The sequence below is a fragment of the Blastococcus deserti genome (genome assembly GCF_042682525.1).
Taxonomy (GTDB): domain Bacteria; phylum Actinomycetota; class Actinomycetes; order Mycobacteriales; family Geodermatophilaceae; genus Blastococcus_B; species Blastococcus_B deserti.
Genome location: NZ_JBHUHP010000014.1, coordinates 138,261 through 195,931, shown reverse-complemented (window position 1 = coordinate 195,931; position 57,671 = coordinate 138,261). Strand labels below are relative to the sequence as shown.

Here is a 57,671-nt window from a genome sequence, read left to right as displayed (position 1 = left end):
GACCCACGGGGACGCGGTGCCGCGCGCGGTACCAGGGGTACTGCCGGCTGAACTCGTCGACGAAGTAGGGGCGCTCGGGCCGCGGACCGACCAGGCTCATGTCGCCGCGCAGCACGTTCCACAACTGCGGAAGCTCGTCGAATGACGTTCGCCGGAGGAAGCGGCCGACCGGGCCCATCCGATTGTCGTCGCCGATGTTCCAGAGCGTGTTGCCCTCCGCGTCCGCGGCCGGCCGGAGGCTGCAGAACTTGAGAAGCGTGAACGACAAGCCGTCGAGCCCCACGCGGGTCTGCCGGAACAGGACGCATCCAGTCTCCCAGCGGGTGAGCACCGCGCACACGAGGAGGAGCGGCGCCAGCAGCAGCAGGGCGACTCCCGAGATGAGGACGTCGCTGAGACGTTTGCCCATCCATGCGCCGGTCCGGAAGGGCGCACGCCGGAGCCGGACCAGGGGCATGCCCCACAGAACCTCGGTGTCCCTGGTGACGGCATGCACCTCGAAGAGCCGGGGAACGAAGAAGATCTCGCATGTCAGACGGTCGCAGGTCCGCAGGAGCGGCACCATCTCCGGCTCCCGGAGCGACCCGAACGTGACGATGACGACGTCCACCGACCGCGCGAGGATGACCTCGCAGAGATCCTGGTAGCCGCCCAGGAGGGGAACCGGACGTTCCTCGTCGTCGAGCAGCGGGTCGTCGTCCAGCATGCCCTCGGGCCGCAGCCCGTACTCCGGATGGTCGCGCAGGCTCGCCGCCAGCGAACCTGCGACCGTGCCGGCCCCCAGGAAGAGCGCGCGCTGCTGCAGGTAGTGGTGCCGCCGGGCGATCCGGATGCCGGTGTACGCCACGGTCCGGGTGACCAGACAGAACCCTCCGAAGGCCGCGCACGTGATCAGGCGAGCGGTTCCAGCGACCCCGTCCTCCAGCCCGCCGAGGACCATGGCGCCGGCTCCCGCGGCGAGGGCCCGCCCCATGATCGCGGGTCCGTCGTCGAGGATCGAGAGCGACAGCCGGGGCCGGTAGAGGCCGCCCACCTGGAACAGGGTCAAGATGATGAGCAGGAGGGCGACCGTCTTGATGTTGGGCCCGGACGTCAGCACGAGCGCCGCGGCGAAGGCGACGAGGTCGGCGGCGAGCACGATGGCGGAGATCCACCAGGCCCGGGCCCCTGTCCGCTTCGCTCGGCCGACGGGCGTCGAAGGGATCTCGGTCAGCAGCCCGCTCGGATGAGCCCCGGACGCATCGGGTGCCCGGGGGGCCGGCACCACTCTCGTCGTCGGGTACCGCAGCAGGTACAGGCCGGGACGCCGGGCCGGCGACACCTCGGGCGCCGCGGCGACCACGGTCGGCTGCACGCCAGGTCCCGGGCAACTGATCGATTCCTGCACGTCGTCCCCCGATGCGCTGCCTTGGCTCAGGTCGGGAACGCTAGGACCGGGGCCAGGACGCGGGATCCATCACCGAGACGAGGCGGACTACGTAGGACGGAGGAGAGTTGCGCGCAGCCGCGGCTGTCGCTGCCAGTGAGTGATCCGACGACTGCCCGACGTGCCGATGCGTTAGTCGAATCCCGCTTTGCGGGCGAGCGTGACGGCCGCGAGGGAGCTGTGCAGACCCAGCTTCCCGAGGATCTTCTGCAGGTGGGTCCGGACGGTGTTGTGCGAGACCTCCAGCTCCTCGGCGATCTCCTGCCGGGTCGCGCCCCGGCACATCGCCCGCAGGACCTCCCTCTCCCGCGGGGTGAGGGTCGCGAAGGGCCGCTCCGCCGCGCGCCGCTCCTCCTGCTCGCGCAGCAGGTGGGGAAGGAGCCGGGTGAGCAGCGCCGGCGGGATGTGGGTCTCGCCGCGACGGATGCCCTCCAGGACGACGACGAGTGCGGCGACATCCAGGTCCTTGGGGACCCATCCCCGGAAACCCATCCGCACCACCCGCGCGACCGTGCCGACGTCGTCGGCCTCGGCCAGCGCCGCCAGCGCGAGCTCCGGCCGTTCGTCGGCGAGTGCACCGGCCGCGTCGACGAACTGGCTCCCGGTGCCGTCCACGGCCAGCAGGGCGACGTCGACCGGCCGGGTGCGGACGACGCGCAGCGCGTCCTCGGGGCGGGTCACCGTGCCGACGACCCGGAGGCCGGGCTCGGCCGACAGCCGGGGGGCCAGCGCCTCGACGAAGGCGAGATGGGGATCGGCCAGCAGCAGCCGCAGCGGCTGCGGGCCGGCGTCCTCGACGCGGCGGCTCGGCCGTCGCTGCGCCCGCGCGCTCACGCCGGCCGGCCTTGGAACTTGCTGCTCATCGCTCGACGTCCAGGCCTGCGTTCGCCACGAGTGCGACCGCCTGCAGCCGGTTGTTCACGCCCAGCTTCTGCAGCACCCTCTGCAGGTGCGTCCGGACCGTGCTCGGCGCCACGCCGAGGGAGCGGGCGATCCCGACCGTGTCCTCCGCATGGACGAGGCAGCGGAGCACCTGACGCTCCCGCTGGGTGAGCGCATCCAGGAGCTGACGCGTGGGGCCGCGCCGCTGCCCGTCCACGTCGGCCGGCGGTGGCGGAGGTGCTGGTGGCCGCCCGGCCGCGATGCGGTCCAGAGCGGCGAACACCGCGCTGAGCGGCTGGTCCTTGCGCACGAACCCCGCCGCGCCCGCCGCACGAGCCTCGTCCACGGCACCGGGGTCGGCCGTACCGGAGAGCACCACGACAGCGCAGAGCGGATGTCCGCGGGTCAGCTCGGCAATGGCGTCGATCCCGTCCCCGTCCGGGAAACGCAGATCCATGAGGCACATGTCGGGCTCCTCCTCGGCGACCGCCCGGAAGGCCTCGGCGGGCGACGTGGCGACCACGACCTGGTGCCCGCGTCCCTCGAGCGCGACCGCGACCGGCTCCGCGAACAGACGATGGTCATCACAGAGGACGAGTCGCACCGCGTTCCCTCATCGTCGGGAGCTCACACGGCCCGTACGGGCTCGACCAGCTGGCTCGGACCGGCCATTCGCGCCGACAGGAAGAGCGTGACGACCGCGCCCCGGGCGTTGGAGGGCAGGCTGGTCACCAGCTGCCCACCCATCTCGTCCAGCAGCCGCCGGGTGACGAGCAGGCCCAGTCCGTTGGCGGTGGGACCCCGACCGAAGCCCGGCCCGTCGTCCTCGACCGAGATGCGGACCACGTCGCTGCCGCGGTGGACGGCGACGGTGACCGTGCCCTTCGGCCCGGCCGCGCGGACCGCGTTGTCGACCACATTGACCAGGCAGCGACGCAGCGGTGTGCGCCCGCCGGCGATCTCGAGCGATCCTGCGCTGTTCCCCCGCGAACGGAGGGTCCCGCGCCAGGTCCGGCGGTAACTGTCGAAGACGGACCGGACGACCTCGTCCACGTCGACGGTGGCGGTCGGCGCGAGGCCCCGCCTGCTGCGCATCTCCACGACACTCCCGGCGGCCGCCGAGACGTCCTCGGCCTCCCGTATCAGCTCGTCGACCGTCCTCCGCACATCGGCCGGAAGATCCGGTCGGCCCCGGACAGCCTCGGCGAGCGCGAACACGGCCGCCAACGGTTGCCGGATCTCGTGCAGCACGGCGTCGAGGGCCTCCTCGATGCCGTGTTCGACGTCCACCGCCTCGTCGGCACGCTCCTGCCGCCAGCGCCCCCCATACGGCCCCCCTCCGTCACGGGTGTTGCACAGCCTGGTCTCGACCCCCGGCTCGGCGGCGACCGTAGAACAGTGACATCCCGCTTAACAGGCAGTTGTGCGCCAACAACGCGGATCCGACGAAATCGTGGCGACGTTCCCGCTGCTGCGCGACGACGGCGCGCCCTATGGTCGGCGCTTCGCGGACAGCACGACGACCGACGGAGACCTGCGGGCGGGCGTCCGCCACGCGAGTGGACGTCGGAGTAGGCGGAGGAGGACGGATGGACCTGTGGGACCCGGCGATCGCCGCGGCCGGTCTGGCGGTGGGGATCGTCGTCGGGCTGACGGGTATGGGCGGCGGGGCACTCATGACCCCGATCCTCGTGTTCTTCTTCGGGGTGTCCCCGTTGGCCGCGGTCTCCAGCGACGTCGTCGCGAGCTTCTTCATGAAGCCGATCGGCGGGCTGGTCCACCTCCGTCGCGGAACCGTCCACCTGGGGCTGGTGAAGTGGCTGTGTGTCGGCTCGATCCCCGGTGCCTTCGCCGGCGTGCTGCTCCTCCGGCTGATGGGATCCGACGGCGACGTCCAGGAACTCCTGCTCGTGCTGCTCGGCGGCGTCCTCGTGTTGGTCTCGCTGGCCATGGCCGTGAGGTCTTATCTGAACCTGCTGGCACGCGAGCGACGCCGCAGCAGCGGTGAGCAGGTCGTCGAGCAGGCCTTGTCCACGGTGACCGTGCACCGTTGGCGCACCGTTCTCGTCGGCTGCGTGGGCGGAGGCGTGGTCGGGATGACGTCGGTCGGCGCCGGGTCGCTCATGATCGTGGCCTTGCTGCTGATGTACCCGGCGATCAGGGCCGGGCAGCTGGTGGGTACCGATCTGGTCCAGGCCGTTCCGCTGGTCGCCGCGGCATCACTGGGACACATCTTCTTCGGCGATTTCACCCTCGGCCTCACCGGCAGCGTGCTGATCGGCGCCATACCGGGGGTCTGGCTGGGCGCCCGGGTCTCCTCCCGGGCACCCGGTGGGCTGGTCCGGCGGGCCCTGGCCGTCGTGCTCCTGGCGTCGGGAGCCAAACTGCTCGGCGCCTCCACGGCCGTGGTCCTCGTCGTCACGGCCGCCGCGCTGATCGGTGGAGGGGCCGCGTGGGCGTGGGTGCGCGTCCGCCATGGTGAAGCCCCGCTGGCGTCGCAGCAGCGCCGGCGCCGGCGGGCGCGGCTGGCCTCGTCACCGGCCTCCACCAGCTGAGCCTTTGACTCTGCTGCGTGCCGAACCGGGCGCGGTGCGTACCGACAGGTCGCCGGCTGCGGCTGTCAGCCCCTTCGATGGCGAAAGCGGCGCGGCAGCGGACGCAACAAGGTGTTGGCGACAGGAGCGAACCTGCAAGATGGCGCGCCTGTGACGATCGGCCGGAGCGCCGGCCGTCGGAACGGATTCGCCGGATCAGGCCTCAGCAGCGGGGAGATGTCGATGCTCGACGAGTCAGCCGGCCGGAGGACGCCGACGTCGTCGCTGAGCGCCCTGTCCGATGCCGCACTGGCGCGCGAGCTCGCCCGGCTGGCCGGCGCACGGTTGCTGGAGCTGCGCCGGGCGCTGGCCCACCTGCCGCCGCGGGAGCTGAAGGACCGGGGGGACGCCGACGCGCAGAGCCTGCTCGCCTCCGGGCTGACCGCCGCGCGTCCGGATGACGCGGTGCTGTCGGAGGAGGCGGCGGACGACCGCCTCCGGCTGGACGCGGACCGGGTGTGGATCGTCGATCCCCTCGACGGCACGCGGGAGTACTCGGAGAACCGCTCCGACTGGGCCGTGCACGTCGCGCTCTGGCAGCGCGGCGACCTGGTCACCGGCGCCGTGGCGCTCCCCGGGCTGGACACGGTGCTCACGTCCGATCCCGCGCCGGCGGTGCCACCGCGGAGCGCGAGCGCACCGCTGCGCATGGCGGTGAGCCGCAGCCGCCCGCCCGCCATCGCGACGGGCGTGGCCGAGGCACTCGGCGCCGAGCTCGTCGAGATGGGCTCGGCCGGGTTCAAGGTGGCCGCCGTCGTGCGGGGTGAGGCCGATCTCTACGTCCACGGCGGCGGCCAGTACGAGTGGGACTCGGCGGCACCCGTCGCCGTTGCGCGGGCGGCCGGCCTGCACGCGTCCCGCCTCGACGGATCGCCGCTGCGCTACAACCAGCCCGACCCGTTCCTGCCCGACCTCGTCGTCTGCCGGCCCGGGGTGGCCGACGAGGTCCTGGGCGTCATCAGCGACCTGCAGTGATCTTGTCCACCGACCACGGGGAGCCGACCATGACCGGCACGCTCACGCACCTGCAGCGGCTCGAGGCCGAGAGCATCCACATCCTGCGGGAGGCGGTCGCCGAGAGCGAGCGCCCGGTGATGCTCTACTCGATCGGCAAGGACAGCTCGGTGATGCTGCACCTGGCCAGGAAGGCGTTCTACCCCTCGCTGCCGCCGTTCCCGCTGCTCCACGTGGACACGACGTGGAAGTTCAAGCAGATGTACGAGTTCCGCGACAAGACGGCCGCCGAGCTCGGCATCGAGCTCCTCGTGCACCAGAACCCGGAATGCCTGGAGCTCGGCATCAACCCGTTCACCCACGGGTCGGCGGTGCACACCGACATGTGGAAGACCCAGGGGCTCAAGCAGGCGCTGGACAAGTGGAAGTTCGACCTCGCCTTCGGCGGCGCGCGCCGGGACGAGGAGAAGTCCCGGGCCAAGGAGCGGGTGTTCTCGCTCCGGTCGGCGCAGCACCGCTGGGACCCCAAGCAGCAGCGTCCGGAGTTGTGGCGGACGTACAACGTCCGCCACAACCCTGGCGAGACCCTGCGCGTCTTCCCGCTGTCGAACTGGACCGAGCTCGACGTGTGGCAGTACATCTACCTCGAGGACATCCCCATCGTGCCGCTGTACTTCGGTATGCCCCGGCCGGTGGTCGAGCGCGACGGCGCACTGATCATGGTGGACGACGAGCGCTTCCCGCTCCGCGACGGCGAGGAGCCGCAACTGCGCAGCGTGCGGTTCCGGACGCTGGGGTGCTACCCGCTCAGCGGCGCGGTGGAGAGCACCGCCGACACCCTGCCCGCGGTGATCCAGGAGATGCTGCTGACCACGACGTCGGAGCGGCAGGGCCGGGTCATCGACCACGACTCCGCCGGCTCGATGGAGAAGAAGAAGCAGGAGGGCTACTTCTGATGACCGCGCCCTCCGGCCTCATCGCCGATGACATCGAGTCCTACCTGGACCTGCACCAGCGCAAGACGATGCTGCGGTTCATCACCTGCGGCAGCGTGGACGACGGCAAGTCCACCCTCATCGGACGGCTGCTGTACGAGTCGCACCTGGTTTTCGAGGACCACCTGGCGGCCCTGGAGGCCGACTCGAAGAAGGGCACGCAGGGCGGCGAGCTCGACTTCGCGCTGCTCGTCGACGGGCTCGCGGCCGAGCGGGAGCAGGGCATCACGATCGACGTCGCCTACCGGTTCTTCGCCACCGACAAGCGCAAGTTCATCGTCGCCGACACCCCGGGCCACGAGCAGTACACGCGCAACATGGTCACGGGTGCGTCGACCGCCGAGCTGGCTGTGATCCTGATCGACGCCCGCAAGGGGGTGCTCACCCAGACCCGCCGCCACAGCTACCTGGTCTCGTTGCTGGGCATCCGCAAGGTCGTCGTCGCCGTCAACAAGCTCGACCTGGTCGGCTACTCGCGCGAGGTGTTCGAGCGGATCGAGGCCGACTACCGCGACTTCGCGGCCCGGATCGGGCTGACCGACATCGCGTGCATCCCCATGTCGGCGCTGCGCGGCGACAACATCACCGAGCCGAGCCAGAACACGCCCTGGTACCACGGCCCCACCCTGCTCGGGTACCTGGAGACCGTGCCCGTCGGGCAGCGGGCGCACGACGGGCCGTTCCGGATGCCGGTCCAGTGGGTGAACCGGCCCGGGCACGACTTCCGAGGCTTCTCCGGGGTGATCGTCGGCGGCCGGGTCCGGCCCGGCGACCGGGTCCGCGTCGTGCCCTCGGGCCGGCAGAGCACCGTCACCCGCATCGTCACGATGGACGACGACCTGGACGAGGCGGTGGCAGAGCAGTCGGTGACGCTCGTGCTCGCCGACGAGATCGACATCAGCCGCGGGGATGTGCTCTGCGCGGCCGAGTCCCCCGCCGGGTCGGCCGACCAGTTCGAGGCGCACGTGGTCTGGATGGCCGAGCACGAGATGCTGCCGGGCCGGCCCTACCTGCTGAAGATCGGTGCGCGGACGGTGACCGCCTCGCTCGGCCGGCCCAAGTACCGGGTCGACGTCAACACCCTCGAGCACTCGGCCGCCACCACCCTGGCCCTCAACGAGATCGGGGTGTGCAATCTCAACCTCGACCGGCCGATCGCGTTCGACCCCTATGCGGAGAACCGCGACATGGGCGGGTTCGTGCTCGTCGACCGGCTCACGAACGCCACCGTCGGCGCCGGGATGCTGCACTTCGCGCTGCGCCGGTCGCAGAACATCCACTGGCAGCAGCTCGAGGTGGACAAGGCGGCCCACGCTGAGCTCAAGGGGCACCGGCCCTGCGTCGTGTGGTTCACCGGGCTGTCGGGTGCCGGCAAGTCCAGCATCGCCAACCTGGTCGAGAAGCGGCTGCACGCGCTGGGGGTGCACACGACGCTGCTCGACGGCGACAACGTGCGGCACGGCCTGAACAAGGACCTGGGCTTCACCGAGGCCGACCGGGTGGAGAACATCCGGCGGGTGGCCGAGGTGTCGCACCTCATGGTCTGCGCGGGCCTCGTCGTTCTCGTCTCGTTCATCTCCCCGTTCCGGTCGGAACGCCGGATGGCCCGCGACCTGGTCGAGGACGGGGAGTTCTGCGAGGTCTTCGTGGACACGCCGCTCGAGGTCGCCGAGCAGCGGGACGTGAAGGGCCTGTACGGGAAGGCGCGCCGCGGCGAGCTCAGCAACTTCACCGGGATCGACTCGCCCTACGAGCCGCCCGAGGCCCCCGAGGTCCACATCGACACGACGGCCACCGACCCGGAGCAGGCGGCCCAGCAGGTGGTCGACGCGCTGCGCCGGATGGGGATCCTCAGCTGACCTGGCGGCCCGGCGTCCGGTCAGGACGCCGGGTCCTCCAGCAACCACACCCGGGCTGCGTCGTAGTCGTCGGCCAGTCCCACCAGTTCGATGCCCGACGGCGAGTGATCGATGAGCAGCCAGGCGTCGGCGAACGCGTCGATGACGGTCAGGTCGCAGCGGTCAGGGAACCCTTGGGGGAAGCGAGCCGACCGGATCTCCCGGTAGCAACGGCCGTTCTCGGACACCGGACGAACTTCGTACCAGCCGCTACACCCCTCGCGGGGCCAGCAGCGGCTCGTGCGGGCCGGGTCGCTGCCAGGTACAGGAGAACGTGCTGCGCACGTAGCGTTCGGGCTCACCCGGGGCGTTGACCGCCATGTGCGTCACCCGCCCGAACCCGCCGCACCGACAGAGAACGACCCGATCCGCGTCCCGTCCCACCCGGTCGAGCAGCGCGGTGTCACCCGTCATGGGGGGAGCGTCCTCCCGCCACCCGTGAGCGACAAGAGGAGTCCTCCTCGGCGTCACACGGGTTCTGGAAGTCTGTTCGGCTCGTGGGGCAGCGGCGGCGGTGTCGCGGCATCGGCAGGGAGGTGGCCGAGTTCCTGGTCCTCGCGCAGCGCGCTCCGCCCGAGGGCGGCGAAGAAGACCGCCGTCACCGCGGCGAGAGCCACCCACGCCGCCAGGATCGTCAGCATCACGCGCACTATCGTCCCACCGTCCATCGTCGGTCCGGTGGCGAGGCGACGAAGAGCGGGTGACGCCCAGGGCAACGACAGGGGGCGGCGACCGTTCGCGGTCAGCCGGCCGTGGCGCTCATCCGGATGGTCCAGCCCGCCCACGCCGAGGTCACCATGTCGCGCAGGCCGTGCCGCGCCTCCCACCCCAGAGCCGAGCGGATGGTGTCGGCGGCGGCCACGACCCGGGGCGGGTCGCCCGCTCGGCGAGGCGTGACCACCGGCTCGGCCCAGTCCTCGGCGGCCGTGCCGGTGACCTCGCGGATCACCCGGATCATCTCGCGCACCGATACGCCCTCGCCCCGGCCGATGTTGGCGGTGAGGGCTGTCAACCGTCCCTCGTCCAGGGCCCGGGCGGCGGCCGTGTGCGCGGAGGCGATGTCGGCGACGTGGATGAAGTCGCGGATGCACGTGCCGTCGGGGGTCGGGAAGTCGTCCCCGAAGATCAGCGGCGCCTGGCGCTCGGTGATCCGCCGGAAGATCATCGGGACCAGGTTGGCCTCGCCACGGTCACCGAGCTCCGGCCGCCCCGCCCCGGCGACGTTGAAGTACCGCAGGTTGGCGTAGCGCAGGCCGTTGGCCCGGGCCACGTCGGCGACCATGTGCTCGCCGGTGAGCTTGGTCTGCCCGTAGGGGTTCACCGGCCGGCACTCGGTGTCCTCCCCGACGAGATCGACGTCCGGCGCACCGTAGACGGCGGCGCTCGAGGAGAAGACGAAGGACTCCACGCCCGTGGCGGTCGCCACCTCCAGCAGGCGGCGCAGCCCCTCCACGTTCTCCCGGTAGTAGTACAGCGGCCGGTGGACCGACTCCTCCACCTGCTTCTTGGCCGCGATGTGGACGACGCCGGTGACGCCGTGCTCGCGCATGGTCTGCTCGAGGAGCGGCTGGTCGAGGACGCTGCCCTGGACCATGGGCACTCCCGGGATCCGCGCCGGATCACCCGTGGACAGGTCGTCGAGGACGACGACGCGCTCGCCGGCCTCGGTCATCGCGGCCACCACGTGGGCGCCGATGTACCCGGCACCGCCTGTCACGAGCCAGGTCATGACCGCAGGCTAGCGCCCCCACCGGGAGGCCGTGTCCCGCCGTGCCCGACCTCACCCCCACGGGGCAGAGGCCGCCGGCCCGGGGCCCGGTCGCCGTACGCTCGCCCGCGGGCAGGGCAACGGGGGTGGACATGAGGACCGAGACGGGCGTACCGTCCGGGGACGCGCAGCGGGGCGAGGGGCCGGTGGGCTCCGTCCCGGGCGACGTCGCACCGGACGACACGCACGCCGACGGCGACGCCCCGAGGCGGCACGGGTTGCGCCGGGTCCTCGTCTCCCTCGGCGTTCTCGGGCTCGTGCTCGCCGTCCTCGTCGGTGGCGGGCTGTGGTTCCTGACCAACCGGTACGCCGGCAACATCGACCGGATCGCCGACGTCTTCGCGGACATCGACGAGGGGACCCGCCCGGCTCCCGCGACGCCGGAGCAGGCGGCCGCCGCCGAGCCGGTGACGTTCCTGCTGGTCGGGTCGGACACCCGCGCGGAGCTGGCGCCGGGTGAGACACCCGACGGCCGGTCCGACGCCATCATGCTGGCCCGTTTCTCCGCCGACCGGCGGCACGCGCAGCTGATCTCGATCCCCCGTGACTCGTGGGTCGACATCCCGAGCCACGGCCGCAACAAGATCAACGCCAGCTACGCGTTCGGCGGACCCACGCTGCTGATCCAGACCGTCGAGCAGCTGACCCAGGTGCGCGTCGACCACTACGTGGCGATCGACTTCGACGGGCTCATCCAGGTGACCGACGACCTCGGTGGCGTGGACGTCGTCGTCGCCGAGACGACCAGCAACGGGCCCTACACCTTCCCCGCAGGGGTCAACCACCTCGACGGTGACCAGGCCCGGTGGTACCTGGGCCAGCGCTACGGCCTGCCCGGCGGCGACTTCGACCGCGTCAAGCGGCAGCAGCAGTACCTGCAGTCGATGTTCGCCAAGCTGTTCAGCTCGAACACCTTCACCGACCCCGGCCGGCTGGACTCGGCACTGCTCGCCGTGACGAGCGCGGTGACGATCGACGACACGCTGGGGAACGGCGACCTGCTGTCGCTGGCGTACTCGATGCGCGACGTGACCCCGCAAAACATCGACTTCTTCACCGCACCGGTGCTGGGCACGGGCATGGAGGGCCCGGCGAGCGTGGTCTACCTCGACACCGTCGCGTGCGAGCGGATGTGGGCCTACCTGCGCGCGGACTCGCTCGCCCAGAACGCCGCCGAGTTCGCCGACGAGGCGCTCCCGACCGTGCCACGCTGACCGGCCGGATCAGCCCCGGCCAGAACCTTCCGCGCGGGAGCGGCCGATGGCGGCGTCGGGAACGTCCAGGGTCCGGGCGTCCAGCTCGCGGCGCAGCACCCATTCTTCGGGCAGCACCAGACGTGGGGCCACGCCCACCAACACGGCCACGAGGAACGCGACACCGGCGAGCGCCTCGCCGGACTCCTCGACGAACGTGGCCGCGGCCGCCCAGTTGCCGGCCACGCCCTCGGCGCCGGCGGCGACCGCCGACAGGGCCGAGAGGCCGACGGAAGCCACGGCGTAGAGGGCGAGCACCCCGAGCACGCGCCGGCGGTCACGGCGCTCGGTACGGCTGAGCAACCACAGGCCGCCGATGACGACGGCGGCAGCCGCAGCGCTCAGCGTGAGCGCAGGTCCGGTGCCGACCGCGTCCTCGAGAGCGCCCAGCGCCTGTGCGTGGACCGTGCTGCCGGCCTTGACCGTGGCGATGAGACCGCCGACGAGCCCGACCGCCAGCCACCAGGTGCGGCGACCGGGCAGGTTGCTCGCGCCGGCGACCGCGGCGAGAGCGGCCGCCGCGAAGAGGAGGGCCACGAACAGCCGCGGAACGGAGAAAGGTGCGTCCATCGACAGCAGCTGGGCGACCTGGCCGCGCTGGCCGGTGAGCCGGGTGACGTAGCCGGCGCCCTCGAGACCGACGGCGAGTGCCGCCAGCGCCACCCCGATCGGCGGCAGCGGGATGCCGCGCCGACGGGTGCGGACGGCGCGGGCGCGCGCCGGAGCGGTGGCGGGGAGGTCGGCGGTCAGCGGGCTGGCGTCGCCGGTGCGCTCGTCGGCCAGCCGGATGCTCCGGCCGATGAGGACGGCGACACCGGCGGCCACCAGCAGCCACGCGACAAGTCCGCCCAGCACCCAGAGCCACACCACGACGTGATGATCGGCGGCCGGTTGGCCGATCGTGACCATCTGGTCACGGAACGCGGGGTGTCGTCCCCAGCAGTCCCTCGGTTCCCGCCCTTCCCGTCAGGGGAGGGCGGCGAGGTACTCGGACAGTGCTGTGCGCCAGTTCCGGGGCGCGAAGCCGGTCGCGGTGATCTTCGACAGGTCGAGGACGCTGTTGAGCGGCCGCACGGCCGCCTGCGGCTTGTCGGCGAAGTACTCCGCGGTGCTGGTCCGCCCGACGTCGTCGGCGCTACGGCCCCGGGCCTCGAAGACGGCGGCGGCGACCTGTGCCCAGGACGCCGGTTCCCCGGCGTTGGTGAGGTTGTAGGTGCCGAAAGCTGCGCCGGTGTCCAGCAGGTGGGCGATGCCGCCGGCCAGGTCGGTGGTGAACGTCGGCCGCCCGACCTGGTCGTCGACGACGGTGGGCGAGACGCCCCGGTCGGCCAGCGACGCCATGGTGCGGACGAAGTTGCCGCCCTCTCCCACCACCCACGTCGTCCGGACGACGTAGTGCCGCTCGAGCCGAGCCGCCTCCCGGTCGCCGTCGGCCTTGCTCCTGCCGTAGACGCTCAGCGGGGACGGCGGCAGATCCTCCGGGATCGGCCCGTCGTACCGGCCGTCGAAGACGTACTCGCTGGAGATGTGCACGAGCGTGAACCCGTGCCGCTCCCCCGCATCGGCCAGATGACCGACGGCGTCGACGTTGGCGGCGCGCACGGCCGCGTGGTTGGCCGGGTCCTCGGCCGCGTCGACCGCGGTCCAGGCGGCCGCGTTGACGACGACGTCGACACCCGACCAGTCGTAGCGGGCGACCGCCTCGCCGTCGGCGACGTTCAGGGCGGCGCGGTCGAGCGCGACGGCGTCCGGGAACCGCTTCTGCAAGGCCCGGCCGAGCTGGCCGTTGGCCCCGACGACGACCGTCGTCACTGCCCCTGCGCCGCGTACTTGGCCTCGACCTGCTCCTTCAGGGGCTTCCACCACGACTCGTTCGCGCGGTACCAGTCGACGGTGGCGGCCAGGCCGTCGCGGAAGTCGGTGAACTGGGGCTTCCAGCCGAGCTCGTCGCGGAGCTTGCTCGCGTCGATGGCGTAGCGCAGGTCGTGGCCGGCGCGGTCGATGACCTGGTCGAAGGCGTCGCGGGGCTGGCCGAGCAGCTCGAGGATGAGGCTGAGCACCTCGCGGTTGTTCTTCTCGCCGTCGGCGCCGATGAGGTAGGTCTCCCCGCTGCGGCCCTTCTCGAGGATCGCGTGGACCGCGGAGTTGTGGTCGTCGACGTGGATCCAGTCGCGGACGTTCTCGCCCTTGCCGTAGAGCTTGGGGCGCAGGCCGGCGAGCACGTTGGTGATCTGCCGCGGGATGAACTTCTCGATGTGCTGGTAGGGCCCGTAGTTGTTCGAGCAGTTGGAGATGGTCGCCTCGATGCCGAAGGAGCGCACCCAGGCGCGCACCAGCAGGTCGGAGCCGGCCTTGGTCGAGGAGTAGGGGCTCGACGGGTTGTACGGCGTCTCCGGCGTGAACTTCTTCGGGTCGTCGAGCTCGAGGTCGCCGTAGACCTCGTCGGTGGAGATGTGGTGCAGCCGCACGCCGTGCTTCCGCACCGCCTCGAGGATCGTGTACGTCCCGATGATGTTGGTCGTGAGGAACGGCGACGGGTCGCTGAGCGAGTTGTCGTTGTGGCTCTCCGCGGCGAAGTGCACGACGGCGTCGCTGCGGCTGACCAGCTCGTCGACGAGGGCGGCGTCGGCCACCGAGCCGTGCACGAACTCGATGCGGTCGCGCACCGGTGCCAGCGACGCTTCGTTCCCGGCGTAGGTGAGCGCGTCGAGCACGGTGATCTGGTGCTCGGGGTGCTCGCGCAGCGTGTAGTGGACGAAGTTCGCGCCGATGAATCCGGCGCCTCCGGTGACGAGCATGCGCATCGTCGCGACAACCTCCATGGTTCGCGGCCGGTGCGGAGCCTCCGCCCGGCCCCGCCGGCCGCACGTCCGCGGGCCCGGCAGGTCCTCCGGCCCTCAACGGTAACCGGGCGGGCGTGCCGACGTCGGGGCGCGCGGGGCGCGCGGGGCGTGTGGGATCAGCCGGCGCGGCGGCCCAGTGCCCGGTAGGTCCAGCCGGCGGCGGTCCAGGCATCGCGGTCGAGCGCGTTGCGCCCGTCGAGCACCCGCTTCTGGCGCACGACCGCGCCGAAGGAGACCGGGTCGAGCTCCCGGTACTGCCGCCACTCGGTCAGCACCAGCACGGCGTCGGCGCGGTCGGCCGCCTCCTCCGGCGTGTCGGCGTAGTCGAGCTGCGGCCACAGCCGTCGGCTGTTCTCGACGGCGGCCGGGTCGGTGACCCGCACGACGGCGCCCTGCAGCTGCAGCTGGGCGGCGACGTTGAGCGCCGGGGAGTCGCGGATGTCGTCGCTGTCGGGCTTGAAGGCCGCGCCGAGGACGGCGATCCGCTTGCCCAGCAGGGACCCGTCGCAGACCTCGCGGGCGAGCTCCACCATGCGGATGCGGCGCCGCATGTTGATGTTGTCGACCTCCTTGAGGAAGGTCAGCGCCTGGTCGGCGCCCAGCTCGCCGGCGCGCGCCATGAAGGCCCGGATGTCCTTGGGCAGGCAGCCGCCGCCGAAGCCGAGGCCGGCGTTGAGGAACTTGCGGCCGATGCGGTCGTCGTAGCCGATGGCGTCGGCCAGCAGCTTCACGTCGGCGCCGGTGGCCTCGCACAGCTCGGCCATCGCGTTGATGAAGGAGATCTTGGTGGCGAGGAAGGAGTTCGCCGCCGTCTTCACCATTTCGGCGGTGGCGTAGTCGGTCTCGACCTTGGGCGTGCCGCGCTCGACGATCGGCGCGTAGACCTCGTCGAGCAGGGCCCGCGCCGTCTCGCCGTCGGGACCCGCGGGGAGGCCGTAGACCAGCCGGTCGGGGTGGAGCGTGTCCTGGACGGCGAAGCCCTCCCGGAGGAACTCGGGGTTCCAGGCGAGCAGCGCGCCCGGCACCTTCTCCTGGACCAGCTCGGCGAGCGCGGCGGCCGTCCCGACAGGGACGGTCGACTTCCCGACGACGAGGTCACCGGGCGCCAGCACACCGAGCAGTGACTCCACCGCGTCCTGGACGTAGTGCATGTCCGCGGCGTACTCACCCCGCTTCTGCGGCGTCCCCACGCAGACGAAGTGCACCTGCGACCCGGCCGCGTCCCCGACATCGGTGGAGAAGCTGAGCCGGCCAGTGTCGAGAGTGCCGGCGAGCAGCTCCTCGAAACCCGGCTCGTAGAAGGGCGCGCGCGCCCGGCACAGCGCCTGCACCTTGTCGTGGTCGACATCGATGCCGACCACGTCGTGCCCCAGTTTCGCCATGGAGGCGGCGTGCACCGCGCCCAGGTAGCCGCAGCCGATGACCGAGATGCGCACTCTGCCCGTCCTCACCCGAATCACTTCGCTGCCGAAGTGGATCACGGCGTCGAGCGATACGCTCGCCCACCGATCAGGCCTGCGAAGCTCGACCACCCGATCGGACCTACCGGGCACGGTGGACGGTATCGACACCGGCCATCACCAGTCCACAGAGGCGTTGCTGCCTTTTCTGCAGCTCGCGCCGAGCGTGACCACGGAAGATCACGATGCGGCCCGTAGGAATGCCGGCGAGCCGTGGCTGCTGATCGCCGGACTGATGTGGGCGGTACTCGCCCTCGGCGCCGCCAGACTCCTGGGCCCCGCTGTCCGCCTGGCCGCCGGGGCGACGGTGCCCGCCTCGTGGCCCGATGAGGTCGACCGCTTCCTCCGCGAGGCGAATTGCCGCTCCGACGTGCGGCTCGGTGCGCCTACCCGGAAGTCCTGAACCGCCCAGCCGTTCCGGGCTCCCGACCGCCCGCCGCGCCCTCCGGGGCCCGTACCCTCGGTCGAGTTGCCCGGCGGACGGGGGTGTCCATGACGCGCGACCGCGGAGCTCGGCGAAACGGCGGCCTGCCGGACGCGGAGTCGCACGCGGACTCCCTCCACCACGACCTCCTGAGCGGAGACGAGGACCACTCCCCTCCGGAGAAGAGCCGTCGACGCCTCAGTCGAGCGCTCATCAGCCTCGGCGTCCTCGCGGTGGTGCTCGCGGTCCTCCTCGGCGGGGGCTTCTGGTTCCTGACCAACCGCTACGCCGGCAACATCGACCGCGTCGCCGACGTGTTCAGCGACCTCGACGAGGGCACCCGCCCCGCACCGGCGACGCCCGCGGAGGAGACCGGTCAGGACCCGGTCACCTTCCTGCTCGTCGGTTCCGACACCCGCGCCGACGTCCCCGCCGGGGAGGCGCCCGGCGGGCGCTCGGATGCCATCATGATCGCCCGGTTCACCGCCGACCGGCAGCACGCCCAGCTGATCTCCATCCCCCGTGACTCCTGGGTCGACATCCCGGGCCACGGCAAGAACAAGATCAACGCGGCGTACGCGTTCGGTGGCCCCACGCTCCTCGTCCAGACGGTCGAGCAGCTGACGCAGGTGCGCATCGACCACTACATGGCGATCGACTTCGAGGGGCTCGTCCAGGTCACCGACGATCTCGGCGGGGTGGACGTGGTGGTCGCCGAGACGACCAGCAACGGGCCGTACACGTTCCCCGCGGGGGTGAACCACCTCGACGGCGACAAGGCCCGCTGGTACCTCGGCCAGCGGTACGGCTTGCCGGGCGGGGACTTCGACCGGGTGCGCCGGCAGCAGCAGTACCTGCGGGCCATGTTCGGGAAGTTGTTCAGCTCCAACACCTTCAGCGATCCGCCGAAGCTGGACGCCGCCCTGCTGGCGGTGACCAGCGCCGTCACCGTCGACGACACGCTCGGCAATGGGGACCTGGTGGGCCTGGCGTACTCGATGCGGAACGTGACGCCGGAGAACGTCGACTTCTTCACCGCGCCGGTGCTCGGAACCGGCATGGAGGGGCCGGCCAGCGTCGTCTACCTCGATGCGGCCGCCGGCGAGCGGATGTGGTCGTACCTGCGCAACGACTCCCTCGCTTCGAACGCGGAGGAGTTCAGCCGACAGGCGCTGCCCGACGTCCCCCGCTGACCCATGACAGGCCGGCCGTGAGAGCAGGTCAGGGCGATCAGCACGCCGACGACAGAGAACCGTGCGGGTCAGGAGGACGCGGAGTCGGCCGGGACGGCACCGCGGTTCAGGTCGGCGAGGCGGCCCAGGATCGGCAGCAGAACTGCCGCAATCAGCTCGCCCACCTCCTCGTGGACCTCCAGAGGGGCGCCGATCGGATCCCGGACGTCGTCATCCGTTACGGCGGTGCGTCGCGACCGAGCTCCAGCCAGCTCCTTGACCAGGCCACGGGCACGCTCGGGCAGATCCTTCCCGGTCGGCCGGACCTCCGGACCGACCAGCTGCAGCAGGTCGGCGGCCTCGCGCAGGGTGAAGGTTCTCTGCAGGGCGCGCGGAGCCAGTCGCAGGACCTCCCGTCGGTGGGCGCGGGTCATCGTGAGCGTGAGGTCAGCGCCGGCTGCAATTCGCTCGTCGAGCTGCCGTGCGCGGAAGTCACCGGCGACTGCCCCGAAGCCCTGGAGAACGAGGGCACTGTCGGGATGCATCGCGGAATCGACGACCGCACGGGTTCCCGCGCTGACCAGCCGCACCGCATCGGCGGCCTGGCCGAGGCGTTGCGCGAGGAAAGCCCGACCGAGCCGCTCGGCAAGAGCCGAGCGGCAGATGTTGCCCGTACAGACCAGGAGCACGGTGAAAGCCGGCTGGTCAGGCCGCTCGGCACTCACGGAGAAAGTGTGCTGCGCGGGCCCGCCGCGCAGCGAAGGGGCCGTCCGGTACCCGCCGAGCCATGACCGACAAGGCACAGCTCGGCCGCGGGACGCGACGTCGCGAACAGTGTCATGGTCCGTTGTGCCAGCATCGCCTGCCGTTCGGGGGAGGTGTCGGCCATCCTGGCGGCTGCGGCCGCCGGTCCGCCCGGCCAAGACGGTGCCCTCACCCCATCGGGTCAGGCCCGACAGTGGCGACACGGGCGCACGGGTGAGAAGGCCGGGCAACTCCGCTGCTCAGGGCACCGTGCGCGACTCAATAGGCGCCGGAGCCGCGGACCACGGCGCCGACGGTCTTCCAGAGGATCATGAAGTCGAAGGTCAGCGACCAGTTCTCGACGTACCTGACATCGATGCGTACCGAGTCGTCCCACGAGAGGTCAGAGCGGCCACTGATCTGCCAGAGACCGGTGAGGCCGGGCTTGACCAGGAAGCGGCGGTGCATGTCGAACCCGTACCGCTCGACCTCGCTGGGCAGCGGCGGTCGCGGCCCGACGAGGGACATGTGACCACGGATGACGTTGAACAACTGGGGGAGCTCATCAAGCGAGTAGCGCCGCATGACGCGCCCCACCGAGGTGATGCGAGGGTCGTTCTTCTTCTTGAACAGGACGCCGTTGCCGTCGCTCGCCGCAGCTAGCTCATCGACCATGCGGTCGGCACCGACGACCATGCTGCGGAACTTGAGCATGGAGAAGGTCTGTCCGTCCTTGCCGACGCGCTCCTGCCGGAAGAAGACGGGCCCGCGACTGGTCGTCTTCACGGCCAGCGCCAGACCGAGGAGGACAGGTAGGAGGAAGAGGGCACCCAGGCTCGCGGCCACCTTGTCGAAGAGTGCCTTGCCCAGTCGGCGGATGCCGGTCAGCTCAGGCCGCTCCATGTGCATCAGGGGAAGCCCGCAGACCGGCCGGATACGCACGCGGGGACCGACGATCTCGGTGACCGCAGGGGCCAACAGCAGCTCGGCTCGGGTCTTCTCCAGGTCCCAGCCGAGGCGGCGCAGCGCTGGCCCGTCCAGCTCAGGGCAGGGCAGGACGGCGACCGTGTCGACCTCGTAGCGGGCCACGACGTCGGCGACCTCATCAAGGCCTCCGAGCACCGGCAAGCCGTTGAAGGCGTCCGCTTCCGGCCTGAACTGATCAGCGGGCAGGCAGCAGCCGACGACCCGGTACCCGTGGAACGCCTCACGGTCCAGCTGCTCGTCGAGGGCGGCCACCGCATTGCGGTGGCCGACCAGCAGGGTGGTCTGCAGGTGCTCGCCGCGTCGGCGTGCCCGATGCAGCATCTGTCGCTGCGTGTAGCGGTGCACCAGCGTGAGCGAGGCAGCGAGCGGGACGGCGATGACCACGAAGCCGCGAGCCACTTCCAGGCGGAATGCCCACGAGACGGTGCCAAGAGTGGCGAGCAGCATCATGGCGGCGAAGAAGACGCGGCGGAACTCCTCGGCCCCCACCCAGAGGAAGCGCTGCTCGTAACTACGGGCGACGAGCATGGAGCCGACCCAGATCAACGGCAGCAGGAGCGCCGCCCACAGGGAGGCGTACGGGGTCGCTCCGCCCTCCGGGCCGAAGCGGACCACGTAACCGGCCAGGCCGGCGAGGGCCGCGCAGAGGACGTCGCCGACGACGATGCGTCGGACGTAGGCGCCCCGCCAGGCGCGGCGGGCCTCGGTGCCTGCACCGCGAAAGCGAGCGGCGTACGAGTGCCAGCCGCGAGCAGCCGGTCGCTGCGTGAAGGGCGCAGCGTCGTCGGGACGTGCGTCAAGCAGAAAAATCGGGCACCCCCGTGGACCTACCCGCGAGGGCCCCGTGCCCTCCGACGAACGCCTGGCATCACCAGGAACTTCATCGTTCAACCGGCTCGGTGAATGTAGCGCGTACAACTAGATAACGGGAGGGGGCAACGGCTCCGGTGTGACTCGTTCCACGCCGCCTGGTTACTCCACGCGTGGGAGACCGTCATGCCCTCCGCTTGCCCCCCTTCTGGGCGGGGTTGGCCTCGTAGCCATATCCATAGCCGTAGGCTGTGGCCACCTCGGCCTTCGGCGGGACGATGTTGAGGATCACGCCGAGCGTCTTGGCACCGACGCGCTGAAGGGTGGCTGCCGCCTGCTGCAACTGGTCGCGAGTAGTGGCGCCGTAGCGCACGGACAGCAGGACCCCGTCGGTGTGCACCGCTAGGCCCGACGAGTCGGCGACAGGCAGCAACGGCGGAGCATCGACCAGAATGAAGTCGTTGGTGCCGCGCAGCTTGTCGAGCAGCTCAGCCATGTGGCTCGACGCGAGCAGCTCGCCGGGGTTTGGAGGCGTCGGTCCCGCGGCGATGACGCCGAGGTGGCCATCGCCGTGGCTCTGGACAACATCAGCCAGGTCAGCCGAACCGCTGAGCACATTGGTTAACCCGACGCCGCCTACCAAACCCAGGTAGCGAGTAACCTTCGGCCGCCGGAGGTCAGCCTCCACGATGGTGACCCTGCGATCCGCGTCCACGAGAGCGAGGGCGAGGTTGACGACGGCCGTCGTCTTGCCCTCAGCCGGCAGCGCACTCGAGATCATGATGACCTTCGGCGGCTCGTCGACGTTGAGGAACTGGAGATTGTTTCGCAACTGTCGGTAGTCCTCGGCTGTGCGACTGGTCGAGGAACGCTCGATGGCGTGCCGCTGGACCAGAGCTTCATCGCGGAGAACGACGCCAATCACGGGCGCACCGGCGATCTCCCCGGCCACCTCCTGATCCTTCACGGAGCGGTCGAGCCGCGCCCGAAGTATGGCCAGCCCAGCGCCGACGAGCAGGCCTATGAGAGAGCCAAGAGCCGTGTTGCGTGCCGTCTGCGGCGAGCTAGGTGCGCTGGGGACATCAGGCGCATCAGCGACCGTGATCCTGACCGGCGGCTCACCGGTCGCGCCCGCCGGTTCAAGCTCGCTAACGAAGGCGCTGAATTCGCCGCCGACCGCAGCCGCGATTCGCTGTGCTCGCTCCGCAGACGCGTCGGTCACCGTCACGTCGATCAAGACCGTGTCCTGGCCGGCCGTGGCAGTGATGCGCCCAGCCAACGCCGACGGCGCAAGGTTGAGATCTAGCCGGTCGATGACACGGCCAGCGACTTCCTCACCCGAAAGCAACCGAGCGTAGGAGGTGACGCGCTGCTGGCTGAGCTGATTGCCCTGAAATGCCTCAGCGGTGGAAGCAGATGTCGGGGTCGACACGAAGAGCTGCAACTGCGAGGTGTACAGCGGGGTCTGCAGCAGGCTGATTGCGGCGGCAGCACCGCCGCCGAGGAGCAGACCGATCAGAGGCAACCACCACGCTGCCCGCAGTGCAGCGAGCCCCTCGCGGATCTCCACCCTGTCCCCGTTCGTCGAAGCCATCTGCCGCGCCGTGTGGTCGCAACCCTGACTGGCTCGGCGATGAGCCGCGTCAGGAAGACCTGGCGGCGATCCTGCCGCATCGCTCACGACTTCCGCCCCTCAGCCAAGGGGCTGCCATTCGACGGAGGGACGACAGACCAGGGCAAGCAAGCCGGCTCTACCGTGATCCGGCGGGGCGCGTCGAAGCAGCACGTCTGGCCGCATACCTGGTGCCTTGCGTCGGGACGCGTGCCGGCACCAGTCCACCTCCCGGACTTGACTTGCGTCGGCGAAAGAGCGAGGCGCTTGCCCGGACGAGCACTGGCGATTCCTGCACCGCGGGACTGGGCATGACCGGTAACACCGCGAGGGCTAGGAGCAGATACCAGCCCATGCCGATACCGGCGGCGCTGCTGGACGTTATGGCAGACACGGCGCCCACCATGTACAGCGCGACGGCGACTGGACGCAGTGATTTGGGGACCCTGACTACGTGACGAGCGGTACTGACCATCAGGGCCAGCCATAGGAGACCAGCGATGAGGCCCCCCGAGACGAGAGCCTCGACCAGCGCATTGTGAGCGACCGAGAGCCCCAACTCTGAAGCCGTGAGGTACCTCCCAAGCTCCGGCGCGTGGTTCCTGAAGGCAGCTGGACCGTATCCGAAGAGTGGGTTGTCAGCGACCGCTGTGAGCAAATCCCCCCAGAGGGGCAGTCTCCCGGTGAGCGTGAACAGCTCCGTATTGCCGCGAATGAAGGACGATGCGGCCGAAGAGTAGATCTGGGGCTGGAAGATGACGTAGACAACCGTCATCACAAGAGCGCCGCCGGACATGGCGGCTCGGCCACGAGATGTCTTGCCGAGCCGCCATGTGGACGAAATGGCGGCCACCAAGGCGAGGAGGACGGCGATGGCTGCTGTTCGGGCGGCAGCTTGCACCAGGGCGTACCCAGAGACGGCGATGGCCGTCCAGAGCAGCAGGGCTGGCCCCCGCCTACTGGCCTTGCCCAACCAGACGCCGAATGCCCCGGCCAGCGTCACCGCGGCGGCCAATCCAAACGTATTGGCGATGAGGAGCCCCGTAAGTCGTTGCTCGCCCTCGACGCCTACGTAATCCGCGTCCACGAATACCGCGTAGACGACGTGCGCCGCGCACCCCACGATGGTTGCGCCGAGCAATCCCGCAGTGCCGGACGCGGCCGCGCGACGAACGACGATGACCACGACGAGCGGAAGGGCGATCTGGGCCACTCGGAGAAGTCCGCTGAGAGGATAGGGCCCGAGAAGCGCGCAAGGGACGAGCCAGCACACGTACCAGATAGCCCAACGCAGCGGTGGGCTGACGGCGTAATCGCTGGATGGACGTGAGTTGAGGGCCAGCCATGCGCAAGCCACCAGGAGTACGAACAGGGGAATTAGCTTGGGCAACGTCAGAGTGCTTCCACTCGTGGTGCCGGCTCCGACGAGGCCAGCCTCGGCGGTGAACACAGCGCATCCCCAGGCGATCGTGGCCGCGGGTCCGGCGAGCGGTTTGCCGAGACAAAGCAGCACGACAAACACGAAGCCGACGACAGCGCTCGTCGCCGCCAGTAGCCAGGGATCCACCCCGGCAGCGTAGCCACCGGATCTCGCGCCAGTTCCCGCAGCGCCTACACACGGTGAGACATCCGGCGCCTGAAGGGAGGGTCCCGGTGCGGCGGCGAGCTCGCATCGGAGGACGATGGCGGCGGCGTACGGCGACGCACGTCACCCGTCGGGCCTTACACGGGGTCGGCATTCCAGGCACGAGTGAGGGACCGCGACCCACGTCACATCGCGCAGCTACCCGTGACCCTGCAACATGTTCGCGTGCCAAAACAGCAGCGTAGCTACGCCATCATCGGGTCTCGCGGTTACCCCAGTACGTATGGGGGCTTCGAAACCTTCGTGCGTAGATTGGCGCCCCATCTCGCCAAACGTGGTGCGGACGTCACTGTCTACGGCCGCGAGGCACGCCTTCGCCCCAACACGGAGATGATTGACGGCGTCCGCGTGGTCCATACGCCCGGCCTGGACCGCCGAATCACCAGCACACTCAGCTACGGATTGACTGCCGTAAGCCATGCGACCAGTCAGCAGTTTGACGCGGCACTGGTGCTCAATGTGGCGAATGGCTATTGGCTCCCCCTGTTGAAGAGGAAGGGCGTCCCCAGCGTTGTCAACGTCGACGGCATAGAATGGGAACGCAACAAATGGAGCCGACTCGGCAAGGCGGTCTTCATGAGCGGGGCGCGCCTAACGGCCAGATACGCCGATAACATCGTCGTGGACTCCCGCGCCATTGGGGACTATTGGTCCCGCCGTTTCGCCAGATCTTCCCGTTTCATCCCATACGGGGCGGATGTGACCAGCGCGCGAAGTTCCGAACGGATCGAAGCACTCGGCCTGAGCCCTGATTCGTATCTTCTGGTAGTGGCTCGCTTGGTTCCGGAGAACAACGTGGATCTGTTCCTGGACGCACTGGAGAGCCTGGACACCGGCGTCCCGGCCGTTGTGGTCGGGTCATCCGTCGGACGGTCAGCAATCGAGCACAGGCTCCGCGAGCTGCAGCGGCGTCGACCGTCCCTCTTGTGGTTGGGGCATGTATCGGACCAATCTTTGCTGGAGGAGCTTTGGCAGCACTGCGCTGTCTACGTGCACGGTCATTCCGTCGGAGGCACCAATCCGGCTCTGCTGCAAGCGCTTGGTCACGGCAGCCCCACCGTCGCACTCGGGACCGTCTACAACCGAGAGGTTCTCGGCGATGGGTGGCCGGTCTACCGCGCGGGCGAGGCGAGGTACTTGGCCACCATGCTTGGCGATCTCTTAGTCGATCCGGCCCGCCGTCAGAAGTTGGCTGAATCCGGACGTGAGATCATCCGGGCTCGCTACCTGTGGTCGGATGTTTTGAACGATTACGCGGAGGCACTGGATGAGGCGGCACAACAGTCGGGGTCTCGCCGTTGACGAGTGAGCGTCGGTCTAGTCCAGCGATCGGATGACGCGCGCCGGGACGCCAGCTATCAACGATCGCGGGGGGAAATTTCCCTTAACGACGGCCCCAGCAGCAACAACAGAGTTAGGGCCGATGACCGTGCCGTCGAGCACGGTCACTTTCACCCCCAACCAGCAGCCATCGCCCACCGAGATGCCCACCTCAGTGACACCTTGATCTCGTACAGGGCGTGATGAGTCACTGAAGACGTGTTCCTGAGAGTGGAAACTGACGTAGGAGCCGCAAATGACGTCATCGCCGATGACCACCCCGCCCGACGCCCCCACGTGGCAGTAGTCCCCCAGACCGCTTCGCGCTCCCAGTGAGAAACCCTTCCCCATTCGTGACACGTGGCTCGTGACGGTGACAACGCAGTAGGCGCCGATTCGTGATCCGACCCCAAGCCGCACCCGTTCACTGGCGTAGCCGTCGAGCTCGGAGTAGGCGCCGACACTACACCATGGGCCAAAATCGATTCCGCGCTTCCCTCTGATTCGAACAGCCTTCCCCAAGAAGGCGGGAGCACGGACACGACCAATCCCTCGAATCAACTGGACCATCGCACGGCGGCTGATACTGACAGCGAGGCCCGCGGGCAACAGAGGGTCTACCTCACCGGACCGCCCCGCCCGCGTACGGGCATGGTGCAGCACGCGACTGGCGATGGTTCTATTCACGACACTGCCTCCAGGCGGCAAGTCTCAAGGCGACCGCCGCACCTGTTCGACCACGGTTCTCCGGATGGTCAAGGTATTGGAGCATGTTTTCGTACCAGTCCCAGAAGAGGCATAGTCGCAGATGCTCACGCGCACGGGACGCCCCTACCACTGAGGCTAAGAGACCTTGCAACTCCGCCACCGGAGGCTGCCGCCCCGCGTCGACACTGCTTTGGCAGACGAGGTGCACGACGTCGAAGAAGGCTGGACGCATTCCCACTGCGTCATAATCAACAACTCCAACCCCGCCACCATACAGAGAAAAGACGTTCCTCCCGGTGAAGTCGCCATGACTGAGGTAGAGCTCTGCCGCCAGGCAGCGCGGGAGGTCCGTCAGCAGGTCGTCGACGACGGTCGGATCCAAGATTCCGGTTACATCCGCGAACTCCCGCACTCGAGCCGCATCGAGGACGACGGCGGGATCCACACCGAAAGTCTCCCGTGTGACCGCCGCACTCTGTGCACGCCAGCCCATCTCGATGGCAACCTGCGCCAGCGTTGCCTCGCTGAGCCTCCGCTTGCTCCTGGGCAAGTGCTGATACTGGATGACCTCGGCGCCCACGTGATGTCCGTTCGCCATGCGCAAGGAACCTCCTATGAGAACGCGGACTCCTTCGACGCGCCGGAGCTCTAGTTCCAATTCTTTGGTGCCGCGAAAGGCCTTCCAGAAGACCGGCTCGTGCCCGTGCCGGAGGATGACCGGGCCCACGAACAGAGTGTTCTTGTAGTACCCCGTGTAGAGCAGTAGCGCTCGGAGTGGTTCAGCGCTGGCTTCCGACAACCGGTGCAGAGTCGACCCCGCTGGCTCGGGGAGTCCAGGCCGCCTCAAGACTGGGACTGGCAGCGCGAGTGCCGCCCGCTCTAGCGCACCCCGCATCCCGTCCAGGTAGCCCAGTAGAGGGTACAGGCGGCCGGGATTCGGGCCTACTCCGATGTACCGCGGGTTCCGCGACAGGCCCCTGAGCCAGTGCACCTGCACCATCAGTTGGCGTACCGCTTTGCTATCGCCGAGGCCGTAGCGCCCCAGCTCAGCTGGCGTGATCGTTCGATGGCACGGTGGCGTCGGCGGCTCCACGCTTCACCCGCAGCATGTCGCTCCTCGGCCAGAGTTGCGATCTTTTCGGCCATCCCAGCTACCAAGTCGCCGTGAGGACGTCTAGGGGCCCAAAGGCCAGCGTCCGCTGCCATTGCCTCCGTACCGGTGCCCGCTACGCCGACTACCGGCAGGCCAGCGGCAAGAGCCTCCGCGACTACGCCATCCTGATTGGCGAGGCTGGGATACAGGAACACGTCGGCCTCCGCGTACAGATGCCGTAGCGCCGCTTGATCCAGCCAAGGAATGAAACGCACATGATCCGCTATCCCGAGAGATGCAGCATGGCGCTCCAAGCGACTGCGCAAGGGCCCGTCTCCCACCATCGTTAGAGACGCGTCAGCGCCTTGAAGGCGCGTGGCGCGCACGGTCTCAAGCGCCACCGCGCCACCTTTGATGGACACCGACCGACCAACATGCAGCAGCCGGAGTGGGCCCGCCGCATCGCCACTTGAGACTTTTTGACCGGCCAGGCCGCCGCCGAACGTCTGAAATTGCACTTTTCCGCTCTTGCGAAAGACGGAAGGCACGTCCGAGTTCGCAAAGAGAATTACATCCGTTGCCGATATGGCCCGCCGCAGGTTCGGGTCCAGATGCCAGAAGACTCGCTTCGTGATGGCTTTCGCCGCTTCGCGGACAAGTCCACGAGTGCGCTCGAGGCGGACATACGAGGGCGGGAGCATGGGCTGATGGCAGATGGGGCCCCACACGACCCTGACATCCTCCAGTTTGATGAAGTGCGGCGCCCAGTCGGTGTGGAAATTATACTGATGGACGACGTCGAATGAGCGCTCCTTATGCAGTCGCCTCAGGAGGCGGCCCACGCCAACCTGCCACGCGTAATAAAAGGCGATTATGCCCCGGCCGTTCCGTTTCAGCTTAGTGAACGCTCGGGGCGGGTCGTATCCAACGACCCTGACACCAGCGAGGTCTTCGTCAGCTTGCAGGTGGACAGCATTGTTCGGCCGCGTCACTACGGTGATCTCGTAGCCCTGCCCCTGCAGGGCCTTCACGAAGTTATACCCACTTCCGGGCTCCGAGCCTTTTCCGCGCTCTATCTGATAACAAATCACCGCAACTCTCACAGCCCTGCTCCCCAGGCTACGACTAGCCGGGAGACCTCGTCGGTCACGACATCGAGTGGCCGTTCATTGTCCACTTCGACTAAGGTCGTATCCGGCCAGGCGACCTGTCGCCACTCCTCGAACTGGCGCTCAATCTCATGCGCCGGCAGTTCTGGCTTTCTTTGCAGGACGGTGCCCGTCGAGGCGCACACTAGAACGATTGCCTGTGGCTTGGGTATCAGCGGCGAGAGTACCCGAGCAATACGCGGACTCCGCAGACCATACCGGCGCCAGTCGACCACCATGTCCCACCAACCGCGCTCGACGATGACAGGAACACCACGACGCCGAGCGCGACGAATGATAGTTCGGTGCCCCACCACGTAGTCCGCGGCATAGTAGAGGGCCCGGGCTAGCTCCTTCGCGCGGCTATTGGCCGCAACATCGTGCGGCCGATCATTCACACCTTCGCTTACGCTTCTGCCGACGAGTTCACGCGCCATTGGTAACGCGCCAGGACGCCAGTAGAGAAGAAGTGCGCCCGTACGTTCCGCCACAGCGCTGGCGACACTCGACTTTCCGCACCCATCCGGCCCGACGATCCACACGTACGAGCCTCTATGCTGGTTCACGTTCCCGCGCACCGTACGCTGTCGTCTCACAGGCAGATCTTAGACGTTGGGAGCGTAGCGCTTGTCGGCTGCATCTACGCGTGGCCGTACGCTCCTGCTCGGGCTCATGTCGCAGGCTGCCACCAGCCTCACCAACCTATTGGTTTCGCTAGCTGTGGCGGCACTCCTGGGCCCGTCGGAGTTTGGCCTCTATAGCTTGGCGTTCGCCGCCCTATTGTTGGCCACGGCCCTGCAGACGGGCTGGGTGGGAGACACGCTCACCGTGCTCGGCGAGCGTGTGCAGGTGGCCGCCCGCTGGTGGCAGCACGTTGTAACGGCGGCGGCAGCTTCGATCATCTTCCCTGTTGCGATCCTGCTGGGCATGAATCGGGCTGAAGGGCTCGCTCTGTCATGCCTCACGGTCGTGTGGCTTTACGAGGAGTACGGCCGCCGGAGGCTCATGGCCGCGCTGCGTTTCGGGTCGCAAGGAGTGAACGACTTGATCTACGGCACCGTCACCGGAGTGGCTGTTGCAGGCTTGCACGGCACCAACAAGCTCTCCGTGACAACCGTGCTCTTGGCCATGGCGGCCGGCGGTTGCGCAGCGGTGCTCCACGCCCAATTGCTATTGCCGCGGAAAACGCGCATCTGGTCGTCGTTCGGCGAGCTCGCCTTCCGCGCGGAGGTTTTCCGCTACGGCGTGTGGAGGTCAGCGCAGGCGGGCCTAGGATCCGCTCAGACGCTTGCGGTCAGGTATGCGACGGCGGCAGGGGTGTCTCTGTCCGCTCTCGGGAGTCTGGAACTTGCTCGACTAGTCGCCGCCCCCCTGATGACAGCGCTCGCAGGGTTCGCCAGCGTCCTCTTGACCACCACGTCTGCCGAGGAGCACCTAGGGCGACGCCGTCATCGATCAGGCCGACTCACCGCACTCCTGACCGTGCCCACCGCCGTCTACACGGCACTCGTGCTTTGGCAGTTTGACGCCATCGCAAAGGTGGTCGGGGATGGTTACCAGCCCGATCGGTGGTCGCTCGCCGGGTGGCTCCTAGTGGCTCTCATCATTGGCCTCACCCAGACCGTATCAGTGCGCGCCCTTATCGAATTGCCCAGCAGAACGACATTCGTGCTGCGGACGTGGGGAACCGTCATCGGTACTGTTACCGCCACCGCGTGTGCACTCGGCGGTTTGGTGGCGGGAGTACCGTTCGGACTTGCCGCGGGCACGGTCATCGCGGGCCTATTGCTTCACCGACGACTGCGTCGCGGTGCGAAGGATCAGGAGGCACCGAGGCGGAGTGGAACCTCCCGGTAGAGAAACCTGACGCCGCGCTTCCAGCCCCCCGGTGTCATCAGTGCTCGGCTCAGCGCTTGACGGCGAAGGATGGCGATTGGCGTCCGTAGGAAGGCCTCAGCGTTGGGGACGCAGGGCCCGAAGATGCGCTGGAGCGCGCTGTTCAGTTGTGCGACATCCCTCGTGTCATTCGGACGCAAGAGCGGGGCGTACCGCTCCTTGAAAGAGTCGTGCGCCAGCCGAGGGTAGACACAGGCGGCAAGCGCCTGGTGGACCGGGGAGGCGACCATGTGCCCGTCCCCGTCAGGACGAGCGGCGGCGACGACGGCACCCGCGTCAGCCAACTCCACAGCGCGCCACTGGATACCAGGGAGCAAGTCCAAGTGGCCCCAGGAGTACACGTATGACGTCACGTACGAACGACGAGTCACGGAAACCGGCTCACCGACGTGTTCGTGGAGAAGCCTCTCACTGAGGCCCGGGTCGGTCACCACGATGTCCCAGTCCCCACCCCTCTCCAGGTTTGCCCAAAGGTCCGGGGCCTTGGCGACTGCGTATCCCAGGGAGCGCATGTCCTCGAGCCAACGGGCCAGAGCGTCCTTGGGGATGGTCATCCCTGTGCCGCGCCGCGATACATGGCTTCGTAGCGGTCTCGCAGGCGGTCCCATGTGAACGAATCCAGAACGGCCTTTTTTCCGCGCTTGCCCATGGCGTCACGATCGGCTGCGGATAGGGCAAGAAGATTCCTGAGTCCGTCCGCGATGGACGCAGCGTCCGCGGAGACCACCATGCCGGCGGCCATCGTACGGACCAACGTCCCGGTGTTGGTCTCTTCCGTGACCAGGACCGGGACTGAGCAGTGCATCGCCTCGAGCACTGCGGTGGGCAAGCCTTCCCGCCGGGAGGTGTGAACGAACACGCTGCAGGCCGACATGGTCTGCACCAGCTCCTTTCGATTCTGGATCGGCCGACGGACACATACACGGTCAGCTATCCCTAGCGCGCCTGCACGTTGGCGTAGCCACGACTCAGAGTCACCCACGGATGGTCCAATAAGCAGAACCTGGCGTCCGCCAAGGAGACCTGCGTCGGATGCCACCGCATCGAGCAGCAGGTCTAGACCCTTGGTGCGGACGTCCAGACGACCGACGAAGAGTATGGGTCCGTCCCCCGCGTAATCGTCCGTCACGTGCTCACCGAGGTCGAGCGGGAACGCGAGCTGAATAAGTCTACTGCCCGGGGCCAACTGGCTCACGCGCCGTCGTTCTTCCCCCGACAGCACCTGTACCGCCCGAGCCGACCGAAGAAGGCGTCGCTCATGTGCGGCGACAAGTGCCTGCTTGACCAAGCCGGCGGCTCCTCGCATCGTCGCAGCGTCGTATCCGCCGTGCGGCGTCACCACGTACGGGCGCCCGAGCCGGGCTGCCCACAAGTGGTCGGGCTGGAACACCGAATGGAGGTGAACGACGTCCATATCCAGCGCCCGCTCAGCAAGTATCGACCGAGCCTCTCTCGTCGGGATTTGTAGATAGGCTCCGGTGACTCCCCGCACCGCGTGTACCGGCAGATCTAGCACATTGATACCTTCGTCGAGCCGCTCCGCTGGAGCGGTGACCGCGCGAGTGAAGTGCCAGACCTCCACGACGTGCCCGTCGTTCTGTAGGTGATGTGTCAATCGTCGAGTAGCGGCATGGACACCGTTGGCTCGAAGCGCTTGTATGTTTCCCACTTGCGCGATTTTCAAGGTGACACCATTCAGTGATGACCGTCCGAGGCGGCAAGCCCGGGGCTCTGATCCGGCAATGAGCCGAGTGAGCTCAATGCCGACCGTAGTCGTCTCGCAAAACTATGGCTCGAGAATCGGTCCACCGCCTCCGCCCAGCCCTGACGCGCGAGTCGCTGAGCGTAGACGGGATCGTCCAGCAACGTTGCGATCGCCTTGGCCAAGCCCGCTACCGCCTCCGGCTCAACGAGGAGCCCTGTCTCGCCGTCTCGAATTATCTCGCTGAGGCCACCGACGCGAGTCGCCACGACTGGGCGGCGATGGAAGAGCGCCTCCACGGCAACGAGCCCGAACGACTCAACACGGGAAGGCACGAGCACAACGTCGCACGACTCGTAGTATGGACGAGGATCTTGAAAGCCATCGAAGCTGACATGCGTGCTGAGATCAAGCTGACGAGCAAGGCGGTGCAGATCCTCGACCACGGACTCATAGCCGGGGAAGCACTGCCCTACTAGAGAGAGGGAAACGTCGTATCCCTGCTTACGCAGCAGAGCCACGGCGCGGATTGCAACGTCCTGCCCCTTGCCTCGCGAAAGCCTACCGACGACGATCAGGCGACTCGATTCACGCGAGCCAGCGTCCTCTTGTAGTCTTCCGGCCAGAACGGGAATTCCATTGTGGACCACACGTATCCTCGACGCGGTTCGTGCATTGGTACCCGCCGCTATCCACGCTCGCGTGCTCTCACTGTTCGCTATGATCAGACGCGCCAGACGAAGCGGCCATAGCAGAATCAGACTACGAGCTTTCGACATCCCTGGCTCACTCTCATGCACATGGCAGACGACCGGCACGCCCGCCAGTCGGGCGGCCAGCACCCACACCGGCGCGGTCACGGTACTGACGTACACGGCATCGGCGTCGCGGCGGATCACTCTGGCCAGGGACCGAAGCGAACTAATGAACCGAAAGAGGAACCGTACCGAATTGCGCAGTCCGCGCAGTTCTATGCGACGCAGGACTGGGTAATTTCGCACATTATAGCGGATATTGCGTGCTCGCAGGCGGGCGGCAAGGGGACCCTCGCTCGGAAGGACAGCCACTACTGTGCCAGGAAGCTCCTGGACAGTCTCCAGGAACATCCGATCACTGCCGTACATATCGGCACTGGGGTGTACCGCGAGCCATCGCATGCGAGGAGTCTGCCCTACCCGGCTCTCATCGATGTCACTGGCTACTCGATTCCCTCAACTGACCTCAAGCCTCCCACTCTGCCTCTCCGACGCCAGTCATGCGAAACCTCCTGGACGCGGCTCATCGGGATCCCGAGCCGGTCCGCCCAGGCGGGATTCGGCAGTACCGGTGATTTCTGGTCAAGAAGCACGGCGTGATGGACGGCCCGCCCACGGTGGCGTCCCCGGCTTCGAGTACCGCGCGGGCTGAAGTTGCTCCCCTGGGACCTGCGCGTGGACGTTGTCAGCGGCTTATGGTCGACGAGTGCTCGTTCTTCCGGGCGGCCATCCGTTGCCGCTGCGGGACGACGGTGTACTTCGGATCCCGGGCGCTGGCCATGCCGGCGTCGAAGACGCCGAACCTCGTCAGCAGCGACCCGGCCGCCAACAGCGTTCCTGACGCAATAGCCCCCAGCCGCGTGCGCCCGGCCAGCACCGTCAGACTGGCGCCCGCCGCGGTGCAGGTGCGAGCCGCGCGCATCAGCTTCCCGGCCCGCCCCTCGTGGTACGGCTCGGAGACGACGCTCTCGTCACCCTCCACCTGGTGCACCACCGCCAGCTCGATCGCCGCCCCGGTCACCGCCATCTTGCGAGCAGGACCGGCCTCGTCGACCGGCGTGAACACCATGCAGAGACCGCCGCCGGCGGCCATCGCGGAGCCGGCGAACACGAACGGCAGCTGCTTGTGGAAGTGGTGCCACGACGGCACGGCGGTGTTGGCCAGCAGCACCCCGGTGTAGGTGGCCAGCGGCCCACCGAACAGCGCCGCCACCGCCCCGCCGAACCGCTTGAGCCGCGGGAACCAGCCCAGCAGCTCCACCGCCGCCGTCGCGCTCGCCGCGGCACTGAAGGGAGCCAGGATGTACGAGCCCACCGACAGCGGCGACGTCGGCTTGAGCACCCGCAGCATGTGCAGGAACCGCTCGGGCCGACCCAGGTCGTGGATCAGGAAGACCACCGAGGCCAGCGAGCCGGCGCCGGCGGTGGTCCGGGCGACCCGGGTGAGCGTCGGGCGACCGGTCACGTCGGCCAGCGCGGCCAGGATGGACGAGGAGCCCGCCGCCCCGCCGAGGAACAGGTACAGCGGCACGTCCGGCGTCTTCCACACCGGCGGCTTGATGATCGGACGCCCGTAGTAGGAGGTGAACTCGACGTCGTCCACCATCGCGACCTCGCCGCGGCCCCCGCCGCCGCGACGGCGTTGCTTGCCGGAACGCTGCACCGCAGGTCCGCGGTCGGCCTGGCGCCACCCGGCGCCCGGACTGGTGATCCCACCGGTCATCTCAGCGCCTCCGCGAGCCGAGGATGGCCGACAGGGCCACGCCGACCATCATCACCGCGGCCGCTCCCGCCGATTTCCACATCGCGGGCAGGTCCCGCGTGGTCACGACCGGGTCCGGCGGCAGGCCGTAGACCTCGGGCTCGTCGAGCAGGAGGAAGAAGGCACCGGCTCCCCCGACGCCGTCGTTCTCGTCGCGCCCGTACAGCCGCGCCGTCTCCACGCCCTGCGACTTCAGCGTCGCCAGCCGCGCGTCCGCGCGGGCCTGCAGCTCGTCGAGGTCGCCGAACTGGATCGACTGCGTGGGGCAGGCCGTCGCGCAGGCCGGCTCCTTGCCGTCGGTCAGCCGGTCGTAGCACATCGTGCACTTGAAGACCCGGCCGTCGTCCTTGCGCTGGTCGATGACCCCGTACGGGCAGGACGGCACGCAGTAGCCGCAGCCGTTGCAGATGTCGCCCTGGACGACGACCGTGCCGTACTCGGTGCGGAACAGCGCGCCCGTCGGGCAGACGTCGAGGCACCCCGCGTGCGTGCAGTGCTTGCACACGTCGGAGCTCATCAGCCAGCGGATCTGCTTGTCGGTGCCGCTCTGCCCGGTCTGCGGGTCGTACTCGGACAGCGCCTCGGCGTTGAGCACGCTCTGCTGCGCGTCGGCCAGGCTGACGTCCTCCCCCGCCTCGGCCGGGGACGGTCCGCTGTCCTGACGGTCGTCGCCGGGCCGGCCGAACGTCGGCATCGGCAGGTCGACGGTGCGGGTCTGCTCGATGAACGCCACGTGCCGCCACGAGTTGGCGCCCAGCTGCCCGGTGTTGTCGTACGACATCCCCGACAGCCCGATGACGTCCCGCTTGCCGTGGGAGTCGTCCATCGGCAGGAAGTTCCACTCCTTGCACGCCACCTCGCAGGCCTTGCAGCCGATGCACACCGAGGTGTCGGTGAAGAAGCCGACCCGCTTCGGGTGCTCGGGCTCGTAGCCCGCCTCACCCTGGACGTCGGGCAGCGGCCCGTACAGCCGGTTCTGGGGATCGCGGCCGGTGAAGGCCGGGCTGGCCGAGCTGATCGTCACAGCGCTCCCCGTTCGACTCCGGGCTCGTTCCGCTCCTCGGTCGCTGGCGCTCCCTGCGATGCTCGCTCACCCGTCGTCCTCACACCGGCGCCCCTCTCTGCTGCGGTCACGACTGCGTCGACCCCTCGCCGGCCGAGGCCTCGACCGGGTCGCGCCCGTTGAGGCCCACGCGACCCGACGGCACCCCGGCCCGCCGGCGGTAGGACTCGACGAACTCGATGAGCTCTGGTCCCCGCGGCCGGCGTCCCGGCCGGATGTCGGCCGTGCTGACCTTGTCCTCCTGGATGTGCGTGTTCGGGTCGAGGACGATGCCCAGCAGGTCGTTGGCGGCGTCACCGGTGGAGATGCCGCTGTACGACCAGTGGTAGGGCATGCCGATCTGGTGCACCACCTGGCCGTCGCGCAGCCGGATCGGGCGCACCCGCTCGGTCACCAGCACCTTCGCCTCGATCGCCGTGCGGGAGCTGACCAGCGTGGCGTAGTCGCCGTGCGTCAGCCCGCGCAGCTCGGCCAGCTCCGGGCTCACCTCGACGAAGAACTCCGGCTGCAGCTCCGACAGGTAGGGGAGGAAGCGGCTCATCCCACCGGCGGTGTGGTGCTCGGTGAGCCGGTAGGTGGTCACCTGGAAGGGGAAGACCTCGCTGCGCGAGGGGTTCTCCCGGTTCCACGGCCCGGGGATCCGCTCGAGGGTCGGGTTGGCCTGCTGCTTGTACAGCGCGTTCTCGACCACCGACTCGGCCGGCTCGTAGTGCGTCGGCAGCGGCCCGTCGACCAGGCCGGCCGGCGAGTACAGCCAGGCCTTGCCGTCGCCCTGCATGACGAACGGATCGTTGCCGGCGAGCGCGTCCTGGGCCTTCGCCCCGTCGGGCGGCACGTAGTCGGGCCGCTTGTTCTTCTCGAAGTCGGGCACGTCGAGGCCGGTCCACTCGCCGGCCGCCTCGTCCCAGTACACGTACTTCTTGCGCTCGCTCCACGGCTTGCCGTCCGGGTCGGCCGACGCGCGGTTGTAGAGGATGCGGCGGTTCAGCGGCCAGGCCCAGCCCCACTCGAGAGCCGCCGGCCCCTGTTCGCGGCCGGGCTTGCGCCGGGCGGCCTGGTTCACCTCGTCGGCGTAGACGCCGCAGTAGATCCAGCAGCCGCCGGTGGTCGAGCCGTCGTCCTTCATCTGCATGTAGGACGACAGCGCCCGCCCGTCGGGACCGACCCCGTTGATCTCGCGGAGCACGGCCTCGGCGCTGGGCTCGTCGTCGTGCCCGTGCGTCGGGTAGTCCCAGGTGAGGTCGAGCAGCGGACGGTCGCGCGGGTCGGTGGAGTCCTTCAGCCGCTCGCGCAGGATGCGGCCGAGGTGGAAGTAGAACCACAGGTCGCTCCTGGCGTCGCCCGGCGGCTCGACCGCCTTGTGCCGCCACTGCAGCACCCGCTGGGTCTGGGTGAAGGTGCCCTCCTTCTCCACGTGCGTGGCGGCGGGCATGAAGAAGACCTCGGTGGCGATCGTCCCGGGGGCCAGCTCGCCCGTCTCGATCTCCGGCGACTCCTTCCAGAAGGTCGCCGACTCGATCATCTGCAGGTCACGGACGACGAGCCAGTCGAGGTTGGCCAAGCCGAACCGGTTCATCCGGCCGTTCGGGTGCCCGACCGTCGGGTTCTCGCCGACCAGGAAGTAGCCGGAGACCTTGCCCTCGATCATGTCGGCGATCGTCCGGTAGGAGCTGTGGTCGCCGTTGATCTTCGGCAGGTAGTCGAAGCAGAAGTCGTTCTCCGGCTGCGCGGCGTCGCCCCACCAGCTCTTGAGCAGGCTCACCATGTAGGCCCGCTTGTTGCCCCAGAAGCCCGCCTTGCCGGCGGCGTCGGCCACGTACTCGTCGAGGTTCCCGTGCTGCAGCGCGTGCGGCATCGGCAGGTAGCCGGGCAGCAGGTTGAACAGCGTCGGGACGTCGGTCGAGCCCTGGATGCTGGCGTGCCCACGCAGCGCGAGGATCCCGCCGCCGGGACGGCCGATGTTGCCCAGCAGCGTCTGCAGGATCGAGCAGGTGCGGATGTACTGCGCGCCGACGCTGTGCTGCGTCCAGCCCACCGAGTAGACCCACGCCGTCGTCCGGTCGCGCTTGCTGTTCTCGGTCACCCACTTGGCGACCTGCTCGAACACCGCCGGTTCGATGCCGCAGACCTCGGCGACCATCTCCGGCGTGTAGCGGGCGTAGTGCCGCTTGAGGATCTGGAACACGGAGCGCGGGTGCTGCAGCGTCTCGTCGCGCTTGGGCTTGCTGGCGATCGGCGGCCCGCCGCTGCCGGCCGCCTGGGCGCGGTCGGACTTCTTCACGTCGGGGTGCTGATCCGAGCGCTCCTGCTGCCCGGCCTCGGCCGGCTGTTCGGAGCCGGAGTGCGGCGCCTCCTCCGGCTCGTACTGCCAGCTGGACTCGTCGTAGGTGCGGCTCTCCGGGTCGAAGCCGGAGAAGACGCCGCCGAGGTCCTCGGCGTCGACGAAGTCCTCGCTGACGAGCGCGGCCGCGTTCGTGTAGGCGGCCACGTACTCCTTGAAGTACAGCTCGTTCTGGAGCACGTAGTTGATCAGCCCGCCGAGGAACGCGATGTCGGTGCCCACACGCAGCGGCACGTGCAGGTCGGCGATCGCGCTGGTTCGCGTGAACCGCGGGTCGATGTGGATCACCTTCGCGCCGCGCGCCTTGGCCTCGACCACCCACTGGAAGCCCACCGGGTGGCACTCGGCCATGTTCGAACCCTCGATGACGATGCAGTCGGAGTTCGCGAGGTCCTGCTGCGTGTTCGTGGCACCGCCACGTCCGAACGAGGCACCCAGACCGGGCACCGTGGCGGAGTGCTATATGCGGGCCTGGTTCTCGATCTGGATCGCTCCCAGGGCGCTGTAGAGCTTCTTCATGAGGTAGTTCTCCTCGTTGTCGAGGGTTGCCCCTCCGAGGCTCGCTATCCCCATGGTGCGGTTGACCCGCTTGCCGCCGTCCGTCTCCTGCCAGCCCTTGCGGCGGGCCTCGAGGACGCGGTCGGCAATCATCTCCATCGCCGTGTCGAGGTCGAGGTCCTCCCACTCCGTCCCGAACGGACGGCGGTACTTGACCGTGGTGACCCGGGTGTTGCTCGTGACCAGCTGCTTGCTCGCGCTGCCCTTCGGGCAGAGGCGCCCGCGGCTGATCGGGGAGTCGGGGTCGCCCTCGATCTGCACGACCTTCTCGTCCTTGACGTACACCTTCTGGCCGCAGCCCACGGCGCAGTAGGGGCACACGCTCCGCACGACGCGGTCGGCGGTGGCGGTGCGCGCCACGACGGACTCCGTGGCCTTGCTGCGCGCGGCCTTGCCGCGGCCCAAGGGATCGGAGCCGGTCAGCTGCCGGTACACCGGCCAGGCATCGAGCCAGGTCTTCACTCCTGGAACTCTGCCACCCGGAACCTCGTGCGTCTCGTCGGAGCTCCGCGCGTGTCCGGTTGGGCCTCGAAGAGCAGACCCTGGGTCGCTGCACCGGGCCCGTGCGGATCCTCACCGGACGGCCGGTATGGCCCGTCGGCGCGGCGGTCGCGCTCACGGCGGCGGATGACGGGCACGGCGGCGCCGAGGAACAACGCGGCCGACACAGCGAGGACCACCCACGCGACGAGAACCCATGCCCACCAGGACATCGCGCACCCCCTGGCGGTCAGGGTGCTCCGGACGGATTGCTTCGGCAATTGGCTTCGTCGCGCTGACGAGGGCTTTCGCACCTCAGGGCAGGACGTCGGCCTCCAGGTCGAGGCCGAGCGTCGCGGCCGCGCCGGCCGCCAGCAACCAGAACCCGAAGCTGAAGCACTTGCGGACGACGTCCACGTGCGGATGTTCCCCGCGCCGCTCGGTGCTCCGCATCGCTGCCCCTCTCCTCGTAGGCATCGAAACCTAGGGGCAGGCGACGCCCGGCCGACGACGGATGTGACGGGCGGGACGCATGATCCCTGTCGTCGGCCATCCGTTATGTCCCAAGGGTCATGCGGCGCGATCTTGTGCCGAGACCCGCCGGTCAGGCCCGGGGGCGGATGGCCCGCAGGGTCAGGAGGGCGGCGGCCGCTGTCACCACCAGCATTCCGGCGCCGACGGCGATCGTTCCGGGGGCACCGATCCAGAACAGCGCTGCAGCGACGGCGATGACGGCGATCAGTTCCACGACGACGACGGCGACCAGGACGACGACCAGCAGCCTTGCCACGTGGCGCAGCCTGGCAGAGCTGGAACCGGTCGTCAGCCCTGCGCGAGGCGCCCGCAGGAAGTCAGTCTGCCGATAGCCGCTCGGCCCGCGGCCCGGGGCGGCTCCGGGATCGACCGGGCGCCAGGGTCAGCGCGACGAGGGCCACCGTCGACACCATCCATCCGGTGATGACGAAGAGGTCGCCCCGGTGGATTCCGTGGCTCGGGGAGAGCTGGAACAGGACGGGGCCGTCCTCGATGTACTGCCCGGTGACCAACAAGAACGCGAAGCCCGTGAGCACCGCGCCGATCACCGAGGCGTACAGCCGACGAAGCACCCGCGGAACGCTCATCGCGCGCGGCGTGCACGGGGCAGACGCAGCGTCGCGGTGGCGACGGGATCGGGTGCGGGGAGCCGCGACTGCTGCCATCAGTGCGGCACTCCCGGTGCGGATTCGTCCAGCCGGCCGATCGGCAGCGTCTCGTCGCCTTCGGCCGGCGGGATGTCCGCCGGACCCGGCAGCTCCTCGGCAGCGGCCTCCGGCTGGGGCTCGGCCGTGGAGGTGACGGGGTCGGAGACAGGCGCCGTCTTCGCCGGGGCCGGTGCCGGCTTCTCGTCAATGGGCTTCTCGTCAATCGGCTCCGCGGTGGGTTCCACGGCCCGGGCGGCGGGCTGTACCGGCTCGGCTGCCTGCGTCACCGGCTCGGTCACCGGCTGGGCCGGCTCCTTCACCGGTTCCGCCGCCTTCGTGACCGGCTCCGCGACCGGAGCGACGGCCTCCGTCCCGGGGGCTGCGGATTCCTGCACGGGGGCTGCGGCCTCCTGCACGGGAGTCGACGCACCCTCCGCCGCCGACTGCACCGGTTCGACGACGGGCTCCGCGACCCGCGCGACCGGCTCCACGGGCTCGTACACGGGTTCCACCGCCGGAGCCAGCGTCTGGATCGCGGGCGCGGCAGCCTCCTGCACGAGAGCGGGAGCTGCCTCGACCACCGATCGCCCGGACCCGGCCACCGGTTCCACGACCCGGGACACCGGCCCTGCCACACGCTCGACCGGCTCGACCACGCGGTCCACGGGCTCCGCTACCCGCTCCACGGGCTTCGTCACCGGCTCGACCACCGGCTCCACGACCCGCGTTCCGGGCTCGACCACCGGCCCCACCACCGGACCGACCGGTCGACCCGGCCCCGCCACCGGTTCCAGCACGGTCCCGACCGGTCCTACCGGCGCGCTTCCCTCGGCGGGGCCGGGACCCCCGTCCGGCGGCGGGGCGACCGGTCCGGCCGCCGGTGACGTCGGCTCGTGCGCTCCCGGAGCGGCGCCCGGAGAGCCGGCCGGCGACGGCGGGCCAGGCTGGGCGACGACGGGTGCCGCCACCGTGTCGCCGGACGCGCCGGCGACCGTGCCACGCGAGGGACCGGCGACCGTCGTCCCCCCGGCCGCCGCCCGCGCCGATGGAGCCGTTCCCCCGTCGCACCGCGCCGCCGAGGCGCCCAGCGCGTCAGCGGCGGCCCGCCGCAGGAGCGTGTCCCAGCCACTTCCTCCCCAGCTCCGGCCCATCCCGCCGGCGTCCGGGGTGAACTGCCTGCCCACCTGGCTGATGTCGGGCCCTCCGGGTGTTTCCCCGCCCCCGTTCCCCGGCCACGGGTCCGAGGGTCCGTACGCCTGCGGCGGTCGCGACCAGTCCATCGGCGACTGTCCCGCCAGCACGATGGCCGCGAGAGCCGCGGCGGTCAGCGTCCCGGTCGCGCCCCACAGCGCCGGAGTCGCCGTTCGCCGCACCGGCGCCGCCCACGACGCTTCCTCGTGCCGGGGCTCCTCCTCCTGAGCCCGGTGCTCCCCTTCGTGCGGAGCCCGGTGCCGGCCCGCGTGCGGTCCCGCATGGTTCGGGTCCTGCCGTGCCTGGTGCCGGCCCATGCCTGCTCTCCCCCACCCGATGCCGATGCGTGCCCGCCCGGCATGCACCGGTTGTCCCACGACCAGGAGCTCTGCCGGGGGCGCCGCGGAACGGAACCACCCGGTACCCCCAGCGGTCACCGCGCACACCCCGTATGCGGGCCGACGCAGCCCGAGAGGAGCCACCCCCTCCGGGTGACGCCTCGGGATCAGCAGTGCAGCAGCGGCCACGCCGTCCCGATCACGACCGTGTGACGACCGCCCCCGTGCAGGGCCAGCCAGCGGCTGCGTTCCCGGTCGCGCCCCGCGACGGGCGCACCGGGCTCCTCGCCGTGCCAGCTGTGGTGGTCGCCGTCGCCCTCGTCGTGGGTGGCCTCCTGTCGGTGACCACCGTCCTGGGCCTGGTCCTCGCCGGTGCCGGGCTCGTCGTCCTCGTGTCGTTCCAGGCCACGCTGTGGCGCCGGCAGCGCCGCCTCACCGGCGACCTGCAGCGCAGCCAGTCCTCGTTCCGCACGCTGGTGAAGAGCAGCGTCGACCCGGTGGTCATCCTCGACGACCAGCTCCGGGTCACCTTCGCCTCGGAGTCGCTCGCGGAGCTGCTGGGCGTCGACCCCGCCTGCATGCTCGGGCAGCCGGCCGGCCGGCCCGTCCATCCCGCCGACCGCGACACCTTGTTCGCCGCCCTGGACGCAGGCGGGACCGACGCCACCGTCCGCACCGCGCGGGTCCGGCACGCCGACGGCCACTGGCGGCTCGTCCAGGCCACGATCCGCGACCTGCGCGCCGACCCCGACGTCGGCGCGCTCGTCCTGTACTGCCGTGACGTCACCTCCCGCGTGCCGGCGGCGGGCATCGACCTCGAGCTGCAGGAGCTGTCCCTCACCGACCCGGTCACCGGGCTGCCCAACCGCGGCGCCCTCGTCCGCCGCCTGGGCGCCGTCCAGCGCGAGGCCCGGACCCGGCCGTTCTCCCTCGCCCTCGTGCGGATCAGCGGACTGTCCTCCGAGGTCCTCGCCCCCGACACCGCCATCGCCGTCCTGCGAGCGCTGACCACCCGCCTCACGCGTGCCCTGCGCGGCGAGGACTGGCTGGCCCGCGGCAAGGACGGCGACTTCGTCGTGCTCGTCGACGGCAGCATCGCCGAGGCCGAGACCGTCGCCGCCCGCCTGGTCGAGGCCGTCGGCCCGGTGCCCGTCCCGGGCGGCTCCCTGCGCCTGTCCGCCGTCTCGGGGGTGACCGCGGTCCCCGCCGACGTCGACACCGGCGAGGCGCTGCGCCGGGGGGAGCTCGCTCTCCGCAGTGCGGCCGCCGCCGGCCCCGGCGCCGTGCACCGGTACGACGACGCCCTGCGCATCGAGCAGGACCGCCGCACGACGCTGCGCGCGGACCTCGACGGGGCGCTCGCCCGCGGCGAGCTGCGGCTGGTCTTCCAGCCGGTCGTCGACGTCGTCATGCACCGCACGGTCTCGGTCGAGGCGCTGCTGCGCTGGCGGCACCCGCTGTTCGGCGACGTCTCGCCCAGCGAGTTCGTGCCGCTTGCGGAGGAGTCCCCGCTCATCACCGAGGTCGGTCGCTGGGTCATGCACGAGGCCTGCGCCACGATCGCCGCGCTCCGGGACACCGACCTCGGCGTGGCGGTCAACGTCTCGGCCCGCCAGGTGCGCAGCGGCGAGCTCGTGCCCGACGTCATCAGCGCCCTGGAGACCACTGGCCTGCCCTCGTCGCGGCTCATCGTCGAGATCACCGAGTCGGTGCTGCTCGACGACTCGCACGTCATCGAGGACCTCACGGTGTTGCGGCAGCTCGGCGTCCGTGTGGCGGTCGACGACTTCGGCACCGGCTGGTCCTCGCTGGCCTACCTCGTCGGCATGCCCGTGGACGTGCTGAAGATGGACCAGTACTTCCTGGCCAACGTCGAGCACGACCCGGCCCGCCGCGCCATGTGCCGGGCGGTGCTGCAGCTGGGCTCCAGCCTCGGCCTGCCCGTCATCGTCGAGGGCGTCACCAACGAGGCCGTCCTCACCCTGCTCCGCGACATGGGGCACCGCTACCTGCAGGGGTACGTCTTCGCCCGCCCGCTCGAGGCCGCACAGCTGGCCGCCGGCGCCTGGGACGTGCGGACCGAGCGGTCGGAGGCGCTCCCGGTCCCGGCCGCGCCCCCGGCGTCCCGGCCATGACCGCGCTGCGCAGCATCCCGCGCAGTGTCCACTGAGCGTCCCGCTCGGGCTGGTCGGCCTGGCGCTGACCGTTCCGTTCAGGGCTCCCGACGGCACCGGCATGCAGTGGGACCAGCTCGTCCACGGTCGCCGCGCTGGGCGACGACCGGGTGGGTGCCGTGGTCGCCTCTCCCGCGGCTACCTCGCCTCAGAGGGGCTGGCCGGCCAGGTCGCCGCCGCTGGCCGGGTCCGCCCTGGCCCCCGCCTGGTTGACGCTGTCGTTCACCGAGGCGACCCAGCTGACACCGAGGAGACCCTGCTGACCGCCTCGACCGGCCTGGTGGCCGAGCTCGAAGCCGCCCGGCGCACCGGCGTGCGCCTCTGCCTGAACAACTTCGGGATGGGCCCCAGCCTCTACGCCCCGCTCGCCGTATCCAGCTGACATGGTGCGGGTCGACCTCGGCACCCTGACCGCGCCCGACGACGCCGACATCGCCCTGCAGGTGTTGGCCTCCATCGTGCGGACCGCGGCCGGCTTCGGCCTCACCGTCATCGCCGGCGGGATCGCCACCCCGGCGCAGCGCACGGCCGTTCTCGATGCCGGCGCGCAGCTGGTGCACGAGCGCACGCACCCCGACGGACTCGGCCTGGACGAGATCGCCGAGCTGCTCGCCGTCCTCCCTCGGCCCCGACGGGCGGCGGAACACGACCGCCCCCGCCTCCTCGACGGCGCTCCGGCTCAGCCACCCGGCGGTAGTGTCGTGGCGATGACATCGGACGACCGGAACGCCGCCGTGCGGTTGCTGTTCGTCTGCACCGGCAACCTGTGCCGCTCCGCCGCCGCCGACCGGCTGCTCACCGACTGGGCCAGAGCCGCCCCCGGCCGCTCCGTCGCCGTCCGCAGTGCCGGAACGCTGGCCCGGCCGGGGCGGGCCATCCACCCGAGCACCGCGCGGGCGCTGCGCGCCCACGGCGTCTCGGGCGCCGGCTTCGAGTCCAGCCGGCTGTCCGAGGAGTACATCCACTGGGCCGATCTGGTGCTCACGATGACCGCCGAGCACCGGGACGACGCCGTGGCCGTCAGCCCGCGCGCCCTGCACAAGTGCTTCACCCTGCTGGAGGCCGCTGCGCTGGCGAGTGCCCTGACCCAGCAGCGGGCGCAGCTGCCCGCCGGGCGGCGCGGGGCAGCGGTCGCCGCGGCCCTGCGGGACACCCGCATGCAGTTCGCCCGGGCGAAGGGGTCCGAGTTCGACGTGGTCGACCCCATCGACGGGCCCGACGAGCTGCACGGCCGGGTGGTCGACCAGATCGCCGGGGCGCTGGCAGCCCTCCTCCCCCTGCTGGAGGGCGCGGACCACGGCGAACCCACCGTCCGGATGCCGCGCCTGCCACCGGTGCCGCACCCCTCCTGGCCCCCGGCCGTGGACGTTCGTCCGCGCCGGTCCGCGCAGGCCTAGTTCGGGACGGCGGGCAGCGTGTCCAGGCCGAACTCCGCGGCGTGGGCCTGCAGCGAATCGCTGCGGAGGTAGCTCCAGAGCAGCTCGGCGCGAGCCGGGTCCAAGTACACGACGCTCTGCGCTCCCTCGGTCCCCGTGCCCGCCACCGGCGCGGTAAGGAAGGTGAGCGCGTCGGGCCGCAGTCCCCGCAAGTCGTAGGCCAGGCCCAGCAGCGCCGGGGAAGTCAGGGTCTCGTCCACGGTCATGGCGTCCGTCAGCGCCATGAGGAAGCCGTCGAGCGCGCCCATGTCGCTCAGGACGGCCTGCTGCGACAGCGCCGTGAACACGGACCGCAGGTACTGCTGCTGGCGCTTGACGCGGTCGAAGTCGCCGCCAGGCAGGCCGTGCCGCTGCCGCACGTACTGCAGCGCCTGCTGCCCGTCGAGGTGGTTCGGGCCGGCGCTGTACGTGTAGGGGCCGCTCGTGGTCGTCTCGGCCACCGCGACGTCGACGCCGCCGAGCGCGTCGGTCATCTGCACGAAGCCGGCGAAGTCGATCGCCGCGTAGTGGTCGATGCGGGCGCCGGTCAGCGTCTCGACGGTGTCGATCAGCAGGCTGGGCCCGCCATGGGCGTACGCGGCGTTCAGCTTGGCCGGACCGACGCCCGGGATCGACACCCAGGAATCCCGGGGCAGGCTGACGACCTGCGCGTTGCTGCGGTCTCCGGTGACGCGCACCAGCATCATCACGTCGGACCGACCGTCCGGCAGCGCCCCGTCCGGCACGTCGGCGCGGGTGTCGGAGCCGACCACCAGCATGGTCAGCGGTGCCTTCCCAGCCGGGGCAGGAGGGGGCGCAGGCGGGCGGCGGGACTCGTCCAGTCCCTCGAAGGCGCTGACCCGCTCGAGGTTGCCCGCGTAGCGGTCGGTCAGGTACCACCCGGCGGCCAGCCCGAGGGGTACGAGGACGGCCAGGGTCAGGCCCAGCCCGATCAGAGCCCGGTGCAGCCGCCGTCGCCGCGGGGCCGGACGCGCGCCGGCGTGGTCCCCTGCATCGGTACGACGGCGACCACCGACCTGCTGCTGCCCGTATCCGGACACGGTTTCTCCACTCTGTGCTCTGCCACGACGACGACGGTGCGATGCCTGGGGACGGCGCGGGCTACCCGACCCCGACCGGCTCGCGGGCAGCCCGGGTGGCGGCCCGGAAGCGCTCGCGGCGGCGGAGAAAGGGCTGCTCGATCCACCGGTACGAGAGGGCAGCCACGGTGAAGGACAGCGCGACCTCGAGAACCTGCTTGGGCCGCGTGTAGGGCACCAGGCCGGTCGCGGAGACCAGGAGGATGACCGGGTAGTGCCAGAGGTAGAGCCCGTACGAGCGCGCCCCGGTCCACCGCAGCCACGGCGCGCCGAGCAGTGGCGCGACCCGGCCCCCGTCGGAGAGGTACGCCGCCCCGACCAGGACGGCCGAGGCGACGGCGATACCGGCCAGGGCCAGCCGGTAGGCCGGTTCGGCGTCCTCGAACGGCAGGGTGACCACGATCGCCGCGAGGAAGAGCGCGGCCGGCAACGCCAGCCGGGTCAGCGCCGCGCGCAGCACCGGGAGGCTTCCCCGATGCCCGGCGGCCGTGACGACCACGGCCAGGGCGCACCCGAGCAGCAGGTGGTCGGCCTGCGTGTCCGTCCCGTTGTACACACGGCTGAGCGCCTCCTCGTCCACGCCGTCGACGGACAGCCGGGCGACCATGGCCGCGCAGCAGCCGGCGACGGCCACGGCCGCGACCGGCCACAGCCGCCCGGTGAGGCGCAGGACGAGCAGCAGCACGACCGGCCACACCAGGTAGAACTGCTCCTCGACCGCCAGCGACCAGGTGTGGTCGAGCATGCCCAGTGATCCGCTGCCCTGGAAGGCGCGGACCCAGTTGCCCGCCTGCACCAGCACCATGGGCAGGCCCTGGAGGGTCTCCGGGGCGCGCTCCATGGTCGGCCAGATCAGCGCCAGACCCGCGCACGCGGCGACCATGGCGGCCCAGGCGGGTAGCAGGCGCAGCGCCCGGCGGGCGTAGAAGCGCCGCAGCGTCCCCTGCGCGCCGGTGCCGACGTCCTGGAGGAGCAGCAGGGTGATCAGGAAGCCCGAGAGCGAGAAGAACAGCAGCACCCCGACCTGACCGCCCGGCAGCGCGGCCAGCCCGATGTGCATGCCGATGACCAGGAGGACGGCGACCCCGCGGAGTCCGTCGAGGGCGGGGACGTGCCCGCTGGAGCGCGGAGTCGCGTCCACGTGGGCGGGGGCGGCCGGCGCCGCACCCACGGCCATCAGAGTCGCTCGACCGCGCCGCCGGTGAGCACGCCGCGGGTGTCGAAGACCGGGATGCCGTCAAGCACGCCGTCGAGGTACTCGCCGTGCGCCTGCAGGAGGACGACGGCGTCCGCGGCCTGCGCCGCCTCCAGGAGATCGGGCTCGGCCTTGATGACCCGGGCCGGCTCGCCGTGCGCGGCCGCGTTCCAGTCGCTGACGTGCGGATCGTGGAAGCGGACGTCGGCACCCATGGCCAGCAGCTTCGCGGCCACCGGCACCGCCGGGGACTCGCGCTCGTCGGCGATGTCGGCCTTGTAGGTGACGCCGAGCAGAAGCACGGTCGACCCGCGGACGGCCTTGCCTTCGTCGTTGAGCCGGTCCTGGATCCGCCGCGCCACGTAACCGGGCATGCTGGCGTTGATCTCCTGCGCCAGCTCGACGAACCGGAACGGGTACCGCAGGCGCGCCTGGACGGTGTGCGACAGGTAGTTGGGATCGATCGGGATGCAGTGGCCGCCGACGCCGGGGCCCGGGTAGAAGGCCTGGAAACCGAACGGCTTGGTGCCGGCGCACTCGATGACGTTCCACAGGTCGATGCCGAGCTCGTGCGAGAACCGGGCCATCTCGTTCACCAGCGCGATGTTGATGTGCCGATAGGTGTTCTCCAGCAGCTTGGCCATCTCGGCCTCGCGCGTCCCCTTGGCCGGCACGACGGTGTCGATGAACCCGCCGTAGAACTCCACCGCCCGCCGCGTGCACTCGGCGGTCACCCCACCGACGACCTTCGGCGTGTTCCGGATGCCGAAGCGCGCGTTGCCGGGGTCGACGCGCTCGGGCGAGAACGCCAGGTTGAGGTCGGACCCGACCTTCAGCCCGCCGCCCTCGAGGAGCGGCTGGAAGAACTCCTCCGTCGTCCCGGGGTAGGTGGTCGACTCGAGGACGACGAGCGTGCCGGGCCGCAGCCGGTCGGCCAGCAGACCGCCGACGGCGGCCACCGCGCCGAGGTCGGGCGCGCCGTCCCCCGACAGCGGGGTCGGCACGCAGACCACGACCACGTCGGCGCGCCGGATGCAGTCGGCGTCGGTGGTGGGGGTGAATCGCTCCAGGATCGCCGTGGCCGTGGCGTCGTCTACGTCGTCGACGTGCGACCGGCCGGCGGCCAGCCCGGCCACCACGGCCTCGTCGCGGTCGAGCCCGAGGACGTCGTGCCCGACGCGGACCATCTCGACGACGAGCGGCAGGCCCACGTACCCCAGGCCGACGACGGCGACGGTGCTCATCGCGGCATCCCCGTGCGGAACCAGGAGACGGTCCGCTCGAGGCCCACCGACAGGTCGGTCGGCACGACGTCGGGGAAGAGGGTGCGCAGCGCGGTGTTGTCGGCCTGCGAGTGCGGCACGTCGCCGGCCCGTGGTGGGCCGTGGGTCACCACGGCCGGGCGGCCGGTGACCTGCTGGATCTCGCCGATCAGCTCGAGCAGGGTCGTCCGGCACCCGAACGCCAGGTTGACCGGCTCCGGGGAGACGACCCGGCGAGCCACGGCGTCCAGCAGGATGTCGCAGACGGTGCCGACGTAGGTGAAGTCGCGGGACTGCTCGCCCGTGCCGTTGACCGTGAGCGGCCGGCCGGAGAGCACCGCGTCGACGAAGGCGGGGATGACGGCCGCGTAGGCGTGACCCGCTGCCTGGCCCGGCCCGTACACGTTGAAGAACCGGAAGGGCAGCGTGTCCAGGCCGAAGGAGGACTGGTAGGCCAGGAGGTACTGCTCGGTCGCCAGCTTGCTCACCGCGTACGGGCTCAAGGGGCGCACCCACTCGCGCTCGTGCTTGGGCAGGGCCGGGTTGGCGCCGTAGACCGAACTCGACGAGGCGGCGACCACGTAGGACACCCCGTTCACCCGGCAGCCCTCGAGCAGCATGAGCGTGCCGGTCGCGTTCGCCGCGTGCGAGGCCACCGGATCGGCGATCGAGCGGGGCACGCTGGGGATCGCCCCCAGGTGCACGACCGCGTCGACGTCGCGCAGCGCGCGGTCCAGGGTGTCGGGCTCGAGCAGGGATCCCTTCACGACCTCGACGTCCAGGCCCTGCAGGTTGCGGCGGGAGCCGGTCGAGAAGTCGTCCAGGACGCGCACCGACTGCACCCCGTCGCCGGCGACCGCGGCCGCCGCCAGGTTGGAGCCGATGAAGCCCGCGCCACCCGTGATCAGCAAGCGCGTCATGTGACCCCCCTCACCGGCTGCCGGAGCACAGCCTGAAACTGACCGCGACTGTATGCCGCAGTCTCGTTCCTCAGGGTGACGGCTGCGCAGGATGGGGTGAGTGGGACTGACCGGTTCTGATGGGCCCCGATTCCACCTACTGTGTGCGGTCGTGTGCGGCATCGTCGGAGTGGCCGGTGCCGGTGCGACCGGTGACCGGGCTGGCGTTCGTGAGCTGATCCGCGGGGCGGCCGCGGCGATCGCGCACCGCGGGCCGGACAGGGCCGGCGAGTGGGCAGCGCCGGACGCCCCCGTGGCGTTCGCCCATCGCCGGCTGGCCGTCATCGACCTCACCGACGCGGCGGCCCAGCCGATGGTCGCCCCCTCCCGGCGCGCCGTCGTCACCTTCAACGGCGAGATCTACAACTTCCGCGAGCTGCGCACGGCGCTCGAGGGTCGCGGCCACTCCTTCCGCACGAGCTCCGACACCGAGGTGCTGCTGACCGGCTGCCAGGAGTGGGGGGTCGCGGGCCTGGCGCGCCGCGCGGTGGGGATGTTCGCCTTCGCCTACGCCGACCTCGACGCTGGCCTGCTCTGGCTGGCGCGGGACCGCTTCGGCGAGAAGCCGCTCTACTGGTACTGCGCGGACGGCACGCTTGGCTTCGCCAGCGAGCTGAAGGCCCTGGTGGGGCTGCCCGGCTTCCCGCGCGACCTCGACCCGGCGGGTGTCGCCGACGTCGTCGCCCGTGGGTGCGTCTCACAGCAGCGGACGATCTACACGGGGGTGCACCAGGTGCAGCCCGGCCAGGTGCTGGGCTTCCCCCTGTCCGGGACCGTCGCCGCCGCGGACGCCGCACCGGTCGTCTACTGGGACGCCGAGTCCGAGGCCCGCGAGGCCCTCGCCAATCCCTTCCGGGGCACCCTGCCCGAGGCAGTGGAGGCCCTGCGCGCGGAGCTCGGCCGCAGCGTGGGCCGCTGCACGGTGAGCGACGTGCCGGTGGGCGCGTTCCTGTCCGGTGGGGTCGACTCCTCGCTGGTGACGGCGACCTTGCAGGCGCAGGCGAATGCGTCGGTGAAGTCCTTCACGATCGGGTTCGAGGACACCCGCCTCGACGAGGCGCGCTACGCGGCGGAGGTGGCCCTCGCCCTCGGCACCCAGCACACCAGCTGGACCCTGGGCACCGCGGACGTGCTCGCCGTCGTGCCGACCCTCGCCACCATGTACGACGAACCCTTCGGCGACTCCTCGCAGGTCGCGACCCATCTCGTCGCCCGGCTCGCCCGGGACCAGGTCACCGTCGCCCTCTCCGGTGACGGCGGCGACGAGCTGTTCGGCGGCTACAACCGGCACACCCTCGTGCCGCACCTGACCCGGCGGCTGAGCCGGATCCCGCGCCCGGCCCGCACGCTCGCGGCCCGAGCCCTCCAGCGGCCTCGCCCGGACTGGTGGGACGGATTGCGCCGCCCCGGCGCGCGCCGCGACCCCACCGGATCGCTCGGCGCGCGGGTGCAGAAGGTTGCCGGCGTGCTCGACTTCCGCGACCCCGACGACCTCTACGGCCGGCTGACCACGACCGCTCCGCACCGGACGCTGCGGAGCGCTCCGAGCGGGGTCCCGCCGCTCACCCGCGACGTCCCCCTGACCGCCGCGATCATGCTGGCCGACGTGCGGGGCTACCTGCGCGACGACATCCTCGTGAAGGTCGACCGCGCGGCGATGGCGACGTCGCTGGAGACCCGGCTGCCGCTGCTCGACCCGGCCGTCTACCGGCTGGCCTGGTCGCTCCCGCAGCAGTACAAGGTCGACGGCTCCCGCGGCAAGGTGATCCTGCGGTCGCTGCTGTCGGAGTACCTGAACCCGGCCCTGTTCGAGCGGCCCAAGATGGGTTTCGCCATGCCCGTCGCGGAGTGGTTGCGGGGGCCGCTACGGACGTGGGCCGCCGACCTGCTCGCCCCGCAGGCGCTGATCCGCCACGGGCTGGTCGACGCACCCGCCGTGCAGACGCTCTGGACCGAGCACCTCGAGGGGCGGGCCGATCACGGTCACGCCCTGTGGAACGTGCTCATGCTGCACGCCTGGGTGAGCCGCTGGCGGTGACGCTCCGCGTTTCGGCCTCCGGACCGCTCCCGGCGCGCCACCGGGCGTAGAGGTGCAGCACCCCCAGCGCGACCAGCAGGACCAGCGTCATGGTGGACGTCATGCGGTTGGCGAAGACGGCCATGCCGGTGAGCCCGATGATGAGGCCCCCCGTCAGGAGCCCTCCCGGGGACAGGACGGCCCGGCGGGTGAAGGAGCCGCAGACGAGACCCACCAGCAGGGACCCGGCGAAGGCACCGACGATGCGGAAGTCGCGGTACCAGGGCTCGAGCCAGGTGAAGACGTTGGTGGGCGCCGGCACCCGGATGTGCGCGGCGATCTCGTCCCACTGCGGCGCCCCGGGGATGACGTCGAACGGAGCGCTGAGCGTGGCCGCGCCCCACGTCTGCGGGTTGTAGTCGCCGTAGTAGGTGGCGCTGTGGCCCTCGTGGGGCCAGGCGTCGTTCCGTGACTCGACCAGCATCCCGAACGCCGGGATGCCCCCGCCCGCGTAGTGGAGGACGCCGGTGAGGCTGCTGTCGCGCATCTCCGGGCTGACCGAGTAGCGGACGGCCGGATTCGTCGTCCCGGTCTTCCCCAGCATCATCGCGATCCCCTGGAAGACCACGAGGCCGACCAGCAGGACGCCCAGGACGTGCCGCACGCGAAAGCGCACACCCAGGTCCATCGCGCCGCCGGCGGCCAGAGCGAGCAGGTAGATCCCGAGGGCCCAAACGAGGGTCTGGAAGATGTTGCTCCGCTGCAGCGTCGCAGCCTGCGCGACGATCAGCCAAGCCATCACCCCGTAGCGGAGGAGCGTCGGCACCGAAGCCAGACCCCGCACCAGGCCGGGGAACAGGGTGAGCACGAAACACAGCGGTGCCAGGTAGAACAACGCCTTGCCGTAGACCGGGAAGGCCTCCATGTAGGGGATCTGGCTGTTGCCACGGATGGAGATCGGGTCGGAGATCAGCGTGGAGAGGCCGAAGAGCTGGGCGATCGTCCAGAGGTAGAGGGCAAAGCCGATGTTGAACAGCACGAAGAGCGCCCAGTAGGCGGGCAGGCCGATGAAGGCGATGGACGCTCCGGCCCCCTCCCCCGCGGCGGCCGCGCCCGGGTCGTGCCTGCGCTTGCGGGCGACCACCACCCACGCGCCGAAGTTGAAGGCGACGATGGAACCGGTGATCACCGTCCAGGCGGTCAGCGACAGCGCCACGTAGTTCATGAGACCGCTGCCCACGATCAGCAGGCCGCAAGCCCACGCGGCGTTGTGCGCCACCACCGCCAGGGCCAGCCGGCGGTGGGCCAGCCAGGTCGTGGCGGTCCCCGCGACGAGGACGGTGCCCAGGATCAGGGCGTACAGGTCGGACATCTATCGCTCGTCCCCCGGGTGCTTGTGCACAGGTGAGGTACCGCCCCCGGCGGGGGCCGACCACGGCAGATCCGGGAAGAGGATCTGCCAGAAGACCGGCGCCCAGGCGCCGTAGCTGTACTTGTCCGCGACGGCGGCACGGCCCCGCCGCCCCAGCTCGGCGCGAGCGACCGGCGTCAGGCCGAGGACGTCCTCCACCCGCTCGCACCACTGCTCGAGCCCCTCCGCGGGGAAGCCGCCGAGGTCCTGGAGCACGGTGCGGTTCACGCCGACGGGCGACCCGACGACGGGCACGCCCGCCGCGCCGTACTGCAGCAGCTTGTAGGCGCATTTGCCGCGGGTGAACTCGTCGTCGACCAGAGGCGCGAGCGCGACGTCGGCGCGCGACAGCTGCGCCCGCACCGCGGCCGGGGACCAGTCGACTCGGCGGACGACGTGGTCCATGCCGGGGAACGGCCGGTTCCCGCGGCTCACGACGGTCACCACCGCGCCGTGCGTCTCGTGCAGGCGGGCCAGGGCCGGCGCCAGGTGCGCGAGGTACTGCTCGGTCGCGGGCGAGCCGACCCACACCAGGTTCGGCCGGCCGTCGATGTCGTAGCGGTCCTTGGCAACGTAGTCGCCGGGTTCGACGCAACTGGGCACGACGACGACCGCGTCGTTGTGCTCGCGCGCGGCCTCGGCCAGCGTCGCATTGCCGGCCACCACGACGTCAGCCGCCGCGACGGCGCGGGACCAGGCGCGGGGCTTGCCGAAGATCCGGTGCACGCCGCCCCGCCGGTCGGCGTACAGGGCGTCGTCGAAGTCGTAGACACCCCGGCGGGCCGCCCGCAGCAGCCCGACCTCCAGCGCTCCGGTGGTCAGCGGCGTCGCCGTCCGGGACAGCAGCAGCGTGGCCGCGGGCAGCCGCCCGCCCAGACGGCGGAGGCCGAACTCCGCTCGCAGGGTCGCACCGGGGCGCGAGACGATGCGCCGGAACGACGCGTCGGCCGCGCCGAGGTAGTCGTGGTTGGTCGAGGGCACGCCCAGGTGGCGCAGCCAGTCGTACACCCGGACGCGGCTGCTGGGACCGGCATAGCCGTACGCCGACACGGTGATCAGCGTTGGCGTCGGGTCATGCACGGGTCGCCACCGCTTCCCGCCGGGCGCCGACCGCACGGTGCTGCAGCCCGCGCAGCCGCCGACGGGAGACGACCGCCATCGCCGAGTAGACGGCGATCATCCCGAAAGCCGCGCCGGTCGCGCCGAAGGCCGCGATGACCGGCACGAGGACCACGACGACCAGCACCGACCCGGTGAGGGCACCGAGGGTTCCGGCGCTGAGCTCGCGCAGCCCCTGGCAGGCTGCCGAATCGTACTGGTGGAGGGCGTACGGGATCGCCGCGAGGGACAGCACCGCGACCAGCGATGCTCCCTCGCGGTAGTCCGCGCCCAGGAGCAGCGGGAAAACCACCGTGCCGAGCGATCCGGTCACCAGCGCGAGGACGGCCGAGAAGGCCACGAAGCGCTTCCAGCTGCGCTCCCAGGCCTCCAGCGAGCCGCTCGCCGCCACCCCGCGGGTGAGCACGCCGGTGAAGGCGGCCGGGATGAACCAGGCGAGGGCCGCCAGCGACGACGCGGCGCTGTACACGCCGACCGCGGCGCTGGAGCCCACCGCCCCCAGGACCAGCCGGTCACCGTGGATGACGAAGGACTGCCCCAGGGAGGTGACAAGACCCGGCAGGCTGAACGCCACGAGGGTGCGTCCGTGACCGACCAGGGCCCGCCACGAACAACCCAGCCGCATCCGCCCGGACCCGCGCTGGCCGGCCGCGAGCTGCCCTGCCACGGTCAGCGCCAGGCAGCCGCTGGCGATGGCCAGGGCCGTGGCGACGGTCAAGCGGCCGGCGTAGGCGACCGCCGCCGTCAGGAGCAGCTGGATCGCCGCCGCTCCGACGTCCAGACCGATCCCCTGCCGGTGCCGGCCCCGGCCGTGCAGGCCTTCGCGGAGGAGCGAGGCGGTCAGGGCGAGTGCCGAGTAGAGGACGAACAGGACCTGGGTCGCCGGATCCGGGTCCGTCAGGGCGCCCAGAACGGGCAGCCCGACGACGAGGGCGACCAGTGCGTGCGGCCCGGCCATGGTCCCGGCCAGGGCGACGTAGCGGGGCCAGGTCCACCAGGTCGATGCCTCGGCGAGCACCACCCGCGCGCCCGTCCCGACCCCCAGGCCGCTGACGAGGAGGAGCAGCGTCGCGACCGTGGTGGCCAGCACCAGCGAGCCCCGGTCGGAGGGACCCAGCCAGCGCGCGCTGAGCACCGCGACCAGCATTTGCAGGCCCGCCTGCGCGGCCGACCAGGCCGGCAGCTGGAAGCGCCGGGCGGAGCGCACGAGCGCCGGGCTGACGTTCAACACGGCGTTCCGGCGACCCGGACGGCGGCGTCAACACACCTGCAGGTACGCTCGGCGCCATTCCTGCAAGGGGCGCTCCGCCACTCCTGGGACAGGAGGGGCTCACGATTCTCGTGTGACCGGTGGTTTCCCTGTGACGGGAGTTCTCGACCTGTCCGGGTGCAATCCGGGAAATGTCGCAACGGAACTCCGAAACAGGGGGAAGACGTTTGACCGAGCGTACCGGACGCGTTCTGCACGTGGCAGCCGTGGACTTCACGGCCGCGAAGCTGCTGGCGCCGCAGCTGGACCACCTGACCGCGCAGGGGTACGACGTCCACGTCGCCTGCGGGCGCACGTCGGAGGCGCACTGGGCTCGGCTGGCGTCGTTCACGGCGCACGACGTCGCCTTCCCGCGGTCCCCGTCGCCCGGGCGGATGGTGGCTGCCACGCGCGAACTCGTGGACCTCGTCCGTCACGTGCGTCCCGCCCTGGTCCACTTGCACACCCCTGCGGCGGCCCTGCCGGTGCGGCTGGTCCCGAGATCGGTGTGGCCGATCAACACCAGGATCGCGTACACCGTGCACGGTTTCCCTCATCACTGGCCGCCGCGGGGCCGCCGCGAGAAAATGGTGCAGAAGCTCGAGCAAAGGCTCGCCAAGCGCACCGACCTCATGCTCTTCCAGAGCGCGGAGGATCTCGCCGAGGCCTCCGCCCGCGCATACGGCGACCCCCTCGTGCTCCTCGGCAACGGAGTGCAGGACGAATGGTTCGGAATTCCGGCGACCGAACGCCATGAGAATGGTCCCCTGCGATTGGTCTTCGTCGGTCGACTCGTCAGGGAGAAGGGCATCCTCGACCTCCTCGAGGCGATCCGGGACGTCGAGGGCGTGCACCTGGACCTCCTTGGCGACGCCCTTCCCTCCGACCGGGACGGGGTCGCCGACGAGGTGCGCCGCATCGCCGCGGAACTCGGGCCGGGAGCCGTCACGGTGCACGGCATGGTCGACTCAGCGGGCGTCCGCGCCGCGCTCGCGCGGGCCCACGGGCTCTGCCTGCCCAGCTACCGGGAGGGCGTCCCGCGGAGCGTCATCGAGGCCCTCGCGGCCGGGCGTCCGGTCGTGGTCTCCGACATCCGCGGCAGTCGGGAGCTGGTCGAGCACGGGGAGAACGGACTGCTGTACCCGGCCGGTGACGTGCCGCGGCTCCGGCAGGCCGTCCTGACCCTGCGCGACCTTCCGCCCCAGGACTTCCAGCGCATGGCGGCGGCCGCGCGACGCGGCGCCGATCCGGCCCGACGGGAGACGGCGGTGTACGACCGGCTGGTGCAGGCCTACCAGTCGCTGGGCATCCGGCCCTGACGGCGATCGACGCCCCGAACGCGCGGACGCCGTCCGAGCGACCTCCCGCTCAGCAGGTGCCCGGCGGCGCGCCGCCCGCCGCCGGGCCGACCTCCCGGTCCGCGGCGGGCCGGCGGACGGCGAGCACGCGGGGCAGGGCCGCGTAGCCGGCGAGCACCACGCCCTGGCCGGTGGCGCACAGCACCGCCATGTCGACGCGGTTGGCGACCGCGCCGCCCCAACCGGCAGCCGTGACCACCAGCGTGCAGCAACCGACCAGGACGCCCGTCGGGAAGTGGCCGAGCAGCCTCGTACTGGTCAGCCGCTGGTACACGTGCTCGCGGTGCGGCCGGGTGACGTCCTCACCCGCGCGGATCCGCCGCACCAGGGTCAGACCGACGTCCAGCAGGTAGACCGACAGGACCGAGAGCACGGGCCACGGAGGAACTCCGGCCATCACCGCACCGGCCGCGCAGGTCGAGACGAACCCTCCCAGGGTGTAGCTGCCGGCGTCGCCCAGGAAGAAGGTGGTCCGGCCCAGTCCGTTCCACGGGAGGAACGCAGCGAAGGCACCGGCGCCGACCAGACCGGTCACGACCAGCCAGCCCTGGTCCTCGAGCGCGCCCACGACCGCCAGGCCGGACCCGGCGACCGCGCCGTGCACGGCCGAGATGCTGTTGATGCCGTCCATGAAGTTGGCGACGTTGACGTACACGGCCACCAGCAGGGCTGCCGGCAGCCACCACCACCACGCGGACAGCGCGGCCGCCAGCGCGCCGGCCGCGAGCACCGCTAGGCCGCCCTGCCAGCGCAGCCGCGTCCCGACCCCGAGCCCCCGGCGGTCCTCGACGAAGCCGAGGACGGCGAAGGCAGCCACCGCGAGAGCCACCGCCCTCAAGGCCGCGCCGTCCGGGCCGGCGGCGCCCGCGCTCACGCCGATCAGGACGAGGACCACCGTGGTGGCCACCGCGACGCCGGCGCCCCGCAGCACCGGCCGGTCGTGTGAGGACCGCGCGGTGGGGATGTCGTAGAGGTCCAGCCGCCGCAGCAGCCGGGGGGTTAGCGCGAGCAGCCCCGTCGCCAGCACGATGCTGAGCAGCACACCGGCGCCGACGGCCGTGCTCGTCATCCGCTCGCCGCCGGGAGCATGCCCGACGAGGGGCTCTCCTCCAGGGCCTCGGCACCGACCGGCGTCGCCCACGGCTTGTCGTCGGCCCGGCGGCCGAGCGCAGCGAGCGTCCACTCGTCCAGCGCCGGGACGGCGACGTGCGTGATGAGCGGGTGCACCGCGCGGCGACCGGTCTCCTGCGCGCCCGTGAGATCCTCGTGCAGCTTCTCGCCCGGCCGCAGACCGGTGTACTCGATCTCGACCGGCCGGTCGCACAGGGCCACCAGGTGGCGGGCGACGTCGGCGATGCGCACCGGCTCCCCCATGTCGAGCACGAGCGCCTCGCCTCCGGATCCGATGG

51 protein-coding genes (2 of these 51 cut by a window edge) are annotated in these 57,671 nt (G+C 70.5%); 13 read left to right on the top strand and 38 right to left on the bottom strand.

From position 1 onward, the window contains the following. The 4 genes from ACFSHS_RS14655 to ACFSHS_RS14640 all read right to left on the bottom strand — a co-directional run. On the bottom strand, nt 1–1,354 hold the 5' portion of the coding sequence (locus tag ACFSHS_RS14655; RefSeq protein WP_376877432.1) for a sugar transferase. The gene continues 158 nt to the left of window position 1, outside the view; 1,354 of the gene's 1,512 nt are visible here — the first part of the coding sequence; its start codon is at nt 1,352–1,354; its stop codon lies off the left edge, out of view. A 204-nt stretch (nt 1,355–1,558) separates the two neighbouring features. Then, nucleotides 1,559–2,260, bottom strand: coding sequence for a response regulator transcription factor (locus ACFSHS_RS14650; protein WP_376877429.1), 702 nt, complete (start codon nt 2,258–2,260; stop codon nt 1,559–1,561). Between the two features lie 25 nt (nt 2,261–2,285). After that, nucleotides 2,286–2,912 carry a response regulator transcription factor gene (locus ACFSHS_RS14645; RefSeq protein WP_376877426.1) on the bottom strand — a complete coding sequence of 209 codons (627 nt, stop codon included), beginning with the start codon at nt 2,910–2,912 and terminating at the stop codon, nt 2,286–2,288. Nucleotides 2,913–2,935: 23 nt separating this feature from the next. Beyond that, nucleotides 2,936–3,598 carry a sensor histidine kinase gene (locus tag ACFSHS_RS14640; protein WP_376877423.1) on the bottom strand — a complete coding sequence of 221 codons (663 nt, stop codon included), beginning with the start codon at nt 3,596–3,598 and terminating at the stop codon, nt 2,936–2,938. 299 nt (nt 3,599–3,897) lie between these two features. Here ACFSHS_RS14640 and ACFSHS_RS14635 point away from each other — a divergent pair, with 299 nt between their 5' ends. From ACFSHS_RS14635 to cysN, 4 genes are all read left to right on the top strand, one after another. Then, nucleotides 3,898–4,863 carry a sulfite exporter TauE/SafE family protein gene (locus tag ACFSHS_RS14635; RefSeq protein WP_376877420.1) on the top strand — a complete coding sequence of 322 codons (966 nt, stop codon included), beginning with the start codon at nt 3,898–3,900 and terminating at the stop codon, nt 4,861–4,863. Nucleotides 4,864–5,085: 222 nt separating this feature from the next. Beyond that, nucleotides 5,086–5,877, top strand: a complete 792-nt coding sequence (locus ACFSHS_RS14630) for a 3'(2'),5'-bisphosphate nucleotidase CysQ (RefSeq protein WP_376877417.1) — start codon at nt 5,086–5,088, stop codon at nt 5,875–5,877. Beyond that, nucleotides 5,874–6,812: a sulfate adenylyltransferase subunit CysD gene (gene cysD, locus ACFSHS_RS14625; protein ID WP_465252830.1), complete on the top strand. Its 939-nt coding sequence runs from the start codon at nt 5,874–5,876 to the stop codon at nt 6,810–6,812. The genes ACFSHS_RS14630 and cysD overlap by 4 nt, the downstream gene beginning before the upstream one ends. Then, entirely contained in the window at nt 6,812–8,710 is a 1,899-nt protein-coding gene (gene cysN / locus ACFSHS_RS14620; protein ID WP_376877414.1) for a sulfate adenylyltransferase subunit CysN, read from the top strand. The genes cysD and cysN overlap by 1 nt, the downstream gene beginning before the upstream one ends. A gap of 20 nt (nt 8,711–8,730) precedes the next feature. On the opposite strand, the gene ACFSHS_RS14615 is transcribed toward cysN, so the two are convergent. From ACFSHS_RS14615 to galE, 4 genes are all read right to left on the bottom strand, one after another. After that, nucleotides 8,731–8,937 (bottom strand): hypothetical protein, encoded by a 207-nt coding sequence (locus ACFSHS_RS14615; protein WP_376877411.1) that lies wholly within the window; start codon nt 8,935–8,937, stop codon nt 8,731–8,733. Between the two features lie 22 nt (nt 8,938–8,959). Further along, nucleotides 8,960–9,163 carry a hypothetical protein gene (locus tag ACFSHS_RS14610; protein ID WP_376877408.1) on the bottom strand — a complete coding sequence of 68 codons (204 nt, stop codon included), beginning with the start codon at nt 9,161–9,163 and terminating at the stop codon, nt 8,960–8,962. A 53-nt stretch (nt 9,164–9,216) separates the two neighbouring features. Further along, nucleotides 9,217–9,393 (bottom strand): hypothetical protein, encoded by a 177-nt coding sequence (locus ACFSHS_RS14605; RefSeq protein WP_376877405.1) that lies wholly within the window; start codon nt 9,391–9,393, stop codon nt 9,217–9,219. Nucleotides 9,394–9,491: 98 nt separating this feature from the next. Then, the gene (gene galE, locus ACFSHS_RS14600) at nt 9,492–10,478 is read right to left on the bottom strand and encodes a UDP-glucose 4-epimerase GalE (protein WP_376877402.1); all 987 of its coding nucleotides are present in this window, start codon (nt 10,476–10,478) and stop codon (nt 9,492–9,494) included. 131 nt (nt 10,479–10,609) lie between these two features. Here galE and ACFSHS_RS14595 point away from each other — a divergent pair, with 131 nt between their 5' ends. Beyond that, nucleotides 10,610–11,731 carry an LCP family protein gene (locus ACFSHS_RS14595; RefSeq protein WP_376877399.1) on the top strand — a complete coding sequence of 374 codons (1,122 nt, stop codon included), beginning with the start codon at nt 10,610–10,612 and terminating at the stop codon, nt 11,729–11,731. Nucleotides 11,732–11,740: 9 nt separating this feature from the next. Here the strand turns inward: ACFSHS_RS14595 and ACFSHS_RS14590 are convergent, their stop codons facing one another. The 4 genes from ACFSHS_RS14590 to ACFSHS_RS14575 form a co-directional block, all read right to left on the bottom strand. After that, nucleotides 11,741–12,679, bottom strand: coding sequence for a hypothetical protein (locus ACFSHS_RS14590; RefSeq protein ID WP_376877396.1), 939 nt, complete (start codon nt 12,677–12,679; stop codon nt 11,741–11,743). Nucleotides 12,680–12,736: 57 nt separating this feature from the next. Beyond that, nucleotides 12,737–13,582, bottom strand: a complete 846-nt coding sequence (locus ACFSHS_RS14585) for an SDR family oxidoreductase (protein ID WP_376877393.1) — start codon at nt 13,580–13,582, stop codon at nt 12,737–12,739. Beyond that, entirely contained in the window at nt 13,579–14,574 is a 996-nt protein-coding gene (rfbB, locus tag ACFSHS_RS14580; protein WP_376877390.1) for a dTDP-glucose 4,6-dehydratase, read from the bottom strand. The genes ACFSHS_RS14585 and rfbB overlap by 4 nt, the downstream gene beginning before the upstream one ends. Nucleotides 14,575–14,729: 155 nt before the next feature. Then, nucleotides 14,730–16,049 (bottom strand): UDP-glucose dehydrogenase family protein, encoded by a 1,320-nt coding sequence (locus ACFSHS_RS14575; protein ID WP_376877387.1) that lies wholly within the window; start codon nt 16,047–16,049, stop codon nt 14,730–14,732. On the opposite strand from ACFSHS_RS14575, the gene ACFSHS_RS14570 reads away from it, so the two are divergent. Further along, complete coding sequence (locus tag ACFSHS_RS14570) at nt 16,033–16,476, top strand: hypothetical protein (protein ID WP_376877384.1); 444 nt, start codon at nt 16,033–16,035, stop codon at nt 16,474–16,476. The two genes, ACFSHS_RS14575 and ACFSHS_RS14570, sit on opposite strands and share 17 nt — an antisense overlap. A gap of 89 nt (nt 16,477–16,565) precedes the next feature. After that, nucleotides 16,566–17,690, top strand: coding sequence for an LCP family protein (locus ACFSHS_RS14565; RefSeq protein WP_376877381.1), 1,125 nt, complete (start codon nt 16,566–16,568; stop codon nt 17,688–17,690). 68 nt (nt 17,691–17,758) lie between these two features. Here ACFSHS_RS14565 and ACFSHS_RS14560 read toward each other — a convergent pair whose 3' ends face one another. The 4 genes from ACFSHS_RS14560 to ACFSHS_RS14545 all read right to left on the bottom strand — a co-directional run bounded on the left by ACFSHS_RS14560 (nt 17,759) and on the right by ACFSHS_RS14545 (nt 23,389). Beyond that, nucleotides 17,759–18,394: an arsenate reductase/protein-tyrosine-phosphatase family protein gene (locus tag ACFSHS_RS14560; protein WP_376877378.1), complete on the bottom strand. Its 636-nt coding sequence runs from the start codon at nt 18,392–18,394 to the stop codon at nt 17,759–17,761. A gap of 298 nt (nt 18,395–18,692) precedes the next feature. After that, on the bottom strand, nt 18,693–20,066 hold the full coding sequence (locus ACFSHS_RS14555; protein WP_376877473.1) for a sugar transferase: 1,374 nt from the start codon (nt 20,064–20,066) through the stop codon (nt 18,693–18,695). Between the two features lie 328 nt (nt 20,067–20,394). Then, nucleotides 20,395–21,780 carry a tyrosine-protein kinase domain-containing protein gene (locus tag ACFSHS_RS14550; RefSeq protein ID WP_376877375.1) on the bottom strand — a complete coding sequence of 462 codons (1,386 nt, stop codon included), beginning with the start codon at nt 21,778–21,780 and terminating at the stop codon, nt 20,395–20,397. Between the two features lie 181 nt (nt 21,781–21,961). Further along, entirely contained in the window at nt 21,962–23,389 is a 1,428-nt protein-coding gene (locus tag ACFSHS_RS14545; RefSeq protein ID WP_376877372.1) for an O-antigen ligase family protein, read from the bottom strand. A gap of 243 nt (nt 23,390–23,632) precedes the next feature. Here ACFSHS_RS14545 and ACFSHS_RS14540 point away from each other — a divergent pair, with 243 nt between their 5' ends. Then, complete coding sequence (locus ACFSHS_RS14540) at nt 23,633–24,769, top strand: DUF1972 domain-containing protein (RefSeq protein WP_376877369.1); 1,137 nt, start codon at nt 23,633–23,635, stop codon at nt 24,767–24,769. 15 nt (nt 24,770–24,784) lie between these two features. Here the strand turns inward: ACFSHS_RS14540 and ACFSHS_RS14535 are convergent, their stop codons facing one another. The 3 genes from ACFSHS_RS14535 to ACFSHS_RS14525 form a co-directional block, all read right to left on the bottom strand. Continuing rightward, the gene (locus ACFSHS_RS14535) at nt 24,785–25,138 is read right to left on the bottom strand and encodes an acyltransferase (RefSeq protein ID WP_376877470.1); all 354 of its coding nucleotides are present in this window, start codon (nt 25,136–25,138) and stop codon (nt 24,785–24,787) included. A gap of 328 nt (nt 25,139–25,466) precedes the next feature. Further along, the gene (locus ACFSHS_RS14530; RefSeq protein ID WP_376877366.1) at nt 25,467–26,294 is read right to left on the bottom strand and encodes a phosphotransferase; all 828 of its coding nucleotides are present in this window, start codon (nt 26,292–26,294) and stop codon (nt 25,467–25,469) included. Between the two features lie 200 nt (nt 26,295–26,494). Beyond that, on the bottom strand, nt 26,495–27,619 hold the full coding sequence (locus ACFSHS_RS14525; protein ID WP_376877363.1) for a glycosyltransferase family 4 protein: 1,125 nt from the start codon (nt 27,617–27,619) through the stop codon (nt 26,495–26,497). A gap of 789 nt (nt 27,620–28,408) precedes the next feature. On the opposite strand from ACFSHS_RS14525, the gene ACFSHS_RS14520 reads away from it, so the two are divergent. Further along, complete coding sequence (locus ACFSHS_RS14520; protein ID WP_376877360.1) at nt 28,409–29,593, top strand: hypothetical protein; 1,185 nt, start codon at nt 28,409–28,411, stop codon at nt 29,591–29,593. Nucleotides 29,594–30,182: 589 nt separating this feature from the next. Here ACFSHS_RS14520 and ACFSHS_RS14515 read toward each other — a convergent pair. The 10 genes from ACFSHS_RS14515 to ACFSHS_RS14475 all read right to left on the bottom strand — a co-directional run bounded on the left by ACFSHS_RS14515 (nt 30,183) and on the right by ACFSHS_RS14475 (nt 40,217). Then, nucleotides 30,183–31,301, bottom strand: a complete 1,119-nt coding sequence (locus tag ACFSHS_RS14515; protein ID WP_376877467.1) for a glycosyltransferase family 4 protein — start codon at nt 31,299–31,301, stop codon at nt 30,183–30,185. A gap of 26 nt (nt 31,302–31,327) precedes the next feature. Beyond that, nucleotides 31,328–32,440 carry a glycosyltransferase family 4 protein gene (locus tag ACFSHS_RS14510; protein ID WP_376877465.1) on the bottom strand — a complete coding sequence of 371 codons (1,113 nt, stop codon included), beginning with the start codon at nt 32,438–32,440 and terminating at the stop codon, nt 31,328–31,330. Nucleotides 32,441–32,774: 334 nt separating this feature from the next. After that, nucleotides 32,775–33,812, bottom strand: coding sequence for an NrfD/PsrC family molybdoenzyme membrane anchor subunit (gene nrfD / locus ACFSHS_RS14505; RefSeq protein WP_376877357.1), 1,038 nt, complete (start codon nt 33,810–33,812; stop codon nt 32,775–32,777). A 1-nt stretch (nt 33,813) separates the two neighbouring features. Further along, the gene (locus tag ACFSHS_RS14500; RefSeq protein WP_376877354.1) at nt 33,814–34,875 is read right to left on the bottom strand and encodes a 4Fe-4S dicluster domain-containing protein; all 1,062 of its coding nucleotides are present in this window, start codon (nt 34,873–34,875) and stop codon (nt 33,814–33,816) included. A 106-nt stretch (nt 34,876–34,981) separates the two neighbouring features. Further along, entirely contained in the window at nt 34,982–37,702 is a 2,721-nt protein-coding gene (fdh, locus tag ACFSHS_RS14495; protein ID WP_465252829.1) for a formate dehydrogenase, read from the bottom strand. Between the two features lie 12 nt (nt 37,703–37,714). Beyond that, nucleotides 37,715–38,275, bottom strand: a complete 561-nt coding sequence (locus tag ACFSHS_RS22580) for a hypothetical protein (protein WP_465252828.1) — start codon at nt 38,273–38,275, stop codon at nt 37,715–37,717. Nucleotides 38,276–38,608: 333 nt separating this feature from the next. Next, nucleotides 38,609–38,746 (bottom strand): hypothetical protein, encoded by a 138-nt coding sequence (locus ACFSHS_RS14490; RefSeq protein WP_376877351.1) that lies wholly within the window; start codon nt 38,744–38,746, stop codon nt 38,609–38,611. 151 nt (nt 38,747–38,897) lie between these two features. Continuing rightward, nucleotides 38,898–39,083: a hypothetical protein gene (locus ACFSHS_RS14485; RefSeq protein ID WP_376877348.1), complete on the bottom strand. Its 186-nt coding sequence runs from the start codon at nt 39,081–39,083 to the stop codon at nt 38,898–38,900. A 61-nt stretch (nt 39,084–39,144) separates the two neighbouring features. Beyond that, nucleotides 39,145–39,414, bottom strand: a complete 270-nt coding sequence (locus ACFSHS_RS14480) for a hypothetical protein (protein ID WP_376877345.1) — start codon at nt 39,412–39,414, stop codon at nt 39,145–39,147. 77 nt (nt 39,415–39,491) lie between these two features. Beyond that, a complete protein-coding gene (locus tag ACFSHS_RS14475) occupies nt 39,492–40,217 on the bottom strand; it encodes a hypothetical protein (RefSeq protein WP_376877342.1) in 726 nt (241 codons plus the stop codon). Between the two features lie 995 nt (nt 40,218–41,212). Between ACFSHS_RS14475 and ACFSHS_RS14470 the strand changes: the two genes are divergently transcribed. Then, nucleotides 41,213–43,138, top strand: a complete 1,926-nt coding sequence (locus ACFSHS_RS14470; protein WP_376877339.1) for a putative bifunctional diguanylate cyclase/phosphodiesterase — start codon at nt 41,213–41,215, stop codon at nt 43,136–43,138. A 422-nt stretch (nt 43,139–43,560) separates the two neighbouring features. Next, entirely contained in the window at nt 43,561–44,574 is a 1,014-nt protein-coding gene (locus ACFSHS_RS14465; RefSeq protein WP_376877336.1) for an arsenate reductase/protein-tyrosine-phosphatase family protein, read from the top strand. On the opposite strand, the gene ACFSHS_RS14460 is transcribed toward ACFSHS_RS14465, so the two are convergent. From ACFSHS_RS14460 to ACFSHS_RS14445, 4 genes are all read right to left on the bottom strand, one after another. Further along, on the bottom strand, nt 44,571–45,653 hold the full coding sequence (locus tag ACFSHS_RS14460) for an LCP family protein (protein ID WP_376877333.1): 1,083 nt from the start codon (nt 45,651–45,653) through the stop codon (nt 44,571–44,573). The genes ACFSHS_RS14465 and ACFSHS_RS14460 overlap by 4 nt on opposite strands. A 61-nt stretch (nt 45,654–45,714) precedes the next feature. After that, nucleotides 45,715–46,863, bottom strand: coding sequence for an acyltransferase family protein (locus ACFSHS_RS14455; protein WP_376877330.1), 1,149 nt, complete (start codon nt 46,861–46,863; stop codon nt 45,715–45,717). Nucleotides 46,864–46,868: 5 nt separating this feature from the next. Beyond that, nucleotides 46,869–48,131: a nucleotide sugar dehydrogenase gene (locus ACFSHS_RS14450; RefSeq protein WP_376877327.1), complete on the bottom strand. Its 1,263-nt coding sequence runs from the start codon at nt 48,129–48,131 to the stop codon at nt 46,869–46,871. Next, a complete protein-coding gene (locus ACFSHS_RS14445) occupies nt 48,128–49,069 on the bottom strand; it encodes an NAD-dependent epimerase/dehydratase family protein (protein ID WP_376877324.1) in 942 nt (313 codons plus the stop codon). Before ACFSHS_RS14445 ends, ACFSHS_RS14450 begins: the two co-directional genes overlap by 4 nt. Nucleotides 49,070–49,220: 151 nt before the next feature. On the opposite strand from ACFSHS_RS14445, the gene asnB reads away from it, so the two are divergent. Next, nucleotides 49,221–51,146, top strand: coding sequence for an asparagine synthase (glutamine-hydrolyzing) (gene asnB / locus ACFSHS_RS14440; RefSeq protein WP_376877321.1), 1,926 nt, complete (start codon nt 49,221–49,223; stop codon nt 51,144–51,146). Here asnB and ACFSHS_RS14435 read toward each other — a convergent pair. The 3 genes from ACFSHS_RS14435 to ACFSHS_RS14425 are packed head-to-tail and all read right to left on the bottom strand — an operon-like array spanning nt 51,112 to nt 54,886. Then, nucleotides 51,112–52,497 carry an O-antigen polymerase gene (locus ACFSHS_RS14435; protein WP_376877318.1) on the bottom strand — a complete coding sequence of 462 codons (1,386 nt, stop codon included), beginning with the start codon at nt 52,495–52,497 and terminating at the stop codon, nt 51,112–51,114. The genes asnB and ACFSHS_RS14435 overlap by 35 nt on opposite strands. Continuing rightward, nucleotides 52,498–53,616 carry a glycosyltransferase gene (locus tag ACFSHS_RS14430; RefSeq protein ID WP_376877315.1) on the bottom strand — a complete coding sequence of 373 codons (1,119 nt, stop codon included), beginning with the start codon at nt 53,614–53,616 and terminating at the stop codon, nt 52,498–52,500. After that, nucleotides 53,609–54,886, bottom strand: a complete 1,278-nt coding sequence (locus tag ACFSHS_RS14425) for a lipopolysaccharide biosynthesis protein (protein ID WP_376877312.1) — start codon at nt 54,884–54,886, stop codon at nt 53,609–53,611. The genes ACFSHS_RS14430 and ACFSHS_RS14425 overlap by 8 nt, the downstream gene beginning before the upstream one ends. Nucleotides 54,887–55,131: 245 nt before the next feature. On the opposite strand from ACFSHS_RS14425, the gene ACFSHS_RS14420 reads away from it, so the two are divergent. Continuing rightward, nucleotides 55,132–56,223 carry a glycosyltransferase gene (locus ACFSHS_RS14420; RefSeq protein WP_376877309.1) on the top strand — a complete coding sequence of 364 codons (1,092 nt, stop codon included), beginning with the start codon at nt 55,132–55,134 and terminating at the stop codon, nt 56,221–56,223. 49 nt (nt 56,224–56,272) lie between these two features. Here the strand turns inward: ACFSHS_RS14420 and ACFSHS_RS14415 are convergent, their stop codons facing one another. Further along, entirely contained in the window at nt 56,273–57,331 is a 1,059-nt protein-coding gene (locus ACFSHS_RS14415; RefSeq protein ID WP_376877306.1) for an MraY family glycosyltransferase, read from the bottom strand. Then, a protein-coding gene (locus ACFSHS_RS14410) for a polysaccharide biosynthesis protein (RefSeq protein ID WP_376877303.1) crosses the window boundary here: on the bottom strand, nt 57,328–57,671 show its 3' end. Its footprint extends 1,525 nt past the window's final position; 344 of the gene's 1,869 nt are visible here — the last part of the coding sequence; its start codon lies beyond the right edge, outside the window; it ends in the stop codon at nt 57,328–57,330. The genes ACFSHS_RS14415 and ACFSHS_RS14410 overlap by 4 nt, the downstream gene beginning before the upstream one ends.

Coding starts and splice junctions, on each gene's coding strand:
- ACFSHS_RS14435 (WP_376877318.1), bottom strand. CDS start 52,497: ATGTCCGACCTGTACGCCCTGATCCTGGGCACCGTCCTCGTCGCGGGG.
- ACFSHS_RS14590 (WP_376877396.1), bottom strand. CDS start 12,679: ATGGTCACGATCGGCCAACCGGCCGCCGATCATCACGTCGTGGTGTGG.
- ACFSHS_RS14535 (WP_376877470.1), bottom strand. CDS start 25,138: ATGGGGAAGGGTTTCTCACTGGGAGCGCGAAGCGGTCTGGGGGACTAC.
- ACFSHS_RS14595 (WP_376877399.1), top strand. CDS start 10,610: ATGAGGACCGAGACGGGCGTACCGTCCGGGGACGCGCAGCGGGGCGAG.
- nrfD (WP_376877357.1), bottom strand. CDS start 33,812: ATGACCGGTGGGATCACCAGTCCGGGCGCCGGGTGGCGCCAGGCCGAC.
- ACFSHS_RS14510 (WP_376877465.1), bottom strand. CDS start 32,440: ATGTTCCTGGAGACTGTCCAGGAGCTTCCTGGCACAGTAGTGGCTGTC.
- ACFSHS_RS14490 (WP_376877351.1), bottom strand. CDS start 38,746: ATGCGGAGCACCGAGCGGCGCGGGGAACATCCGCACGTGGACGTCGTC.
- ACFSHS_RS14630 (WP_376877417.1), top strand. CDS start 5,086: ATGCTCGACGAGTCAGCCGGCCGGAGGACGCCGACGTCGTCGCTGAGC.
- ACFSHS_RS14450 (WP_376877327.1), bottom strand. CDS start 48,131: ATGAGCACCGTCGCCGTCGTCGGCCTGGGGTACGTGGGCCTGCCGCTC.
- galE (WP_376877402.1), bottom strand. CDS start 10,478: ATGACCTGGCTCGTGACAGGCGGTGCCGGGTACATCGGCGCCCACGTG.
- ACFSHS_RS14465 (WP_376877336.1), top strand. CDS start 43,561: ATGGTGCGGGTCGACCTCGGCACCCTGACCGCGCCCGACGACGCCGAC.
- ACFSHS_RS14445 (WP_376877324.1), bottom strand. CDS start 49,069: ATGACGCGCTTGCTGATCACGGGTGGCGCGGGCTTCATCGGCTCCAAC.
- ACFSHS_RS14635 (WP_376877420.1), top strand. CDS start 3,898: ATGGACCTGTGGGACCCGGCGATCGCCGCGGCCGGTCTGGCGGTGGGG.
- ACFSHS_RS14415 (WP_376877306.1), bottom strand. CDS start 57,331: ATGACGAGCACGGCCGTCGGCGCCGGTGTGCTGCTCAGCATCGTGCTG.
- rfbB (WP_376877390.1), bottom strand. CDS start 14,574: ATGCGCATGCTCGTCACCGGAGGCGCCGGATTCATCGGCGCGAACTTC.
- ACFSHS_RS14480 (WP_376877345.1), bottom strand. CDS start 39,414: ATGAGCGTTCCGCGGGTGCTTCGTCGGCTGTACGCCTCGGTGATCGGC.
- ACFSHS_RS14570 (WP_376877384.1), top strand. CDS start 16,033: ATGACCGAGATGCGCACTCTGCCCGTCCTCACCCGAATCACTTCGCTG.
- ACFSHS_RS14610 (WP_376877408.1), bottom strand. CDS start 9,163: ATGACGGGTGACACCGCGCTGCTCGACCGGGTGGGACGGGACGCGGAT.
- cysN (WP_376877414.1), top strand. CDS start 6,812: ATGACCGCGCCCTCCGGCCTCATCGCCGATGACATCGAGTCCTACCTG.
- ACFSHS_RS14520 (WP_376877360.1), top strand. CDS start 28,409: ATGTCGCAGGCTGCCACCAGCCTCACCAACCTATTGGTTTCGCTAGCT.
- ACFSHS_RS14565 (WP_376877381.1), top strand. CDS start 16,566: ATGACGCGCGACCGCGGAGCTCGGCGAAACGGCGGCCTGCCGGACGCG.